Raw genomic sequence first — 55297 nt, 5'->3', positions numbered from 1 at the left:
CGGTGGCGCAGGTCGCCTCGTTATTCCCGTGGTCGAGGTGCATGCAGACCGGGATGTGCGGGTAGATCTCGACGAGGCCGTCGATCAGCTTGGCCAGCACGACGTCGTTGGCATAGGCACGGGCGCCCCGGCTCGCCTGGAGGATCACCGGCGAATCGGTGGCATCGGCGGCCGCCATGATGGCGAGCCCCTGTTCCATGTTGTTCAGGTTGAAGGCCGGCACGCCGTATTCATGCTCGGCGGCGTGGTCGAGGAGCTGCCTCAGGGTGATCCGTGCCATGTGTCCCACCTCGGTTTCGTGCCGGCGGGGCGTCCCGCCCTATCCAATCTAAACACCTCATCCTGAGGTGCCGCAGCGTAGCGGAGGCCTCGAAGGAGGCCTCCAGAACCCATTGCGCTCCCTAGATCCCTCCTTCGAGGCCCGCTGACGCGGGCACCTCAGGATGAGGTCGGGCAGGGAGAACCGGCGTCTCAGCCCTTGGCGCGCAGCGCCTCGACGCCCGGAAGGGCCTTGCCCTCCAACCATTCGAGGAAGGCGCCGCCCGCCGTCGAGACGTAGGTGAAGGTCTGGCCGACGCCAGCGTGGTTGAGTGCGGCCACGGTGTCGCCGCCGCCCGCCACCGAAACCAACTGGCCCGCCTTGGTCCGCTCGGCCGCGTGCTGCGCCGCCGCGACGGTGGCCGCGTCGAAGGGCGTCAGCTCGAAGGCGCCGAGGGGGCCGTTCCAGACCAGGGTCTTGGCGCCGTCGATGGCGGCGTTGATCTCGGCGACCGATCGGGGGCCGGCATCGAGGATCATGCCGGTCTCCGGCACGGCATCGACCGGGACGGTCTCGTGGCTCGCGTTCGCCTTGAATTCGGAGGCCGAGACGGCATCGACCGGCAGGATGATGCGGCAGCCGGCCTTCTCGGCGGCGGCGAGGATGCGGGTCGCGGTCTCGGCGAGGTCCTTCTCGCAGAGGGACTTGCCCACGCCCTTGCCCTGCGCGTGCAGGAAGGTGTTGGCCATGCCGCCGCCGATCACCAGCATGTCGACCTTGGCGACAAGGTTCTCGAGGAGGTCGATCTTGGACGACACCTTGGCGCCGCCGACGAGGGCGATGACCGGGCGCTGGGGCGATTCCAGGCCCTTGGTGAGGGCGTCGAGTTCGGCCTGCATCTCGCGGCCGGCATAGGCCGGCAGGCGGTGGGCGAGGCCCTCCGTCGAGGCATGGGCGCGGTGGGCGGCCGAGAACGCCTCGTTGACGTAGATGTCGCCGTTGGCGGCCAGCGCGTCGGCGAAGTCCGCCTCGTTCTTCTCCTCGCCCGCATGGTAGCGGGTGTTCTCCAGCAGGAGCACGTCGCCGTCCTTCATCGCGGCGACGGCCTGGGCCGCCGGATCGCCGATGCAGTCGGAGGCGAAGGCGACCGGCTGGCCGAGCGCCTTCGAGAGGGCCGGCACCACCGGCTCAAGGGAATCCTTGGCCTCGCGCTTGCCCTTCGGACGGCCGAAATGCGCGAGCAGCACCACCTTCGCGCCCTTGGCGGCGATCTCGCGGATCGTCGGGACGACCCGCTCGATCCGCGTCGCGTCGGTGACGCGGCCGTTCTCCATGGGCACGTTCAGGTCGACGCGCAGGAGCACGCGCTTCCCCTGAAGCGAACCGGCATCGTCGAGGGTGCGGAAGGCGCTCATCGGGTCCTTTGAAGTCGGAAAGTCAGGGAACGGGGATCAGCCGGCGCGCGGCGGCAGCAATTGTTCGAGGTTCAGCCGCTGCAGGGCGACCATCAGCGCGACGGTCAACACGGCGGTGATGATGGCGGTGAGAACGAGGGCCCCGGTCCCCGGCAGTCGCCGGGTACGCTCGGCGAGGCCGCGCACCTCGTTGCGCAGGGCCGCGAGGTCGGATTGGCGGGCGGCCTCGTTCATCCGGCCGGTGGCGCCCTCGACCTTGTCTTCGACGCGGGACAGGAGCGCCTCGGAGCGGGCGTACTTGTCCTCGATGCGCGAGGCCTTGTCCTCGATCCGCGCGAGCTGGTCGAAGAGCTGGTTGGCGGAGATGGACGTCACGGGTGCCGCGGCCGAGGCGGCGGCGGGAGATGCGACGGCGGGGGGAGGGGGAGGCGAGGAGGGAGGAGGCGGAGGTGCCGAAGCGGGAACCTGGGGAATGAAACCCTGCCCGCTCGAAGAGCCCTGCGACGCGTCTGCCATCCCGAGAACCACCCTTACGAAGGAACGCCGTGTCCACATACGTCGCCCCGCCGCCCGAGGGGGCGGCGGGGCCGGTCGCGGTCGATCAGATCAGCTTGGCCATGGCGACGGCGGTGTCGGCCATGCGGTTCGAGAAGCCCCACTCGTTGTCATACCAGGTCAGGATGCGGACGAGCACGCCGTCCATCACCTTGGTCTGGTCGAGGTGGAAGGTCGACGAATGGGGATCGTGGTTGAAGTCGATCGAGACGTTCGGCTGATCGGTGACGCCGAGGACGCCCTTGAGCGGGCCGGCGGCGGCCGCCTTGATCGCGTCGTTGACCTCTTGGACCGTCGTCGCGCGCTTGGCCGTGAACACGAGGTCGACCGCCGAGACGTTCGGGGTCGGCACGCGGATCGAGGTGCCGTCGAGGAGGCCCTTCAGCTCCGGCAGCACGAGGCCCACGGCCTTGGCGGCGCCGGTGGTGGTCGGGATCATCGACAGGGACGCGGCGCGGGCCCGGTAGAGGTCCTTGTGCATCTGGTCCAGCGACGGCTGGTCGTTGGTGTAGGAATGGATCGTCGTCATGAAGCCGCGCTCGATGCCGATGGCTTCGTGCAGCACCTTCGCGACCGGCGCGAGGCAGTTGGTGGTGCAGGAGGCGTTCGAGACCACGAGGTGCTCGGCGGAGAGCTTGTCGTGGTTCACGCCGTAGACGACCGTGAGGTCGGCACCGTCGGCGGGGGCCGAGACGAGGACGCGCTTGGCGCCGGCGTCGAGGTGCGCCTTGGCCTTGTCCTTCGAGGTGAAGATGCCGGTGCATTCGAGGGCGATGTCGACGCCGAGGTCGCGGTGGGGCAGCTCGGCCGGGTTGCGGACGGCGGTCACCTTGATGCGGCGGCCATCCACCACGAGGAATTCGCCGTCGACGGCAACCTGGCCGGGATAGCGGCCGTGCACGGAATCGAAGCGGAGCAGGTGCGCGTTGGTCTCGACCGGGCCGAGATCGTTGATCGCCACGACCTCAATGTCCTTGCGGCCGGATTCGGCGATGGCGCGCAGCACGTTGCGCCCGATGCGCCCGAACCCGTTGATGGCAACCTTCGTCACGGCAATGATCCTTCCTGATGCCGGGCAGCCCTGCGCGCGTGGGCTTGAACCGGGGATGAACCGGTGCACCGCCACTCCGGCACCACCGCAACGCTCTCTTGTGCGGCGAAGGAAATGCGGTCGCGGGCCCGCCCGGCGGCGGCTCGGTGGTCCACTTCGGGAACGCGCGGCTGTCTAGCATGGCGCCCCGACCTGTCAAACGACGGGAAGTGACAAACCACTGGTTGTCACGAACTTCGGTGAATTGCGCCGGGCGAAGACTGCAGAGATTCCTCGGAGAGGCTTTTTCCCTGGAAATCGTGAACCATCCGGTCGACACTTGGACCCACCCGCACCATGCCCTCACGCAAGATGACGATGCCGTCCGACGTACCCGATTCAGATCCCGTGACCGAAGCCCTGCACCGGCTCGACGCCGTGCTCGCGCGCCTCGAAGCGACCGTGACCCGCCGGCTCGAGGCCGAGGCCGCCCCCGACGACCGCGACACCGAACTGTCGCTGCTCGGCGAGGACCGGAGCCGGCTCGCCGCCGCCCTCGACGCGGCGAGCGCCCGGCTGGCGCAGGTGGAGGCGACCTCGGGGGAGGTCGGGAGCCGGCTCGACAGGGCCATCGCCGCCGTGGCCGGCGTGCTGGAAAGGCACTGACCGGATGCCGATCATCACCGTCACCATCGACAACAAGACCTACCGCATGTCCTGCGGCAAGGACGAGGAAGCGCACCTCACCGGCCTGACCCAGGATTTCAGCGAGCGCGTCGCGAAGATGCGGGAGAGCTTCGGCGAGATCGGCGACATGCGGCTTCACGTGATGGCCGCCCTGACGATCTCGGACGAATTGTCCGACCTGCGCAAGCGCTTCGCGGCCCTGGAGACCGAGGTGGCGCAGTCGCGCACCGTGGTCGAGGCGGCGGAGCGGGACCGGGACGAGGCGGCCACGCGAGCGGCCGAAGGCATCACCGCCGCCACCGGCCGGCTCGCCCGCCTCGCGGACGCCCTCAACGCCCCCCTCGGCAGCGCGCCGTTCGGGCGAGGCGAGGGGGAGACTTAGCGGAGACCTCCATCGAGGGGGTTCGACGCGTCTCTCTCCCACCCTCACCCTGAGGTGTCAGCCTTGGCAGGCACCTTGGAATCTGGCCGAGACTATCTGCAATCCCCTCTCCCCGCCTGCGGGGAGAGGGCCGCGACGACCCTGTCGTCGGCGCGGCGAGGCGGCAGCCGGGGGTGAGGGGGGCTGCCGGTTGAGTCTCCTCCGGTGAGCCCCCTCACCGCCGCTCCGGCTTCGCCTTTGCTTCCCACGGACACGACAAGGTGTCCGTGGGCCTCTCCCCGCAGGCGGGGAGAGGGGAACAAGCTGCCCGCCTCACTCCGCCTGGGGCGTATGCGTAGGTCCCGTGGTCTTGGCGATGCGGGAGCATTGCGGCTCCCCTCTCCCCGCCTGCGGGGAGAGGGCCGCGACGACCCTGTCGTCGGCGCGGCGAGGCGGCAGCCGAGGGTGAGGGGGCGCCCGGGCGAGTCTCCTCCGGTGAGCCCCCTCACCGCCGCTTCGGCTTCGCCTTCGCTTCCCACGGACACGACGAGGTGTCCGTGGGCCTCTCCCCGCAGGCGGGGAGAGGGGGACCCGCTGCCCTCACTCGGCTCCCGGCCCGGCGATGTAGCGGCCCAGCGCGGCGGCGGCGCGGAGCATGTGCGCGCGCATCCGGCGGGCGGCGATCTCGCCGTCCCCCTCCGACATGGCGGCCAGGATCTCGCCGTGCTCCTCCCGCGAGCGGTGGATGCGGTCGCCCTGGCGCAATTGCGTGCGCCGGAAGGCGGCGAGGCGTTCGCGCAGGGCCAGTGCCTGCTCCGCGAGGAAGCCGTTATGGGTGCCGGCATAGAGCGCCTCGTGGAAGGCGCGGTTCAGCCGGTCGTAGGTATCGACATCCCCCGTCGCCACGGACTCCGCCGAACGGTCGTGCAGGTCGATGAGCGCCCCGCGTTCGAGGGGCGTCATCCGGTAGGTGGCGAGCCGGGCGCACAGGGCCTCGACCTCGGCGGAGGTCTCGAACATGTCGCCGATCCGCTGCGGGGTCAGTTGCGCCACCACCACCCCCCGGCGGGGGCGGATCTCCACGAGGCCCGAGGCCGCGAGCTGGCGCAAGGCTTCCCGCACGGGGGTGCGCGAGGCGCCGTAGCGGTCGGCGAGAAGCTGCTCGTCGAGGGTGGTGCCGGCGGCGAAATCCCCCGCCGCGATGGCGTCCGTCAGCGCGTTGCGGATGCGCTCCGACAGAAGCCCCCGCTCGGCACCTCCCATTCCATCGCCCGCATCCATGCCCAGCCCCTCAGCCGACGAGGGCGCGCACCGTGAGGAAGAAGATCGACGGCCCCACAAGGCACCCGATGCCCGTGTGGAACGTCGCCGTCAGCGCGCCGTAGGGAACGAGTTTCGGATCCGTGGCCGCGAGGCCCCCGGCGACGCCGCTCACCGTCCCCATCAGGCCGCCATAGGCCATCGCGGAGCGGGGATTGTCGAGCCCGATCAGCTTGGCGACCAGCGGCGTGCCGACCATCACCATCACCGCCTTGGTCACGCCCGTGGCGATGGAGAGCGCCATCACCGTCGAATCGGCGCCGATGGCCGCCCCCGTCACCGGGCCGACGATGTAGGTGATCGCCCCCGCGCCGATGGTCGTGATCGACACCGCGTCGTGGTAGCCGAAGGCCACCGCCGTCAGCGTGCCGACGATGAAGGGCAGGATCGTGCCGAGCGCCAGCGCCAGCACGCCCAGCAGCCCGGCGCGGCGCGCCTCGATCACGTCCACTTCGAAGGCGGTGGCGACGATGGCGAAGTCGCGCAGCATCGCCCCGCCCATCAGGCCGATGCCGGCCAGCGCCGGGATGTCGGCGACGCCCTTCTTTCCGCCCGTGTAGAGCCCGCCGAAATAGGCGAGCACCAGCCCGAGCACGATGGCGATGGCCGAGCCGTGAACCCGGCCGTTGGTCAGGCGTTTCGCCGCGTAGTTGGAGACCAGGATCAGCCCGCCGACCACGGCGAAGGCCGCGACGAGGCTCTGCTCGATGAAGACGTGCTCGATGCCGTGCCAGATGCCGGTGCTGTTCATCGCTCAGACCTCCCGCCGCCGCGCCGCGATCTCGCCCGCGTCACCCTCGATGACCGCGCCGGCATGGGCGGCCTGCGCGTCCGCATGGCCCCGTCCGCCGAGGCGGCTCAGCAGCGCCACCGCGCCGAAGCACAGGACCAGCGAGCCCACCGCCGCGATGATGACGATGGGGCCGCCCGTCAGCGCGGCGACCACGTTCTGCTGCGCCGCCATGGCGACGACGATGGGGATGTACATCCCGGCCCAGAACTCGACGCCGAACTTCACGCCCTTCGACAGCTTGCCCCGCCGGTCGAGCCAGACGCGGGCGGCGATGAGCAGGATCATGGCGATGCCGACACCGCCGACATTCGCCTTCACGCCCAGCGCGATTCCGAGGAGGTCGCCGAGATACACGCCGATCAGCGTGCAGGTGGCGAGGAGGGCGACACCGAGCACGATCATCGCGCGGCCCTCCCCTCATGGGACGGCGCGCGGGCGAATTCCGCCGAATGCGGCATGGGACGTTTCCTTACCCTGTCTTCGCTACCCCTAACGTATGCAACATGATGCCGATTTGGCAATGTGATATACGAAAAAGTGAGAATTAGTGGTTTGAAAATTCACGAGGCCGCACTAACCTCATTCTCGCATACAAGGGAGACGAGCGATGGCCGACTGGCGCGGGGAAAGGCAGGCCCGCGACGCGCGCATCGAGGCGGGGCGGGCGCACGCGCGGGGGAAGGTCGTACCGGCGGATGCGGCGGTGGCGTTGCTCGAGGCGGTGCTGAAGCCGGGTGACCGCGTCTGCCTCGAAGGCGACAACCAGAAGCAGGCGGATTGCCTCGCCCGTGCGCTCAGCCAATGCGATCCGGCCAAGGTGAACGGGCTGCACATGGTGCAGTCGGGCATCGTGCTGCCGGAGCATCTCGACGTGTTCGAGACCGGCATCGCCGAGCGGCTGGACTATTCCTATTCGGGTCCGCAGGGCGCCCGCGTCGCCAAGATGCTCTATGGCGGCCAGATCAAGCTCGGGGCGGTGCACACCTACCTCGAACTCTTCGCCCGCTACTTCATCGACCTCACGCCGCATGTGGCGCTGATCGCGGGCGTCTCGGCCGACCGGGAGGGCAACCTCTATACGGGGCCGAACACCGAGGACACGCCGACCATCGTGGAGGCGACGCACTTCAAGAACGGCGTCGTCGTCGCGCAGGTCAACGAGATCGTGGACAAGGTGCCCCGCGTCGACATCCCCGGCGACCGGGTGGATTTCGTGGTCGAGGCGGATACGCCCTTCTTCGTGGAGCCGCTGTTCACCCGCGATCCGGCGGCGATGACCGAGACGCAGATCCTCATCGCCATGATGGCGATCAAGGGGATCTATGCCGAGTACGGCGTGCGCCGGCTCAACCACGGCATCGGCTTCGGGACGGCGGCCATCGAATTGCTGCTGCCGACCTACGGCGAGAAGCTGGGGCTCAAGGGCGAGATCGCGACGCATTTCGCCCTGAACCCCCACCCGACCCTGATCCCGGCCATCGAATCCGGCTGGGTGAAGCAGGTCCATTGCTTCGGCTCCGAGGTCGGCATGGACCGCTACATCCGGGAGCGGTCGGACGTGTTCTTCACAGGCGCCGACGGGTCGCTGCGCTCGAACCGGGCGCTGTGCCAGACAGCCGGGCTCTACGCCTGCGACATGTTCATCGGCGCGACCCTTCAGATCGACCTGATGGGCCATTCCTCCACCGTCACGCAGTCCCGCGTCGCGGGCTTTGGCGGCGCCCCGAACATGGGCTCGGACCCGCACGGCCGCCGCCACCCCTCCGACGCCTGGATGAAGGCGGGCCGGGAGGCGCAGGTGGTCGGCGATCCGGCGCTGATGCGCGGGCGCAAGCTCGTGGTGCAGTTGGTCGAGACCTTCGGGGACAAGCTCGTGCCGACCTTCGTGGAACGGCTCGACGCGATGGAACTCGCGAAGAAGATCGGCCTCGAACTGGCGCCGGTCATGATCTACGCCGACGACGTGACCCACATCGTCACCGAGGAGGGCATCGCCAACCTCCTTCTCTGCCGCGATGCCGACGACCGGGAGCAGGCGATCCGGGGGGTCGCGGGCTACACCGAGATCGGACGGGGCCGCGACCGGGCGAAGGTCGAGGAGCTGCGCGCGCGCGGCATCATCCGCCGGCCGGAAGACCTCGGCATCGAGCCCCTGGACGCCGACCGCTCGCTGCTCGCCGCGCGCTCGATCAAGGATCTCGTGCATTGGTCCGGGGGGCTCTACGAGCCGCCGGCCAAGTTCAGGAACTGGTGAGTGTCATGGAATCCCTGACCTTCCGCCACACCACGCAGAAGCCGCTGCCCGGCACCAAGGCCCAGGCGATCACCGGGGTCGTGGCCTCCGGCAACCTCGAAATCCTGCTGGAGCGTGTGCTGCCGCCGGATGCGTGCGAGATCGCCATCGAGACGCCGATCGCCGGCTACGGCCAGGTCTGGGAGGCGGTGGTGGCGGATTTCGTCGCCCGCGCCCAGCCCGGCGGCGTGCGCATCTCGATCAACGACGGCGGCGCCCGGCCGGACACCGTCTCCCTGCGCCTGCTGCAGGGCGCCCGGCTGCTGGAGGCTTAGAGATGGCCGGACCCGACCGCGACCGCCTGAGCTGGTACGAGGCCAGCGCCCGCCAGCGCCTCGACGCGCTCCTCGATGCCGGCAGCTTCCGCGAAGCCATCGGCCCGGCCGAGCGGCGGATGAGCCCGCACCTGCCCCTGTTCGACCTGCCCCGCGCCTTCGATGACGGCATCGTCGTCGGCTCCGGTGCCCTCCACGGGCGGACGGTGTTCGTCGCCGCGCAGGAGGGCCGCTTCATGGGCGGGGCCTTCGGCGAAGTGCATGGCGGCAAGCTCGTTGGGATGCTCCGCGCCGCCGTCGCGGAAAAGCCCGAGGCCGTGCTGCTCCTGTTCGACACCGGCGGCGTCCGCTTGCAGGAGGCCAATGCCGGCGAGACCGCCATCGCCGAGACGATGCGCGCCATCACCGAGGCCCGCGCGGCGGGCGTGCCGGTGATCGGGCTGATCGGCGGCCGGGCCGGCTGCTACGGCGGCGGCGGGCTCATCGCCGGCACCTGCTCGCGGCTCGCCGTCTCGGAGGGCGGGCGCATCTCGGTCTCGGGGCCGGAGGTCATCGAGACCAACAAGGGCGCCGAGGAATTCGATTCCCGCGACCGGGCGCTGGTCTGGCGCACCATGGGCGGCAAGCACCGTCGCCTGATCGGCGGGGCCGACGCCTTCTGCGACGACACCGTCGCGGCCTTCCGCGCCGCCGCCCTCGACCTGATCGGCCGGGCGCCGGCCTTCGACCTCGCGACGCTGGAGGCCGAGCAGGCGCGCCTGCGTGCCCGCATCGAGCGCTTCGGCGATTGCCGGGACGCGACGGAGATCTGGGCGCGGCTCGGGGTCAACGATCCCGAGGCGGTCCCCGCCATGGACACGCGCGCCTTTGAGGAGACCGTCGCCCGCGTGCAGGAGGCCCGCCATGACGCTCGCTGAGATCCTGACCTCGCTCTTTCCCGAGGGCCATGCGGTCACGGTGGCGGACGGTCTCGTTGCCGGGGACGGCCCCTTCGACGGCGGCCGGATGCGGGTGATCGGCATCGACGGCGACACGCCGCTCGGCGTCGAGGGCGCGCTGACGCTCGCCGGCCACGTCCTCGACGCGGTGCGGGCGGGGGACAAGGCGCCGATCCTCGTGGCGGTCGATTCCGACAGCCAGCGCATGAGCCGGCGCGACGAACTCCTCGGCCTCAACGAATGCCTCGCCCATCTCGCTAAGGCGCTGCTGCTCGCCGACCGGCACGGGCACCCGACCATCGGCCTGCTCTACGGGCATTCGGCGGCCGGCGCCTTCATCGCCACGGCGCTGGCGACGCGGGTGCTCGCGGCGCTCCCCGGCGCCAACCCGAGCGTGATGGACCTGCCCTCAGTCGCCCGCGTCACCAAGCTGCCGCTGGAGAAGCTTCAGGAGATGGCGCAATCGACGCCGGTCTTCGCGCCGGGCCTGGACAACATGCTCGCCACGGGCGCCGTCCACGCGGTGCTCGACCCCGCCGCGCCGCTTGGGCCGCAGATCGCCTCCCTGATCGCCGACCGGCCGGAGGGCGACATCCGCGACCGCCTCGGCCGCGAGCGGGGAGGGCGCCCGGTCGCGGAGGAGATCGCGGGCCTCGTCGCCGGGCGGCTCCGTGCCGGCTGAGGCATTCGCCCGCCACGATCTCGTCGCCGCCGCGCCCGCCGCCTGGGACGCGCTGCTCGCCGGGCGGCGCGACCTCGACGGCGTGCCGCACCTGCCCGGCTGGGCGAAGGCGGGCCGCCCGCTCATCGTCCGCCGCCGCGTGCCGGGGGAGGGCGATGATTTCGTGCCGCTCGGCCTGCCCCTGCCCCCCGCCGACGGCAAGCGCCGGATCGGCCTCGCCCTGCCGGCGCAAGCCCTGCGACCGGTGACGCCGCCGAGCCTCGCCGAGGCGGCGCCCCACGCCCCGGCCGCATGGCGGGGCGCCATCGACGCCCTGCTGGCACTCGCCGCCGAGCACGGCGTGACGCCCCGGCCCTTCGGCGCCCTGCTGTGGCAGGCGGTGACGGGCCTGACCTACCTCTCACCCACATCCGACCTCGACCTGCTGTGGCCCGGGCCTGTCCCGCGCACGCTCCTCGACGGCCTCGCCCGGATCGACGCCACGGCGCCGATGCGTCTCGACGGCGAAATCCTCCGGCCGGATGGCGGCGGGGTGCAGTGGCGGGAGTTGCACGAGGCGCCGCCTGGCGGCACCGTGCTGGTGAAATATCTCGACCGGGTGGCGATGCACCCCGTCGGATGAAATCCCCTCGCCGTCATGGCGAGCAAAGCGAATCCATCCAGGGCTGCGGGACATTTCCGAACGTGGCGCTACCCTGGATTGCTTCACTGCGCTCGCAATGACGAAGCGGGTCTCGGAACCACGCATGACCCTCGCGATCCTCCTGTCGGGCCAGGGCGGCCAGCACCCGGCCATGTTCGACCTCACGGCCGAACGCGCGGAAGCGCAGCCCGTGTTCGAGGCGGCGCGCCCGCTCCTCGGCGGCACCGACCCGCGCGACCTCGCCAAAGCGGGGGAGGGGCTGCACAGCAACCGCACGGGGCAGATCCTGTGCTGCGTCGCGGCGCTCGCGGGATGGAGCATCATCGCGGCGGGCCAGCCCGGCCGGGCCATCGTGGCGGGCTATTCCATCGGCGACCTTGCCGCCTGGGGCGTCGCCGGTCGCTTCGACGCCGCCACGGTGCTGCGCCTCGCCGCCGCCCGCGCCGAGGCGATGGACGCGGCTTCCGGCGAGGGATTCGGCCTCGCGGGCATCCGCGGCCTCACCCTTCAGGCCCTGGACGACCTCGCCCGGCGGCACGGATGCCACCTCGCCATCCGCAACGCCGCCGACAGCGGCGTGGTCGGCGGGAAGCGGGACGCCCTCGACGCCCTCTGCACGGACGCCCTGGCGCAGGGCGCCCAGCGGGCCGTGCCGCTGGCCGTCGCGACGCCCTCGCACACGCCGCTCCTCGCCGCCGCCTCGGGGCGTTTCCGGCAGATCCTGGCGGAGGCCGAGCTTCTCCGGCCGCCGCCTTCCGCGCCGCGTCTGCTGAGCGGCCTCGACGGGGCGGCGGTGTTCCAGCCGCAGGCCGGGCTCGACAAGCTCGCGCGTCAGATCTCCCACACGATCGACTGGGCCGCCTGCATGGAGGCCTGCGGCGAGTACGGCGCGACCCATGTGCTCGAACTCGGCCCCGGCCATGCGCTGGCCACCATGGCCGAGGCCGCCCTGCCCGGGGTGCGGGTCCATGCCCTCGACGCGTTCCGCTCGGTGGAGGGCGTGCGCGACTGGATCGGGCGCGGCTGAGGCTGGCGCCGTGCCCCGGCCTGTTCCATATCCGGCCCATCCGCCGGCTCAGGGAGTACGCCCGATGAAGACCTATCAGCTCTACATCGATGGGGCGTTCGTCGATCCGGTCGAGGGCGAGTGGTTCGACTCCGTCGATCCCTATCGCGGCGAACCCTGGGCCAGGATCCCGCGCGCGTCGCGGGCCGATGTCGACCGGGCCGTCGCGGCGGCCAAGCGCGCCATGACCGAAGGTCCGTGGGCGACGATGACCGCCTCGGCGCGGGGCAAGGTCCTGCGCCGGATCGGCGACGTCGTGGAGCGGGAGGCCCGCCACCTCGCCGAGATCGAGACCCGCGACAACGGCAAGCTCTTCGCCGAGATGTACGGCCAGACCCGTTACCAGCCCGAATGGTGGCACTACTTCGCCGGCCTCGCCGACAAGATCGAGGGCACGCAGGTACCGATCGACAAGCCGGAGACCTTCGCCTTCACCACCCACGAGCCGGTGGGCGTGGTCGGCGCCCTGACCGCCTGGAACTCGCCCCTGCTGTTCGTGGCCTGGAAATGCGCGCCCGCGCTGGCGGCCGGCTGCGCGGTGGTGATCAAGCCCTCCGAGTTCGCCTCGGCGAGCACGCTGGAATTCGCCGCCCTCCTCAAGGAGGCAGGCCTGCCGGACGGGATGCTCAACGTCGTCACCGGCTACGGCGCCGAGACCGGCGCGGCCATCGTCGAGCACCCGGACGTTGCCAAGATCACCTTTACCGGCTCGGACGCGACGGGGGCGCGGATCTATTCGGAGGCCGCCAAGCAGGTGAAGCGCGTGGCGCTCGAACTCGGCGGCAAGTCGCCGAACATCGTCTTCGCCGACGCCGACCTGAAGATGGCCGCCGCCGGCGCCATTTCCGGCATCTTCGCCGCCACCGGCCAGACCTGCATCGCCGGCTCCCGCCTCCTCGTGCAGAACAGCATCCGCGAGGACTTCACCGCCCGGCTGATCGAGCTGGCGAAATCCGCCAAGCTCGGCGATCCGATGGATTCGGGCACCAATATCGGTCCGATCACCACCCCGCCGCAGTACCAGAAGGTGCTGGACTATATCGCGGTCGCCAAGAAGGAGGGCGCCCGCTGCGTCTTCGGAGGCAACCCGGCGACGGGGGAAGGCGTGAGGGGCGGCCAGTTCGTGGAGCCGACGATCTTCGCCGACGTGACGAACTCCATGCGCATCGCGCAGGAGGAGGTGTTCGGCCCGGTCCTGTCGATCATCGGCTTCGAGGACGAGGCCGAGGCGCTGCGGCTCGGCAACGACGTGATCTACGGCCTCGCGGCCGGCGTCTGGACGCAGGATATCGGCAAGGCGATGCGGATGTCGAAGGGCCTGAAGGCGGGCACCGTCTGGGTGAACACCTACCGGGCGGTGAGCTACATGATGCCGTTCGGCGGCATGAAGCGCTCCGGCCTCGGCCGCGAGAGCGGCATCGAGTCGATCCGCGAGTATCTGGAGACCAAGAGCATCTGGATCTCCACCAGCCGCGACGCGCCCGAGAACCCATTCGTGATGCGCTGACAACGGTCTGCCCCTCTCCCCTCTGCGGGGGAGGGTACCCTGCGAAGCAGGGGGGGGGGAGAGGGGAGCGCCGGTTCAGGGTAAACCACGCCCAGTGCCATATCCTGCCCCGTCGCTCCCCTCTCCCGACCCCCTTCGGGGGTCACCCTCCCCCGCAGAGGACGGAGGGACGGTGCCACGGCCGAGGAACGGCCCGGTGGTCGTGAGACACGAACGCCCTGCCCCATGAAACCGGCCTTTCGCCTCGCCCTCACAGCCGTCATCCTGCTCGCCGCGGCGTGGATCGCATTCCACCTGCGGTGAGGCCCGAGGAGCCACGATGACCGACGAACCGCACGGCCTCGACCGGGGGCTCACGAATTACGGCGACCGGGATTTCGCCCGGTACCTGCGGCGCTCCTTCGCGCGCTCCATGGGAATCTCGCCCCGGCTCTTGAACAAGCCGGTGGTGGGCATCGCCATGACGCCCTCGGGCTTCAACAATTGCCACCGGGGGATGCCGGAACTGGTGGAGGCGGTCTCGCGCGGGGTGCTGGAGGCTGGCGCCCTGCCGCGCCCGTTCCCGACCGTCTCGCTGGGCGAGGTGTTCCTCAACCCGACCAGCATGGTCTACCGCAACCTCATGGCCATGGACACGGAGGAGATGATCCTCGCCCAGCCCATGGATGCGGTAGTGCTGATCGGCGGCTGCGACAAGACCGTGCCGGCCCAGCTCATGGGCGCCGCCTCGGCCGACCTGCCGGCGATCCAGCTGGTCACCGGGCCGATGTCCACCGGTCGCCACCGGGGCCAGCGGCTCGGCGCCTGCACCGATTGCCGGGGCTTCTGGGCGAAGTACCGCGCCGGCACCGTCGATGACGAGGAGATTGCCGAGGTCGAGGGACGGCTCTCGGTCACGCAGGGCACCTGCGCGGTGATGGGCACCGCCTCCACCATGGCCTGCATCGCCGAGGCGCTCGGCATGTCGCTGCCGGGAACGGCGGCGATCCCGGCCGTCCATTCCGACCGGCTCGTCGCCGCCGAGGAGACCGGCCGCGCCGCCGTGCGCCTGATCGAGACGAAAATCCGCCCGAGCCGGGTCATCACGCAAAAGTCCGTCGAGAACGCGGTCCGCGTGCTGATGGCGGTGTCGGGCTCCACCAACGCCATCGTGCACCTGACCGCCATCGCCGGGCGGCTCGGCATCCGCATCCCCTACGAGCGCTTCAACGCCATCTCCGACGAGACCCCCGTGCTGGTCGATTTGAAGCCGGTGGGCGACGGGTACATGGAGGATTTCCACGCGGCCGGCGGCATGGGTGCCCTGCTGCGCGAGCTGCGCCCGCTCCTGCACCTCGACACCGTGGACGTCGAGGGCCGCACCCTGGCCGAGCGGCTGGACGAGCCGGAGACCTGGGTCGACCGCGCGGTGATCCGGCCCTTCACCGATCCGGTCTCGCCGCAGGGCGGCCTGATCACCCTCGGCGGCAGCCTCGCGCCGGACGGGGCGATCTTCAAGCGCGCCGCCGCCACGCCCGGCCTGTTCGAGACCGAGGGGCGGGCGGTGGTGTTCACCGGGCTCGAAGACCTCTCGGCCCGGATCGACGACCCCGACCTCGATGTCACACCGGACGACATCCTCGTCCTGCAGAATGCCGGCCCGCACGCCGCCGGGATGCCGGAGGCCGGCTATCTGCCGATCCCGAAGAAGCTCGCCCGCGCCGGGGTGAAGGACATGGTGCGCATCTCGGACGCGCGCATGTCGGGCACGGCCTTCGGCACCATCGTGCTGCACGTCGCCCCCGAAGCGGCCATCGGCGGGCCGCTGGCCGCCGTGCGCGATGGCGACCGCATCCGCCTCTCGGTGAAAAACAAGCGCATCGACCTGCTGGTCGCGCCGGACGAGATCGCCCGCCGCCTCGCCGCGCACGAGCCGCCGCCCGCGCCGAAGCGGGGCTACAAGGCCCTCTACCGGAAGAGTGTCACCCAGGCGCCGGAGGGCTGCGATTTCGACTTCCTGGCCGGAGCCGCGCCCGACCACCCTTGATCCGAGGGATCGGCGGGGCCATCGTCCGGGCAACGGGAGAGAAACGATGACGCGCGCCTGCATCGTGGGCTGGGCCCACACCCCCTTCGGCAAGCTCGAAGACCCCGACGTCGAAAGCCTGATCGCCCGCGTCTCCGGCGAGGCGCTGGCCCATGCCGGCGTCGCGGCGTCCGAGGTCGACGGCATCTATGTCGGCGTCATGAATACCGGCTTCTCGAAGCAGGGCTTCGAAGGCTCCCTCGTCGCCCTGAACCAGCCGGACCTCGCCCACGTCCCCTCGACGCATCTGGAAAACGCCTGCGCCACCGGCTCGGCGGCGCTCTACGCGGCTCTCGACTTCGTGGACAGCGGCCGGGGCCGCATCGCCCTCGTGGTCGGCGCGGAGAAGATGACCGCGAAATCCGTCGCCGAGACCGGGGATATCCTGCTCGGCGCCTCCTACCGGAAGGAAGAGGCCGAGATCGAGGGCGGCTTCGCGGGCGTGTTCGGGCGGATCGCGGCGGGCTACTTCCAGCGCTACGGCGACCGCAGCGAGGAACTGGCCCGCATCGCCGCCAAGAACCACCGCAACGGCGTCGGCAACCCCTACGCGCAGCTGCGCAAGGATCTCGGCTTCGACTTCTGCAACAGGGTCTCCGACAAGAACCCCTACGTCGCCGCGCCGCTGCGGCGCACCGATTGCTCGCTGATCTCGGACGGCGCCGCCGCCCTCGTCGTGGCCGATGCCGAGACCGCCGCGCGGCTGGAGCGGGCCATCGGCTTCCGGGCGCGGACGCAGGTGAACGACATCCTGCCTCTCTCCCGCCGCGACCCCACCGCCTTCGAGGGCGCCCGCCGCGCCTGGGACAAGGCCCGCACGCAGGCCGGCATCGGCAACGAGGACCTCTCCTTCGTGGAGACCCACGATTGCTTCACCATCGCCGAATTGCTCGAATACGAGGCGATGGGCCTCGCCGCACCGGGCGAAGGCTTTCGGATCGTCCGCGAGGGGATGACCGAGAAGGGCGGCCGCTTGCCGGTGAACCCGTCGGGCGGGCTCAAGGCCAAGGGCCACCCGGTCGGCGCGACGGGCGTCTCGATGCACGTCATGGCCTGCCTGCAACTGATGAACGAGGCCGGCGAGATGCAGGTGCCCGGCGCCGAACTCGCGGGCGTGTTCAACATGGGCGGCGCAGCCGTCGCCAACTACGTGTCGATCCTGGAGCGACGGAAGTAGCGCGCGCGGCCCGGTGTGATATCTTCACACCGGGCGATCGCAGCGGGGATCGGATGGGAAGCGTCGAGAAGCGCACGTTCAGCCTGCCGCAGGAACAAGCGGCGTTCATTGACGCGCAGGTGAAGGCCGGCTCGTTCGCAAGTGCCAGCGAGGTGGTACGAGCGGGCCTTCGCGCCTTGCAAGAGCGCGACGCCGCCGTCGAGCGATGGCTGCGCGAGGACGTGGCGGCGACCTACGACCAGTGGAAGGCCGACCCGGCCGGCGGCCTCACGCCTGAGGATATGGCCGAGCGCATGCGCCGGCGGCATGCTGCGCGGGTGAAGGACGGGGCGTAACGACAGTATCACCCTCGTCATTGCGAACGGAGTGAAGCAATCCAGGGAGCCGCTACGATGGGAAGCGTCCCGCTGCCCTGGATTGCTTCGCTTGCGCTCGCAATGACGGCGGTGGATTACGCCCCCGCCTGCTCCAACGCCTGCGCGATATCCGCGATCAGGTCTTCGACGTTCTCCAGCCCGATCGAGAGCCGCACCGTCTCCGGCCCGACGAAGGCGATGGCCTTCTCGTTGTCGGGCAATTGCCGGTGGGTCGTGGTCGCCGGGTGAATCGCCAGCGTCTTGATCTCGCCGATGTTGACGAGGTGCGAGACCAGTTCCAGCGAGGTGATGAACTTCAGCGCCGCCTTCTCCCCACCCTTGAGAGCGAAGGTGAAGATCGCGCCGGGTCCCTTCGGCGTGTAGCGCGCCGCGTTCGCCTCGCCGGTCTGGCCCGGCAGGCCGGGATAGCTCACCCATTCCACCGCCGGGTGGTCCTTGAGGTAGGCGGCGACGGTCTTCGCGTTGGAACAATGGCGCTCCATGCGCAGCGGCAAGGTCTCGATGCCGGTGATCGTCAGGAAGGCGTTCATCGGCGACAGGCCGGGGCCGAGGTCGCGCAGGCCGAACAGGCGGCAGGCGACGGCGAACGGCGTCTCCGGGAAACGCTGCGGGATGACGAGCCCGTCGTAATCCGGCCAGGGGTCGTTGATCAGGTCGTAGCCGCCGGCCTTCACCCAGTCGAAGGTGCCGCCGTCGCAGATCACGCCGCCGATCACCTGGCCGGAGCCCGCCAGGAACTTCGAGGTCGAGTGCACGACGATGTCGGCGCCGTGCTCGATGGGCCGGATCAGGGCCGGGGAGGCGAGGGTGTTGTCCACGATCAGCGGCAGGCCGTGGCGCTTGGCCACCGCCGCGATGCCCTCGATGTCCATCACGAAGCCGCAGGGGTTCACGATGGATTCGCAGACGATGGCCTTGCAGCCCGGCGTGATCGCCGCCTCGAAATCCGCCGGCTCCATGCCGCGGGCGAAGCGGGGCTTCAGGTCGTAGCGGCCGTCGAGGCGCCGCATCAGCCCCAGCGACCCGCCGAACAGGCGTGGCGACACGACGTAGGAATCGCCACTGCGCATCAGCGTCATCAGCACGAGCAGCACCGCCGACTGGCCGGAGGCGACGGCGATGGCGGCCTTGGCGCCCTCCAACGTCGCGACGCGCCGCTCCAGGGCCGCCACGGTCGGGTTCGAGCCGCGCGAATAGGAGAAGCCGGTCTTGCGCACGGCGAAGATGTCGGCCGCCTGCTCGGTCGAATCGAACACGAAGCCGTTCGTGAAGTAGATCGGCTGCGCCCGCGCGCCCGTCGCCGGATCGGGGGCGGCGCCCGCATGGATCGCCTGGGTCGCGAACCGGTGATGTCGGGTCTCGTCGGTCATGGGACTCGTCGGGTCAGGCGGCTCGGCACCGCGCGGATCGGCCACGGCCGAAAGGTCCGTCCCTTATGGCTCAGGCCGCGCGGCGGATGAAGGCGCGCAGGGTTCGGACCAGGGTTGTCGGCTCGTAGGGCTTCGGGATGAAGCGCGCCCCGTCGGGCATGTCGTGCGGGCCGGGGGTGCCCATCCCCGACACGACCAGCACTGGGATGCCGGGCCAGCGATGCGCCACGAGGCGGGCGAGGGCGAAACCGTCCATGGAGCCCTGCGGCATATCCACGTCGGTCATCAGCACCTCCACGTCGTCCCGGTTCTCCAGGACGGCGAGGGCCTTGTCCGCGTGCGACGCCTCCAGAACCGTGAAGCCGGCATCCGCGAGGGTGTCGGACGCCTCCATCAGGAGGAGGCCATCGTCTTCGACCAGCAGGACGACCGGTTGTTCGGGAGAGTGATCCGTCATCAGGCGTGGAGACGTTCCGCGACAGGGGTGGAAGGGGCGCCCTATTCGCAGCGCCACCCCACGTCAAGGGACCGGATGGGAAGCCGACTACCCGGTCCCACCCGCATTTCGCCTCAAGCGGCCTCTTCGCGCTTGCCCAGCCGCTTGTCGAGATAGGTGTCGACGGTCTGCGTCAGCTCGTCGACCTTGCCGTCAAAGAAGTGGTTCGCGCCATCGACGATCTGGTGCTCGATGATGACGCCCTTCTGCGTCTTCACCTTCTCGATCACCGGCATCACCTCGCGGGCCGGCGCGACCCGATCCTCGGAGCCGTGGACGAACAGGCCGGAGGAGGGGCAGGGCGCCAGGAAGGTGAAATCGTAGCGGTTGGCCATCGCCGCGATGGAGATGAAGCCCTCGATCTCCGGGCGGCGCATCAGCAGCTGCATGCCGATCCACGAGCCGAAGGACACGCCCGCGATCCAGCAGGCCTTCGCCTCCGGATTCACCGCCTGCACCCAATCGAGCGCCGCCGCCGCGTCCGACAACTCGCCCGAGCCGTGATCGAAGGCGCCCTGGCTGCGGCCGACCCCGCGAAAATTGAAACGCAGGGCTGCGAAGCCGCGATTGGCGAAGGTGTAGAAAAGATTGTACACGATTTGATTGTTCATCGTGCCGCCGAATTGCGGGTGCGGGTGCAGCACGATGGCGATGGGAGCGCCGCGCTTCTTGGGGGCTTGGTAACGGCCCTCCAGGCGCCCGGCGGGACCGGTGAAGATGACCTCTGGCATGTTCGTCCTCTCGCTCCGTCGCCCTCGGCCGCCCGTTCCCGCACCGCAGCGGACCACCTTGACTCGATGGACCTACGTCATAAAAGCACTCTTAGAACAATTCTAGGTCATTAGAAGCGTTCTAAAGTACGGCGTAAGTCCACCGCAGGGTGGTGTGCCGGGACGTTCTCGGCCGGAGGGACCGGTATTTCTCTCGGCGCGCCTTAACACGGCGGGCCACCCTGCGTGCAAGCACTTCGCGCGATTGGAGACGAAGCATTACGGCGATGGACAAGACCCGCGCCTATCTCGACCACAATGCGACCGCCCCGGTTCGTCCGGATGTGGCGGCGGCGGTGGCGAGCGCCCTGAGCCTGCCGGGCAACCCCTCCTCGATCCATGCCGAGGGCCGGGCGGCGCGGGCGGCGCTCGAAGGCGCGCGGGCACAAGTGGCGGGCCTCGTCGGCGCGAGCGCCGGGCAGGTCGTGTTCACCAGCGGCGGGACGGAAGCCGCGAACGCGGTCCTCTCGGGCGCCCTGCGCCGCCGGGGCTGGCCGGCGCCGACCCGCCTTCTCTACAGCGCGAGCGAGCACCCCTGCGTTGCCGCCGGCCACCGCTTCCCGGACGAGGCGGTGGAGCATCTGCCGGTGGATGCGGCGGGGGTGATCGACCTTGCCGCCCTCGACGCGCGGCTGACGGCCCTCGCGGGGGAGTGCGTGCTGATCTCGGTCCATGCCGCGAACAACGAGACCGGCGTGATCCAGCCGCTCGCGGAGATCGTCGCCCGGGCCCGCGCCCATGGCCGCGCCCTCGTCCACAGTGACGCGGTGCAGGCCGTGGGGAAGATCCCTTTGGATTTCTCCGCCCTCGGTCTCGACGCCCTCACCCTCTCCGGCCACAAGTTCGCCGCCCCGAAGGGGGTCGGCGCGCTGGTGATGGCCGACGACATCACCCTCGACGGGGCCTTCGTCCGGGGGGGTGGCCAGGAAAAGCGCCTGCGCTGCGGTACCGAAAGCCTGCCTTCGCTCGTTGGTATGGGAGAGGCGGCGCGGATCGCGGCCGAATCGCTTCCCGCCGAGGCGGCACGGATCGCCGCTCTGCGGGACCGGGCCGAGGCGGGTGTCCGCGCCCTCGCACCGGACGCGGTGGTGTTCGGGGAGGGCGCGCCGCGCCTGCCGAACACGCTGAGCTTCGCCGTTCCGGGGCTCGATGCCCCGGCGGCGCTGATCGCCCTCGATCTCGCGGGGGTGGCCGTCTCGTCGGGCTCGGCCTGCTCGTCGGGCAAGGTCGCGCGCTCCGCGACGCTGGCGGCGATGGGCGTGCCCCCGGCGCTCGCGGGCGGGGCGCTCCGGGTGAGTCTGGGCTGGAATACCGTGGAGGAGGACGTGACCCGCTTCCTCCACGCCTTCGAACGGGTCGTGACATCCCTATATGAGAGGCGAGGGCGAGCGGCCTGAGGGCCGCGTCCCGAGCCACATCCACATGCGTCCCGGTCCTTGACGCCGGGTTTGCGAGGAGACGCTGATGCCTGCCGTGCAGGAAACCATCGACCGGGTCCGCTCGATCGACCTCGACCAGTACAAGTACGGGTTCGAGACCACCATCGAGATGGAGAAGTCCGAGAAGGGCATCTCCGAGGACGTCGTCCGCTTCATTTCGGGCAAGAAGAACGAGCCGGAATGGCTGCTGGAATGGCGCCTCGACGCCTACAAGCGCTGGCTCACGATGAAGGAGCCCGAGTGGGCCCGCGTGTCCTACGACAAGGTCGATTACAACGACATCTATTACTACGCCGCGCCCAAGCGCCCGGCGGCGATGTCCCTCGATGAGATCGACCCCGAGATCCTGAAGACCTACGAGAAGCTCGGCATCCCGCTGCGCGAGGTCGAGGTGCTGGAAGGCATCGCCCCCGAGCGCCGGGTGGCCGTGGACGCGGTGTTCGATTCCGTGTCGGTCGCCACGACCTTCAAGAAGGAGCTCGAGAAGGCCGGCGTGATCTTCATGCCGATCTCCGAGGCCGTGCGCGAGCACCCGGAACTCGTGAAGAAGTACCTCGGCTCGGTCGTGCCGGTGACGGACAACTTCTTCGCGACGCTGAACTCGGCGGTCTTCTCGGACGGCTCGTTCGTCTACATCCCGCCGGGCGTCCGCTGCCCGATGGAGCTGTCGACCTATTTCCGCATCAACGAGCGCGATACCGGCCAGTTCGAGCGTACGCTGATCATCGCCGACAAGGGCTCTTACGTCTCGTACCTCGAGGGCTGCACCGCCCCGAAGCGCGACGACAACCAGCTCCACGCGGCCGTGGTCGAGCTGGTCGCCCTGGAGGACGCCGAGATCAAGTACTCGACCGTCCAGAACTGGTACCCGGGCGACAACGACGGCAAGGGCGGCATCTACAACTTCGTGACGAAGCGCGGCGATTGCCGGGGCGACCGCTCGAAGATCTCGTGGACGCAGGTCGAGACCGGCTCGGCGATCACCTGGAAGTACCCGTCCTGCATCCTGCGCGGCGACGACAGCCGCGGCGAGTTCTACTCGATCGCGGTGTCGAACGGGATGCAGCAGGTCGATTCCGGCACCAAGATGATCCATCTCGGCAAGAACACGACGAGCCGGATCATCTCGAAGGGCATCTCGGCCGGGCGTTCGCAGAACACCTACCGGGGCCTCGTCTCGGCCCACAAGAAGGCCAAGGGCGCGCGGAACTTCACGAACTGCGACTCGCTGCTGATCGGCGACCAGTGCGGGGCGCACACCGTGCCCTACATCGAGTCGAAGAACGCCTCCGCGGTGTTCGAGCACGAGGCGACGACCTCGAAGATCTCCGAGGACCAGAAGTTCTACTGCCAGCAGCGCGGCCTCTCCGAGGAGGAGGCGACCGCGCTCATCGTCAACGGCTTCGTCCGGGACGTGCTGCAGCAGCTGCCGATGGAGTTCGCCGTCGAGGCCCAGAAGCTGATCTCGATCAGCCTCGAAGGCTCGGTGGGCTAAGCCACTCACCACGCTCCTCCCTCCCCCCTCTGCGGGGGAGGGTGGCCCCCGCGAGGGGGTCGGGAGAGGGGCAGCGCGACGGCTCAGGATTTGGTGCCCGTCGCGATCTATTCGGAGAGGGCGCTCCCCTCTCCCGACCCCTGCTGACGCAGGGGCCACCCTCCCCCGCAGAGGGGGGAGGGATGCTTGGAATCGAATTGGGACGACTACGACATGCTCGAAATCAAGAACCTCGTGGTGCAGATCGAGGACAACCGCATCCTCAACGGCCTCAACCTCACCGTGAAGGATGGCGAAGTCGCCGCGATCATGGGGCCGAACGGCTCCGGCAAGTCGACGCTTAGCTACGTCATCGCCGGCAAGGAGGACTATGAGGTCCTCGAGGGCGAAATCCTCCTCGACGGCCAGAACCTTCTGGAGATGGCCCCCGACGAGCGCGCTGCCGCCGGCGTGTTCCTGGCCTTCCAGTACCCGCTGGAGATCCCCGGCGTCGGCACCATGACCTTCCTGAAGGCGTGCCTGAACGCCCAGCGCAAGGCGCGCGGGGAGGCTGAACTCTCGACGCCGGACTTCATCCGCGCGGTGAATGGTGCCGCCGACAAGCTTGAGATCAATAAGGAAATGCTCAAGCGCGCCCTCAACGTCGGGTTCTCCGGCGGCGAGAAGAAGCGCATGGAAATCCTCCAGATGGCGCTGCTTCAGCCGAAGTTCTGCGTGCTGGACGAGACCGATTCCGGCCTCGACATCGATGCCCTGCGCATCGTCTCCGAGGGCGTGAACGCGCTTCGCGCGGAAGGCCGCTCCTTCCTCGTCATCACCCACTACCAGCGGCTGCTGAACCACATCGTCCCCGACGTCGTGCACGTCATGTCGAAGGGGCAGATCGTGAAGACCGGCGGCAAGGAGCTGGCGCTGGAACTCGAAGCCTCCGGCTACGCCGAGTACCGCACCGGGGAGGCCGCGTAATGGCCGAGGTCAAGAACCTACGCACGGGCGCCGAGACCGGCCTGTCGGCGCTGTTCGAGTCCGGGCGCAAGAGCTTCGCCACCGAGGAGGCCATCGGCCGCGAGGAGGCGTTCAAGTTCTTCGAGGCCACCGGCCTGCCGAGCCGCCGGGTCGAGGCGTTCAAGTACACCGACCTGCGCGCCGCGATCACCGACGCCGCCCCGCCCGCCGAAGCCCCCTCGGCGGAGGCCGCCCGCAAGGCGGTCGCCGCCGCGAAGGGCTTCGACACGATCGAGGCGGCCCGGCTGACCTTCGTCAACGGCCACCTGATCCGCGCCCTGTCGGACCTCTCCGGCCTGCCGGAGGGCGTGACCGTCACGCCGATCAACGACGCGATGGGCAAGGGTGACGCCCGGCTGAAGCGTCTCGCCCCGGTCGAGCAGGCCCGCGAGAACGCGATCTACCAATTGAACACCGCCTTCCTGGCGGATGGCGCGCTGATCACCGTCGCGCCGGGCGCCAAGCCCGACCTGCCCCTGCACCTGCGCTTCGTCGGGACGGGCGGCGAGGCGTTCTCCACCGCCACGCGCGTGCTGGTGGACCTGGGCGAGGGTGCCGCCGTGACGATCCTCGAAAGCCACGAGGGGCCGGACGGCATCGCCTACCAGCCGAACGATGCGCTCGACGTGCATATTGGCAAGGGCGCCACGTTCCGGCACGCCCGCACGAACCGCGAGGGCAGCGCCGCCGTCGCCCTCTCGACGATCAGCGTGAAGCTGGACGACGAGGCGGAGTTGGAGACCGTCGCCGTGGTGACGGGCGCCGTGCTGTCGCGCCACCAGATCTTCCTGAACATCGCGGGCGAGAACACCAAGGTCGTCGTCAACGGCGCGGCCATGCTGCGCGACGGGCAGCTCGCCGATTCGACGTTGCTCGCCGACCACGCGGCGGTGGGCGGCGTCGGCCGCGAGCAGTTCAAGACGGTGATCGACGGCAACGCCACCGGCGTATTCCAGGGCAAGATCATCGTCCGCCAGGCGGCGCAGCAGACCGACGGCAAGATGAAGTCCGATTGTCTCCTCCTCACCGACGAGGGGCAGATGATGAACAAGCCGGAGCTGGAAATCTTCGCCGACGACGTCGCCTGCGGCCACGGAGCCACCTGCGGCGCGCCGGACGAGGACCTCCTGTTCTACCTGATGGCCCGCGGCCTGCCGCGCCCCCTCGCCCAGAGCCTGCTCGTCCAGGCCTTCCTCGGCGAGGCCATCGAGACGGTCACGCACGAGGGCGCCCGCGCGGCGCTGATCGGCGAGATCGAGGCGTGGCTCGCGGCGCGGGGCTGATCCCCGCTCCGCGACCCGCCCAACCCGGGACCTCATCCTGAGGTGCGGCGCAAGCCGCCTCGAAGGAGGGTTCCAGGGACTGCAATGACAGCGGGAGGCCTCCTTCGAGGCCTCCGCTTCGCTCCGGCACCTCAGGATGAGGTTTGCGGCAGGGAGCGGCAAAGTCTTCAGAAGGTCGCGCCCATGAACGCACCCGTCCTCACCCCGACCTACGACGTTTCGGAGATCCGCAAGGAGTTCCCGATCCTGGCGGAGACGGTCTACGGCAAACCGCTGGTCTACCTCGACAACGCGGCCTCCGCGCAGAAACCCCGCGCCGTCATCGACGCGATGGTTAATTGCATGCAGACCGGCTACGCCAACGTGCATCGCGGCCTGCATTACATGGCCAACGCCGCGACCGAGGGGTTCGAGGGCGCCCGCGAGACCACGCGGCAATTTCTCAACGCGGTTTCGACGGACGAGATCATCTTCACCCGCAACGCCACCGAGGCGTACAACCTCGTCGCCTCGTCCATGGGCTGGGCCGGGCTGATCGGGGAGGGGGACGAGATCATCCTCTCGATCATGGAGCACCATTCCAACATCGTGCCCTGGCACTTCCTGCGCGAGCGTCGCGGGGCGGTGATTAAGTGGGCGCCCGTCGATGACGAGGGCAACTTCCTCGTCGAGGAGTACGAAAAACTGTTCACGCCGCGCACCAAGATGGTGGCGATCACCCACATGTCGAACGTGCTCGGCACGGTGACGCCGGCCAAGGAGATCGTGCGGATCGCCCATGCCCACGGCGTGCCGGTGCTCCTCGACGGCGCGCAGAGCGCGGTCCACCAGCCGATCGACGTGCGGGCGCTCGATTGCGACTTCTTCGTCTTCACCGGCCACAAGGTCTATGGGCCGACCGGCATCGGCGTGCTCTACGGCAAGAAGGAATGGCTGGAGCGCCTGCCCCCCTACCAGGGCGGCGGCGAGATGATCCGCGCGGTGAGCCAGGATGCGGTCACCTACAACGATCCGCCCCATCGCTTCGAGGCGGGCACCCCGGCGATCATCGAGGCGGTCGGCCTCGGCGCGGCGCTGGAATTCATGATGACCCTCGGGCGCGAGAACATCGCCGCGCACGAGGCGAAGCTGACCGAGTACGCCCACGAGCGCCTAGGCGCGATGAACGCTCTGCGGATCATCGGCACGGCGAAGGGCAAGGGCGGCGTCATCAGCTTCGAGATGAAGGGCGCGCACGCCCACGACATCGCCACCGTGATCGACCGGCAGGGCGTCGCGGTGCGGGCGGGGACGCATTGCGCCATGCCGCTGCTGACGCGGTTCGGCGCCACCTCGACCTGTCGCGCCTCGTTCGGGCTTTACAACACGACCGATGAGATCGATGCGCTTGCCGAGGCGCTGGCGAAGGCCGAAATGCTGTTCGCCTGATTGTAGGATACCGGCCGCGCCTTGAACGCGGCGAGGGAAGGGTTGAGACCGATGAGCACCGACGCCACCATCACCGGCGGCAGCAACACGCCCGCCGTCGAAGGCGCCTCGGCGATCCCGCAGGAGGAGATGGACCGGCTGACCGACGCCATCGTCGTGGCCCTCAAGTCCGTCTATGATCCGGAGATCCCGGCCGACATCTACGAACTCGGCCTGATCTACCGGGTCGACATCGACGACGACCGCAAGGTCGCCATCGACATGACCCTCACCGCGCCGGGCTGCCCGGTGGCGGGCGAGATGCCGGGCTGGGTGGAGAACGCCGTCTCGGCCGTGCCGGGCGTCCAGTCCTGCACCGTGACGATGGTGTTCGATCCGCCGTGGGACCAGAGCCGCATGTCCGACGAGGCCCGTGTCGCCCTCGACATGTGGTGAGCCCCTCCCGCCGTTAAGCTTCCGCTAACCATGACCGGGGACAGTCCCGGCTTGGCGGGTGTCGGCGCGCGGGTCGGTGGATGGCTTTCGGATACGTTCTCGCGCTGGCCCTGGAAGCGGCCGGTCTCGTGGCTCTCGTCCTCGGCCTCGTTCGCCTGCGGGCCGAGAAGCGGGCGCGGGCCGCGGAACTGCGCGGGCTGCTTCTCACCGGCAACGCCGTCGCCGCCTCGGGGACCCGCCCGGTTCAGGCGGCCCGCATCCCCCGGCAGGTCTTCGTGGATTGCGCCTCTCGCGATGCCGCGCAGGAGGGGCTCGATGCCCGTGCGGCCCTCGCCAGGGCCTTGGACTCCCTCCGCCGGATCGAGCGTCAGGCGGCCTAAACGGCTCAGCGCAGGATGATGTCGAGGCCGCTGCCGAAGAGCACGACGGCACTGAGGGTGAACAGGAACTTCAGGTCTTCGAGGCGGGCGCTCATCGGTCTCTCCTGTGCGTCGATGGCCTGAGAATGCCAGCATTAACGGTTTTTTCGCGAGTCCTTTCATTCTCCGTTAGGTATTGATCGACGGTTTCCCTTTATAAACCTTGATGAAAGGTAAAAATCGTCGGCTTCCGGCGTATCTGCGTTAACCTTGGATGAGAGCCGTGACTTTACGCACCCGCGAAACCATTCCGAGTGAGCCGATCAATGCCGGCTGCGTTGGCGTAAGCGTGTGACGACGCAGACGCGCGACTTCCGCAGCAAGCATGGCTACAACAGCCGCCGGCACGGAGGAGAGGCGACTTTCGCCGGTTCGCGCAACGGCCGATCAATATATGTATGTTTTCGATGAAGCTGGATTACCGATATCATTCCGTAAAGCGCGAACATGGCTGGGGCCGGCAAGTTGCAAAGACCTGCGTCTTATTGAATGTTGGCCTCGATTTGAGCCGCAGGCAGATGGCCTGGGGGAGCACAAGCATCGGACGAATCGGTCGAGTGGGCGGACGGCACCATGACTGACGCTGGCGGCTTCCCTGCGACGCAGGACACGGCCGCATCCGAGCGGGTCCGCCTGCTGCGCCAGATCGCGACCGCCCTGGACATCCCGCTCAGCGCCTTCACCCGCGCTCCCTCGGCCGAGCCGGGCCAGGAGCCGTCGAGCAGCGAATGCGCCGCGATGATCGCCGCCTTCACCCGCATCCGTGATCCGAAGATGCGTGACTTCTGCCTGCGGATGCTCGAATCCTTCGCGAAGCGCGGAGGGGCCTGAGCCGCCCCGTGTGCCCGCGCACGCGGGACGGGCTGAGGCCGAACGTGGGCGTGCTATAGGCCGCCACCCCGTTGCAGCCCCCGCGCGATGCCCATCATCTCCATATCGGACCTGTCGAAGACCTATGCGTCCGGGTTCAGCGCCCTGAAGGGCGTGAACCTCGCCATTGAGCGCGGCGAGATCTTCGCCCTGCTCGGGCCGAACGGCGCCGGCAAATCGACCCTCATCAACATCGTCTGCGGCATCGTCACGCCGAGCACCGGCACCGTGACGGTCGATGGCCACGACATCGCCCGCGATTACCGGGCGGCGCGGCGGTCGATCGGCCTCGTGCCGCAGGAACTCACCACCGACGCCTTCGAGACGGTGTGGAACACGGTGAGCTTCTCGCGCGGGCTGTTCGGCATGAAGCCGGACCCGGCCCATATCGAGCGCGTGCTGAAGGCGCTCTCCCTGTGGGACAAGCGCACCAACCGGCTGATGACGCTCTCGGGCGGCATGAAGCGGCGCGTGCTGATCGCCAAGGCGCTCTCGCACCAGCCGCGCGTGCTGTTCCTCGACGAGCCGACCGCCGGCGTCGACGTGGAGTTGCGCCAGGACATGTGGCGGCTCGTGCGCGACCTGCGCGACGAGGGCGTCACGGTCATCCTCACCACCCACTACATCGAGGAGGCCGAGGAGATGGCCGACCGGATCGGGGTGATCCGGGGCGGGCAGATCATCCTCGTGGAGGAGAAGGCGGCGCTGATGCATCAGCTCGGGCGCAAGCGCCTGATCCTGCAATTGCAGACGCCCCTCCACGCGGTGCCGGACAGCCTCGCGCATTTCGGCCTGGCCCTGACAGGGGAGGGGCGCGAACTGGTCTACACCTACGACACCAAGGCCGAACGCACCGGCATCACCGGGCTGCTCACCGCCCTGTCGCAGGCGGAGATCCGGTTCAGCGACCTGCGCACGGAGCAATCCTCGCTCGAGGACATCTTCGTCGGACTGGTGCGCGGGGAGGCAGCGTGATGGGCGGCATGAACTGGCCGGCGGTCCTGGCAATCTACCGCTTCGAGATGAGCCGCTTCTGGCGCACGGCCGGGCAGAGCATCCTGGCGCCGGTCATCTCGACCACGCTCTATTTCGTGGTGTTCGGCGCAGCCATCGGCTCGCGGGTCTCGGCCGTGGACGGCGTGCCCTACGGGCTGTTCATCGTACCGGGGCTGATCATGCTCTCGCTGCTGACGCAGAGCATCGCCAACGCCTCGTTCGGCATCTACTTCCCGCGCTTCGCCGGCACGATCTACGAGATCCTCTCGGCGCCGATCTCCCCCGTGGAGGTGGTGCTCGGCTATGTCGGCGCGGCGGCCTCGAAATCGATCCTGATCGGGCTGATCATCCTCGCGACCTCGGCGCTGTTCGTGCCGCTGCGGATCGACCATCCGCTGTGGATGATCGGCTTCCTGCTGCTCACGGCCACGACGTTCAGCCTGTTCGGCTTCGTCATCGGCCTCTGGGCGGACGGGTTCGAGAAGCTGCAGCTGGTGCCGCTCCTCGTGGTGACGCCGCTGACCTTCCTCGGCGGCAGCTTCTACTCGGTGAGCATGCTGCCGCCCTTCTGGCACGCGGTGAGCCTTGCGAACCCGGTCGTCTACCTGATCAGCGGGTTCCGCTGGGCGTTCTTCGGCACCGCCGACGTCAGCATCGCGGTGAGCCTCGCCATGACGGGGCTCTTCCTCGTGATTTGCCTCGGGCTCGTGACATACATCTTCCGCACGGGCTACCGGCTGAAGAGCTAGAGCGTTTTCGGATTGATCCGGATCACCTGCTTCACCGTCTTTGCGAGCGACAGCGAAGCAATCCAGGGCAGCGGGACCTGAACGGATGTGGCGGATCCCTGGATTGCTTCGCTTCGCTCGCAAAGACGGGAGGCGCAGCATGATCCGGGTTTTCCCGAAAACGCGCTAGGGCTGGGCTGCGAGGAACGCGAGCACGCCGTCGCGGTGGGCCTTGGCGCCGACGGCGGTGGAGTGATCCTTGCCCTCCAGGTCCAGGGCGCGCGCATCGGGCATCAGGGCGGCAAGCCCCGGGCCCGAGCCCGCCACCGTGTCCAGCGTCCCGACCGAGACCAGCACCGGCACCTCGATCTGCGCGAGTTCGCTCCGGCTGAGGGTCTGGCGCGAGCCGCGCATGCAGGCCGCGAGCGCCCGCAGGTCGCTGCGGGTCTGCTCGGCGAAAGTGCGGAACGCCGCCGCCGTGGGGTTCGGGGCGGGCGTGCCGGCGGGGGCCTCCAACGCCTCCGCGATGCCGGAGGGCAGGCCGCGCCCTTCCACGAGATGCATCCCGAGGCCGCCGATGAGCGCCGTGCGGACCCGCGCGGTATGGTCGAGGGCGATGTGGGCGGTGATCCGCGCGCCCATCGAGTAGCCCATGATATGGGCGCGTTCGATGCCGAGATGATCGAGGAGCCGCACGGCGTCCGACGCCATCGCCTCGGACGAATAGGCCTCCGGATCGTAGAGCTTCTCGCTCTCGCCATGGCCGCGATTGTCGAGGGCAATGGTGCGGTAGCCGGCCTGGGCGAGGGTCCGCACCCATTGGGTGTTCACCCAGTTCACCGCATGGTTCGAGGCGAAGCCGTGGATCAGCAGGATCGCGTCGCCGCCACCGCCTGAGGCCGGCGGCACGTCGATATAGGCGATCCGCACGCCATCGGAATCGAAACTGTCCATCCCCGAACCCATTCCACCACAACGGGTCCGGCTTACCGGCAGCGCGCCGGTCCATCAACGCGCGCTTGCGACAGAGCGCCCCGGCTGGCATCACCGCCGCGCCATGAGCGACTCACGACCCTACGGGACTTACACGCCGACCGGCCTCGTCGCCGCGATCACCCGGCGCACCAGCAGCATCGGCACGGAGAACTGGTACGGGCGACGCTTCGCCCTGCTGCTCCGGCGCCTCGGCATCTCGCTGCTCGGGGGCAAGCCCCTCGACGTGACGCGCTACGGCGCGAAGATGCGGCTGCACCCCTACAACAACAATTGCGAGAAGAAGGTGCTCTTCACCCCGCAATTCTTCGATCCGCAGGAGCGCGCCCTGCTGAAGGCGCGGCTGCCGCAGGATTGCGTGTTCCTCGACATCGGCGCGAATATCGGTGCCTACGCCCTCTACGTCGCCGCCTTCGCCGGGCCGCAGGCGCGGATCGTGGCGGTGGAGCCGCAGAAGGACGTGTTCGCGCGGCTGAGCTACAACATCGCGCAGAACCCGTTCCACACGGTGAAGGCCATGGCCTGCGCCGTCGCGGACAAGACCGGCGAGCTGACCCTGTTCATCGACCCCCGCAATCGGGGCGAATCGAGCCTGCGGATCGTCGGCACCAACGAGGGCGCGCAGGTCACCGTGCCGGCGGTGACGCTCCTCGACCTGCTGCACGGCGAGGGCCTGACTCATGTCGACGCGATCAAGCTCGACGTTGAAGGCGCCGAGGACCTGATTCTCGAACCGTTCCTGCGCGAGGCGCCGGAGAGCCTGCTGCCGCGCCTCCTCCTCATCGAGAACGGCACCGGCCAATGGCAAATCGACCTGCCGAAGCTCCTCAAGGAGCACGGCTACCGCGAATTGCCGCCCTCGCGGCTTAACCTGATGTTCGAACGGGGCTGAGATCCGTCAGGCGCGCCCCCGGCGTCATTGCGAGCGCAGCGAAGCAATCCAGCGAAACGCCTCGTTCTGCGGTGTCCCGCCGCCCTGGATTGCTTCGCTCTGCTCGCAATGACGAAGAGAGCAGGATTCAGGCCGGCGTGACGATGGGGATCTCCGCCACGATCGCCACGCCCTCCGGCCCGACATCGCAGCGATAGGCCCGCGTCTCGACGCCCGCCGCCCGCGCCTCGCGAAAGGCGCGGTCGAAGGCCGGATCGATGTCGCGGGCGACGTCGAAGGCCTCGGCCCGCATCTGCACCACGATCACCACCAAAGCCCGCCCACCGGCCTCGACCACCTCCGCGAGGTCGCGCATGTGCCGGGCGCTGCGGGCGGCCTTGCAATCGGGGAACTCGGCGAGCCCGGCCCGCCGCATGAGGTGGCAGTTCTTCACCTCGACATGGCACGGCCCCGCCGGGCCGCCCGCCAGGAAATCGACCCGGCTCGCCTTGGCGTAGCGCACCTCCGGCCGCAGGGATACGTAGCCCGCCAGCGGCGCGAGGAGACCGCCGCGGAAGGCCTCCGCCACCAGGGCGTTCGGGCGCATCGTGTTGATGCCGACCCATTGCGGCCCGCCGGGCAGGTCGGCCTCCACCGCCTCCCAGGTGAGCGGCAGCTTGCGTGTCGGGTTGGACGAGCGCGACAGGAGCACCCGGCTCCCCTCCGCATCGAGCTCCATCATCGCGCCGGGGTTCGGACAATGGACGGTCTCGACACCCGCCGGGGTTTCGATATCGGCCAGGAAGCGCTTGTAGCGTCGCAGGAGCCGCCCCTCCGTGAGGGGCGAGGGCCAAAGCATGGGGATCGCTCGGTCTGGGCTGTGGCGTCGGGATCGCAGCGCGCTATCTGCACGGTAATTCAGAATCACGACAGGTCCGATGAACGCCACCCCCGCCACGGTCACAGCCGCGATCCTCGTCATCGGCGACGAAATCCTCTCGGGGCGCACCAAGGATAAGAACATCGGCACCATCGCCGATTACCTCACCGCCGCCGGGATCGACTTGCGCGAGGTCCGCATCGTCCCCGACGAGGAGGACCGGATCGTCGAGGCGGTGAACGCCCTGCGCGAGCGCTACACCTACCTGTTCACCACCGGCGGTATCGGCCCGACCCATGACGACATCACCGCCGATTGCGTCGCCAAGGCCTTCGGTGTCGGCATCGACGTGGACGAGCGCGCCCGCGCCATGCTGTTGGAACGCCACAAGCCGGAGGACCTGAACGAGGCCCGCCTGCGCATGGCCCGCATCCCCTTCGGCGCGGACCTGATCCCCAATTTGATCTCGAAGGCGCCGGGCTTCCGCATCGGCAACGTGATGGTGATGGCGGGCGTGCCCGCGATCATGCAGGCGATGCTCGACGCCGTGGGCCCGACCCTGACCGGCGGGACCGCCATGCAATCGGTCACCGTCGAGGCGAAGGGCATCCCGGAGGGCAATTACGCGGGCGATCTCGGCGAGATCGCCAAGCGCCACGCGGGCGTTTCCATCGGATCCTATCCGATGATGACGCCGGAGGGGTTCCGCAACCGTATCGTCGTGCGCAGCCGGGATGGCGCCGCCCTCGCGGCGGCCCAGGCCGAGGTCGAGGCTCTGGTGGCCCGACTCTCGGCCTGAAGCTCCCCCATCGTCGGCGCAGCGGAGCGGTACGAATGACCGAGAACGACAAGGCCGACCGGAGGACGCGGCGGCACGAGCTTCTGAAGACCGTGGACGAGATCGCCCGGCCGGACGCCTACGTCCTGCACGAGGCGATCCGCCTGGGCGGCGACGAAGAGTTGCGCCGCCACGGGGGCGCCCTGTTCCTCTCGGCCTTCGCCGCGGGCCTGAGCATCGCGCTCTCGCTCATCGTGCCCGGTGTGCTCAAGTCGCACCTGCCGGACGCCGAATGGAGCAAGGTCATCACCTCGATGGGGTACTCGGTCGGGTTCCTCGTCGTGGTGCTCGGCCGGCAGCAACTCTTCACCGAGAACACCATCACGCCGGTCCTGCCGCTCCTGCACGACCGGTCGGTGAAGACCACGTGGCGGGTGCTGCGCCTGTGGACCATCGTCCTCGTGGGCAACCTGCTCGGCACCCTCGCCATCGCGACCCTCATCGCCCATGCCGGCGCCTTCGAGCCCTCCGTGCAGAAATCCTTCGCCGAGATCAGCCACGACGCCATCGCCCACGAATTCGCGGCGACCTTCGTGAAGGCAATCTTCGCCGGCTGGATGATCGCGCTGATGGTGTGGTTCCTGCCCGCCACCGGCAGCGCCGCGCCCTTCATCATCATGCTGATGACGTGGCTCGTCTCGCTCTGCAGCCTCGCCCACGTCGTGGCGGGCTCGGTGGAGGCCTTCTACCTCGTGGTCACGGGCGCGGCCTCAGCCCACGACTACCTCTTCCGGTTCTTCCTACCGACGCTGGCCGGCAACCTGTTCGGCGGCGTCACCCTCGTCGCCGTGCTGAACTATGGCCAGGTCGCCCCGGAGGTGGAGGAGACCCGCGAGGTCGAGGGCGAACGCCCGGACTGAGATCTGTTGCCATGACGGCGAGGGACTTGGAGCTTGACGGAGAAGCCGGCGCGTCCCCCATGCTCGACCTCATCCCGAGAGTCTGGCCGGAAAGGTCGCGTCCGCCTCCGTCATTGCGAGGAACGAAGCAATCCAGGGACGCTCCACGGTCGGAAGCGACTCGCCCGCCCCTGGATTGCTTCGCTCATGCTCGCAAAGACGGTGAAGTGTGAGGCGCCGTCGCGACTTTTTCGGTCGGGCTCCGAGGTGCCGGTGCGCAGTGGAGGCCTCGAGAGGAGGGCTCCAGGGATCGCGGCGTTGTCTGGAACCCTCCTTCGAGGCCGCTGCGCAGCCCCACAGGAGAAGCAGACCGATGGAAGTAATTGGCCTTCCGGCCAAGCTCTGAGAGCGCACGCGAAGACCGTGGCGCTCTTCCCTCCAAGAACGAAAAAAGCCGCCCAGGGGCGGCTTTTCCGTGTGACTAGACCGTGCGGTCTCAGGCGCGCATGCGGGTGCGGATCTCGCCGAGGCTCGCCCGGATGAGGCCCTGGGCGGCGTCGCCCTGAAGGCGCTCCTTCAGGATGGTCTCGGAGACGCGGACCGCCGCCTCGGCGGCCGCCGCGCGCACCTGGGCTTCGGCCTGAGCCTCCGCCTGCGCGATCTTGACGTCGGCCGCCTTGGTGCGGCGGTCGAGGAACTCGTTCAGCTTGCGCTGGCCCTCGTCAGCGGCGCGCTGCGCCTCCTCGCGGGCGCTGGCCACGATCGCCTGCGCTTCCTTCTCGGCCTCGACCTGACGGCGCTTGTAGTCGGCCAGCACGGCGGCGGCTTCCTCACGCAGGCGCTTGGCCTCGTCGAGCTCGTGACGGATGCGGTTGGCGCGGCTGTCCAGCCCCTTGGTCATCGTGGTGAAGGCGCCGGCCTTCCACGCGATGGCCATGAAGATGAAGAACGCGACGGCGACCCAGAATTCGGCTTCGAGCAGCATGGCGATCTTCCTCAGTGGGCCGTGGCGTCGAGCGCGCGGTTGAGGCTCGCCTGATCGGGCGCTTGGCCGGTCAGCCGCTCGACGATGGCCGAAGCGGTCTCGCCGGCGATCGAACGGACGTTGCCCATCGCCGCGTCGGTGCGGCTGCGGATGGTGGTCTCGGCGGCGACGAGCTTCGCGTTCAGCTCGGCTTCCAGCGCCTTGCGCTTGGCATCCGCCTCGGCATTCAGCTCGTTGCGGGTGGCCTGCGCGATGTCGCGCGCCTTGTTCTGCGCCTCGCGCAGGGATGTCTCGTAGGCGACACCGGCCGCATCGGCCTGGGACTTCATCGCCTGCGCCTGATCGAGATCGGCGCGGAGCCGCTCGGCGCGGTTGTGGAGGATACCCCGGATGCGGGGCAGGGCCACCTTGTCCATGAGGTAGTAGAGGAGGCCGAAGGCCAGAGCCAGCCAGACGATCTGGGCGAGGAAGCCCGAGGTCTCGAAGGGCGGGAAGGCGCCGGTATGCGCTTCCGTGTGCTCGACATGGCCCGGCACGACTTGCGTGTCGGCGCCCGGAGGCGGCGTCGTGAGAGGGTTCGGCTGCGCCATCAAACCGGTCCGAGAAAACACCGTCGGGTGGCGCCGGAGGGCGCCGGACGAGGAGGAGGACGCAGGACGTCACCCTCCCGTGAGACAGGCGGCGCCGGAGCGCCGCCTGAGCCGGGACCCGAGGACCCCGGCGAGAGCCGATCAGACGGCGAAGAGCAGCAGCAGCGCGATCAGCAGCGAGAAGATGCCGAGCGCCTCGGTGAGGGCGAAGCCCAGGAGCAGGGTGGCGCGCTGGCCGTCGGCGGCGGACGGGTTGCGAAGGGCGCCGGCAAGGAACTGACCGAACAGGTTGCCGAGGCCGATGCCCGCGCCCGCCATGCCGAGGCAAGCGAGGCCGGCGCCGATGTACTTCGCAGCGACGGGATCCATGGTAACTCCTGAGGTCTTTCTCGAGAAACGTGCGCGAGGTTCGCGGCGGGGAAGCCGGCCGGTCGTCAGTGGCCGGGGTGAAGAGCGTCGTTCAGGTAGATCGCCGTGAGCGTCGCGAAGACGTAGGCCTGAAGGGCCGCCACGAGGAATTCGAGGGCGGTCAGGGCGATCGTCAGGAACAGCGGGAGGGGCGATAGCACGCTCCAGGCCCCGGCGAGAAGAAGCTGAACCACGAAGAAGGCGAAGATCTTCATCGCGATGTGGCCGGCGAGCATGTTCGCGAAGAGACGAACCGACAGGCTGATCGGGCGCGAGATGAAGGAGATCACCTCGATCGGGACGAGGATCGCCAGGAGCACCTTCGGCACGCCCGACGGCACGAACAGGCCGAAGAAATGGGCGCCGTGCTTGTACACGCCGTAGCCCACCACCACGCTGATCACCAGGGCGGCGAGGCCGAAGGTGATGATGAGGTGGCTGGTCACCGCGAAGGCGTAGGGAATCATGCCGAACAGGTTGAGGATCAGCACAAACATGAACAGCGAGAACACGAGCGGCATGAACTTCCGGCCCTGTTCGCCGGTCGCCTGGAAGAGCGTGTCGTCGATGAACTCGTAGAAGACTTCCGCCAGCGACTGGACGCGGCCCGGCACGATCGCCCGCGACGCCGTCGCCACGATGGTGATCAGGGCGATCACGCCCACGGCGGCGAACATGTACAGCGCGGATTGGGTGAACGCGAGCTGCTGATGGCCGATATGGCCGAGCGGCACGAGGGTCTTCAGCTCGAATTGGTGAATCGGGTCGATCGTGACCGCCATGCCCGCTCCCGCCCTTCTTGATCTCTCTCCGGCGCCGACTTCAGCGCCTGCCTCAGCGATCCGATCCGTCGCGCCGCTGAGGGCGCGTACCGCCGAACCCGGAGGCCCGCAACACGTTGTAGAAGCCTGCCACGCATCCGAGCAGCAGGAGGACGATCAGTCCCCAGGGTTTCGTCCCGAAGACGTGGTCGACGATCCAGCCGAGGATGCCCCCCGCGATCACACCGGCGACGAACTCCGTGGAGAGCGTCATCGCCTGAGCGAGCGGGGTGCGGCCAGTGTCCTGTGGGCGCGACGACGTGCCGGGAGCAGCCGATGGCCGCTTCCGTTCGATCTGCGCTTCAAGACGCCTGAGCCTCGCGGAGAGGTCACCCTCCGGCGGCTTGCCTGCGTCTCCGTTTCCGTCCCTCGCGTCGTCGCCGTTCACGGCTCTAACCCTCGGGAAATCCGGACCCGGAATCTGCTGGAAGCCCCCTTCGAGCGGGGCGCACCATAGTTTCGCCTACCTTGGGTGTCAAGGCAACCGCCCATCGTCGCAACTCATTGTCAACGTTACGTTTTCGGGCGTTTCAGCGAGCTTTTCCCGCCACCCGTCCTCACGGCCGCGTGTGGCCGAGTGCTCAGGCCCCGATGATCGGCTTGATCACCTTCTCCATCGCCTCGAGGGTCTGCTCGCCGGTGTAGCGTTCGCCGTTGATGAAGAAGGTCGGCGTCGAATCGACCTTGAACACGTCCATGCCGCGCTGCTTCACGGCGTTGATGCCGGCATAGATCTTCTCGTTCTTGAGGCAGGCCTCGAACTTGTCCTTCGTGTAGCCCGCCTGCTTGAGCATCTGCTCGAGGTTGTCGACGGGTTTCTGGGTGAAGGCCCAGCCCTGCTGCTGGTCGAAGAGCAGGTCGGTGATCGGATAGTACATCTTGTCGCCCTCGCAGCGGGCCAGCATGAAACCGGCGGTGGCGAGGGGATCGAGGGGGAACTCGCGCAGGGTGAACCGCACCTTGCCGGTGTCGATGTAGCGCTTGCGCAACTCCGGCCACGTCTCCTTGTGGAACTTCGCGCAGTGCGGGCAGGTCATCGAGGCGTACTCGATGATGGTGCACTTGGCGTCGGCCGGGCCGAGCCAGACGTCGCCCAGGGGGCCGGGCTGGAGCAGCGCGGCGTTGTCGACCGTGTCGGCGTAGGCCGGGGCGACGAAGGCGGGGAGGGCGAGGCCGGCGGTGACGAGGCCGGTCAGTTTCAGGGCGTCGCGTCGGGTGGTCATTGGCGTCATGCCTCCGCCGGCTGGCGTGTGTCGTTCGACAACCGGGTATCTGCGGAAGGCATGGCTGGCAAGGCGGCGCGAGGGCGCTCCCGCCTCAAGGCTTCTTGACGGTCCGGCTCGCGTCGGGGGCGGCGGCCACGGCGGCGATGCCCAACCGGTCCAGCGCCTCGCGCAGGCCGGGATCCTCGATGGCCGAGACCGCCTTGGCCACCTCGCCCCGGCGGGCGGGGTCGATGCCCCGGGTGGCCGAGGCGGCGCCGCGCTGCCCCACCCGATCCTGCTTGAGCACGATCTTGCCGACGCAGGCCCAGCCGTAATGGGCGTTGATGCGCTGGACCACGACGGGGGCGAGGTGCTGCAACTCGATGGCGAAGACGCCCTCGACGCGCACGATCAGCGTGCCGGGCTCCGGCCCGCTTCCGTCCTCCGCGCGGCGGCGGCGCGGCCATTCGAGCTTGGCGGGCCGGCAATAGCGGGCGAGCCGTTCGCCGACGATCTCCGGCCAGGCGGCGAGGATGTCGGTCGAGGCGAAGCCCTGCGCGGCGAAGGCCGGGCCGATGCAGGAATCGATCAGTTCGGCGAGGGGCTTCGGGCGTGCCATCGAATGCGTCGTGTCCGGTCGCCGAAAACCTGCTCCCGCAGACGCGAAAAACCGGTTAAGGGCAGCGCATGGTAACGCCCGCGGCGTCACACTCAAGACAGGGCGCCCGGCCCGAGGCGGCCGACCTGCTGGTCTGGTACGACCGCCATCGCCGCGCGCTGCCCTGGCGCGCGCTGCCCGGCGAGGTGCCGGATCCCTACCGGGTCTGGCTGTCCGAGATCATGCTGCAGCAGACCACCGTCACGGCGGTGAAGCCCTATTTCGCCCGCTTCCTCGAACGCTTCCCCGATGTCGCGGCCCTCGCCGCCGCGCCGGAGGAGGCGGTGATGAGCGCCTGGGCGGGGCTCGGCTACTATTCGCGAGCGCGCAACCTCCATGCCTGCGCGCGGGCGGTGGTGGCGGAAGGGGGGCTCTTCCCCGATACGGTGGAGGGCCTGCGCAAGCTCCCCGGCATCGGCGCTTACACGGCGGGTGCCATCGCGGCCATCGCCTTCGACAGGCCGGCGGCGGCGGTGGACGGCAATGTCGAGCGGGTCGTCTCGCGGCTCTTCGCGGTGGAGCAGCCCCTGCCAGCCGCCCGGCCCGCTTTGCGGACGCTCGCCGAAGCGCTGGTGCCGCAGACGCGGCCGGGGGATTTCGCGCAGGCTGTCATGGATCTCGGCGCGACCTTGTGCACGCCGAAGCGCCCGGCCTGCGCCCTGTGCCCCTGGATGCTGCCCTGTGTGGCCCGGCGTGAGAATACGCAGGAGACGTTTCCGCGAAAGGTGAAGAAGGAGGCGGGCGCCCTGCGGCGGGGCGCGGCCTTCGTGGTGCAGCGGGCAGGGGACGGGGCGATCCTGCTGCGGACCCGGCCGGCGAGCGGCCTCCTCGGCGCCATGGCCGAGCCGCCCACGAGCGAATGGCGGCCGGATTACGATCCGGCCCAGGCGCTCCTCGACGCGCCCCTCGACGCCCGCTGGAAGCGCCTGCCCGGCACCGTGCGGCACGTCTTCACGCATTTCCCGCTGGAACTGACGGTGTTCATGGCGCGGGTCGCGGCCGATATGGGGGCGCCTGAGGGGATGCGCTTCACTCCACCCGCCGGGCTCGGCGACGAACCCCTGCCGGGCGCGATGAAGAAGGTGCTGGCCCACGCGCTGGAGCAGAAGCTGAGCCCGCCGCCCGCACCGAAGCCCGAGCCGGAACCCGACCTCGCCACGCCACCGCCCGGCGCGCCGCCGGTCCGCCGGGCTCCCCTGCCGAAGGTTCTCTCCCGCCGGCCCATCGCCGCCGCCCCGCCACGAAAGGGCGGGCCGAAGGCGCGGTAGGGGGCGCGCAGCGCGTCCCGGCATCGGACTGACGTGGTGTGAGAGTCCGGTCAGGAAGGTGTTCGTTCCCCTCGCCCCGCTCGCGGGGAGAGGGCCGCGACGACCCCGTCGTCGGCGCGGCGAGGCGGCAGCCGAGGGTGAGTGGGCGGGACGGACAAGACTCCTCCGGGAAGCCCCCTAACCGCCGCTCCGGCTGCGCCTCCGCTTCCAGGTTGCACGACAAGGTGCAACCGGGCCTCTCCCCGCAGGCGGGGAGAGGGGAACCCGCGCCTTTTCCGGCGGCACCACGAGAGGGATCGTCCAACCCACCGCCTCATCATGAGAGTCGGATCGAGACGGCGTGGACTCCCCTCGCCCCGCTCGCGGGGAGAGGGCCGCGACGACCTCGTCGTCGGCGCGGCGAGGCGGCAGCCGAGGGTGAGGGGGCGTGCCGGGTGAGCCTCATCCGGGAAGCCCCCTCACCGCCGCTCCGGCTGCGCCTCCGCTTCCCGGTTGCACGACAAGGTGCAACCGGGCCTCTCCCCGCAGGCGGGGAGAGGGGAACACGCGCGTTTCCGGCCAGACGCTGAGGATCGGGGCGGGAGGAAGCCGATCGTCTTCAGGCCCCGCCCATCGTCGCGCGGATCTCGTTGCGGAACAGGTCGATGCAGGTTTTCCGGCCGCCGCGCTCGGCGTGCCAGAAGGTCCAGCCGTTGCAGGCCGGCAGGCCCTGCACGAGGGCGCCGATCTTGTGAATCGAGCCCACGACCAAGCCGTTGTCGAGCTGCCCGTCCGGGCGCACCGTGGCCCGGTAGCGCCCGCGCTCGTCGCAGAGCGTCTCGCCGGCCCGGACCAGCCCGGCCTCGATCACCGAGAGGAACGGCACGCGCGGCTCCGCGCGCTTGGTCGGCGCCACGAGCAGGGCGGCCTGCGACAGAGTCTCGACGCCCGCGATCCGCTCCCGCGCGGCGGCGGCGTAGCCGGGATCGCGCTCGATGCCGATGAAGCGGCGGCCCAGGCGCTTCGCCACGGCGCCGGTCGTGCCGGTGCCGAAGAACGGGTCGAGCACCACGTCGCCGGGATTGGTGGCGGCGAGCAGGGTGCGGGCGAGCAGCGCCTCCGGCTTCTGCGTCGGGTGGACCTTCCGGCCCTCCTCGTCCTTCAGCCGCTCATCGCCCGTGCAGAGGGGGATGAACCAGTCCGAGCGCATCTGGAGGTCTTCGTTGCCCCCCTTCAGCGCGTCGTAATGGAAGGTGTAGCCCTTCGATTCCGCCGAGCGCGACGCCCAGATCAGGGTTTCGTGGGCATTGGTGAACCGCTTGCCGCGGAAGTTCGGCATCGGGTTCGCCTTGCGCCAGACGATGTCGTTGAGGATCCAGTAACCGAGATCCTGAAGCGCGCTGCCGACGCGGAAGATGTTGTGGTATGACCCAATGACCCAGAGGGTCGCATTCGGCTTCATCACCCGGCGGGCGGCGGCCAGCCATTCGCGGGTGAAGGCGTCGTAGGCGGGGAAGCTCGCGAACTTGTCCCAGTCGTCGTCGACGGCGTCGACGCGGCTCTGGTCAGGGCGCAGCAGCCCGGCCTCACCCAGCTGGAGATTGTAGGGCGGGTCCGCGAACACGCAGTCGACGCTGGACGCCGGAAGGGCGTTCATGGCGGCGATGCAATCGCCGACGAGCACCGTGTCGAGGGGAAGGTCCTTGGACCTGAGTGGCGACGGCTGGGCAGAGTAACCCATCCGTGGCGCCGACGCGGGCCGCCCGGCACGCGAGACCTGTTTCCGGGCGAAGGCGTCGGCTGCCACGGTACGCTGGGAAGCCATGAGACACACCGTTTACGCGACTGACCGGCTGACCATGCGTCGGCTACGGTAAAAACCGCGTTCAGCCTGTTTCCAAAAAGGCGTCCCGTTCTGACCCGGCCGCATTCGCGCCGGCCCGCGAGCTTCCGCCTGAGCGGGATGCAGCCCCTCGCTGTGCGCAGAACTAGGATAATTCTCGCATCATCGATGCCATTCCGGCTGATATCGCTAATCTATCGCGATACTTCCCCAGCATTCGCTCCAAGTATTTTTTACTTCGTCGGCAATAATAGCCTCGGTCGACCGCATGTAACGTTCGACTTCAGTATCAATGCGGCGAAATTACGGCCGCGAAATCAGGTAGTTTGCCGCCATATTGCTGCCGGTTTCCGAAACGACTGGCGCCGCCCCGCTAACAACAAGGGAATGCGCGGACAAATGAAGGTTGGTTTCGGTAAGATCGCTGTCGTCCTCGGAATGCTGGCTGGCGCCGTCGGCGCCGTTTCCCCGGTCGCCGCCCAAAGCGGCAACGCATCCTGGTACGGCAGCGGACATCGCACGGCGAACGGTGAGCGCTTCAATCCCAACGGGCTGACCGCAGCCCATCGCACGCTGCCGTTCGGCACCCGCGTGCGGGTCGAGAACCGCCGTACCGGCCGGTCGATCGTCGTCCGGATCAACGATCGTGGCCCCTTCGTTCACGGGCGGATCATCGATCTCTCGCGCGGTTCGGCGCGGGCGCTCGGCATGGGCGGGACCTCGTGGGTCTCGCTGCACGTGATGAACTGACGAGCCGGCTCCCGGTTCCGGCACAGAGGCGGCGCCCGCTCCGGCGGGGCCGCCTCCCCGGGCTTCAGCCCGCGACCGGTCCGTCGTCCCGGAGCCGGCGCAGGCGGGCCACCTTGGGGCGGCTGGTGCGGAACTGCCCGCGCTCCACCGTCACGAACACCATCACCGCGATGGCGAGCGTCGCCAGCCACCACACCGTGGTGAGGCCGACGCCGAGGCAGGCCACCGCGAAGGCGCTGGCGAAGCAGGCCATGGCGCCGGGCACCAGCGCGGGCGCGTCCCGTCCCGCCCTGCGGATCGACGCATAGAGGGCGAAGGCGGCGGCGAGAGCGCCGACGACGCCGAGCTCGTACCAGAATTCGAAGAGAGCCGTGGTCGGCGCGTTGGCCGGCACCAGCCCGACGACGCGGCCCCGCAGGGCGGTCTCCAGCCCATGGCCGGTCACGAGGCGCACCGGCTCGGTGGTCACGACCTTCTGCCAGCTCTTCAGGGAAAGGGCGGCCGGGCTCACCGGCCCGAACATGGCCGAGGCCACGGGCCGCGCGAGGAAGGGCAGGATCGGCGCGGCGGCGAGCAGGATCGACGCGACCAGGGCCGTGGCGGCCACGCCCGCCTTCTGCCGGAGGCTCGTCAGCGCGTAGACGAGGGCGCCGACGGCGAGCGCGGCGATCTGCGTGGCGTCCGGCTGTACGGTCAGGGCCACGGCCACGAGCAGGGCGACGACCAGCGCCTCCCGGTCGCGGCGGCGGGAACGCAGCCAGGCGAGGGCGGGCCAGACGAGAAGGATGAGCAGGATCAGGCCCCGGTCGAGGGCGCCGTCATCCTCCATGCCCGGCGCCATCCGCGCGCCCGAGATTCCGAGCCCGATGGCGACGATGGCGCCCGCCGTAACGCCGAGCGGCAGGAGATAGAGGTTCGCCGAGCGCATCCGGTCGGGCAGGACGAGATAGGCGGCGAGGCCGAGGCCGATGGTCGCCACGAGGTTGGCGAGCCGTTCCCCCGCCGGGCCGAGGAAGGGCGTCCAGGCCAGCGACAGGCCCGACCACAGCACGACGAGGCTGCCCGCCAGGAAGGCAGGCGCCGTGAGGAGCCGGCGGATGGCGGGCAGGGTCGGCCGCTGGCGCCGGTCGATCCCGCTGGCGATCAGCAGCAGCACGACGGCGATGGGCGCGAGGATGACCGCCGCCCGGCGGGCGACCTGGGCCAGGACAGGCAGGACGACGAACAGGCCGAAGAACCCGACGCGCCGCAACAGGGCGGCGGCGTCGAGGGCAGGGTCGATCGTCTGTGTCGACGCGCGTGGCATGGTACGCCCCATCCGATCCGGAGCGAGCGGATCCAAGCTCGATAAGCAAGCGGCGGGCACAGGGCTGTAGACGCCCGGCAACACCCCGCCACTGCTCTTCACTCAGGCGACCGTCGCGGGCTGCCGCGACCGGCGGCGGGTGGCGCGGCGGCCGAGATCGGACAGAACGCGCCAGCCACCCCATGCAGCGAGAAAGCCGACGAGGCCCGCAGTCAAGCCGTCCGCATTCGTCGGCACGGCCGGTTGGTAATCATGCAGGGTCGCCCTGGCGATGCCCATGTCGGGATCGCGGATCACGGCGACGGTCCGCCCGAGGGGACTCGTCGTCTCGGTCAGGGCCTGCTGCTGCGCGGAGAGGCGGGCGAGCCGGGCGATGTCGGCCTGCGCCGCGTCGCCCCGCCGGGCCACCAACCCGTCAGGATTGCTGCGCAAACGGTCCACCGCACCGTCGCGGGTGGTCCCGCTCGCCAGCGCATCCGATTCGAGCGTCGCGATCTCCCGGCGCAACTCATCGACGGCGCCGCCGAGGCGTTGCGCGTATTGCTGCGCGAATTCGGGCGCCTGCGCCGCGATGGCGCCGCCGAGGAGGCCCAGGGCCAAGCCCAGGGTGCGCAGGATGCCGAACACGAAGAGCCTCCTCGTGGGAAACAGTGATTTCAAAAGAGCACGCCTTCGCCGCCGGTTCCAGGCGGACGACACGGGCGGATTTGCCCTTGCGCCCCGGGCGGAACGCACATAAAGATATCTTTATGTCTATCGATCACCAGCGAGAGGCGGGGTCGGTCCCCTTTCCCCAGGCCCTGGCCGTCCTGCGCGCTGCGGCGGAGGAGACGCGCCTGCGCATCCTCGCCCTGCTGGCGGAGGGCGAGCTGTCGGTCTCGGACCTCACCGATATCCTCGGCCAATCGCAGCCGCGCATCTCCCGCCACCTGAAGCTCCTCGTCGAGGCCGGGCTGGTGGAGCGGCACCGCGAGGGTGCGTGGGCCTTCTTCCGTCTGGCGGAGCACCGCGCCGGCTTCGCCGACCAGTTGGTCGCCGGCCTCGACCGGGCCGCCCCGCCACTGTCTGAGGACCGCGCGCGACTCGACGCGGTGCGGACGCAGCGGGCCGAGACCGCGCAGAGCTTCTTCGCCCGGCTCGCGCCGAAATGGGATGAGTTGCGCTCGCTCCATGTGCCGGAGGCCATCGTCGAGGCCGCCGTGCTCGACGCCCTCGGGCCGCGTCCCATCGGAAGCCTGCTCGATCTCGGCACCGGCACCGGCCGGATGCTCGGGCTGCTCGCCCCGCTGGCGGGGAGGGCGGTCGGGCTCGATTCGAACCATGCCATGCTGTCCGTCGCCCGCGCCAATCTGGAGCGCCGCGGCCTCGCGCGGGTGGAACTGCGCCAGGGCGACATCCACGCCCCTCCCTTCGCCAAGGCCGGGTTCGACCTTGTGATCGTGCATCAGGTGCTGCACTACCTCGACGACCCGGCCCGCGCGCTGAAGGCCGCCGCGCGCCTCGTCGCGCCGGGAGGGCGCCTGCTGGTGGTCGATTTCGCCCCGCACGATCTCGAATTCCTGCGCACCGCCCAGGCACACCGCCGGCTCGGCTTCTCCACGGAGCAGATCGCCGGCTGGCTCGCCGAGGCGGGTCTGCCGGACGTGACCGCCCGCGACCTCGCGCCGACCGCGACGGACCAGCTCACGGTCACGCTGTGGCTGGCGGAGGGGGAAGGGCAGGGGCAAGGAAACGATGCGGCCTGGATGCAGGGCCGCGCGGTCGCCTGAGAATTCACCAAGGGACTGTCGTCCGAACCGTCGGATCTTGAGGACGAGGAGCAACGAACACCATGGCCCGGACCACACGCGCCAGCCGCGACGGCTACCACCCCATCCGCGTCTCCATCGAGTTCTTCCCGCCCAAGAGCGAGGAGATGGAGAAGGTTCTGTGGAGCTCCATCGAGCGCCTCGCGCCGCTGCAGCCGAAATTCGTGTCCGTGACCTACGGCGCGGGCGGCTCCACCCGTGAGCGCACGCACAACACCGTCGCGCGCATGGTGCGCGAGACCACGCTGAAGCCGGCCGCCCACCTGACCTGCGTCGACGCCACCCGCGAGGAGATCGACGCGGTGGTCCAGTCCTACTGGGATGCCGGCGTGCGCCACATCGTGGCCCTGCGCGGCGATCCGGCCGAGGGCGTCGGGCACGCCTTCCGGCCGCATCCGGGCGGTTACGCCTCCACCGCCGAACTGGTGGCCGGCATCAAGCGGATCGGCGACTTCAAGGTCTCGGTCTCGGCCTATCCCGAGAAGCACCCCGAGGCCGCGAGCCTCGAAGCCGACATCGATGCCCTGAAGGCCAAGGTCGATGCCGGCGCGGACCAGGCGATCACCCAGTTCTTCTTCGAGAACGAGGTGTTCCTGCGCTATATGGAGAAGGTGAGGGCGGCCGGGATCACCATCCCGATCCTGCCGGGCATCCTGCCGGTGCAGAACTTCAAGCAGGCAGCGAACTTCGCCCGCCGCACCGGCGCCTCGGTGCCCTACTGGCTCGCCGCCCGGTTCGAGGGCCTGGACGACGACGTCGAGACCCGCCGCCTCGTGGCCGCCGCCGTGGCCGCCGAGCAGGTGCTCGACCTCGTCGACGAGGGCATCAACGACTTCCACTTCTACTCGATGAACCGTTCGGACCTCGTCTACGCGATCTGCCATCTCCTGGGCCTGCGCAATCAGGCCCCGAAGATCGCCGCCGCGAAGGCCGCGTGACCGGACACGCCGTCATCGCGAGCGAAGCGAAGCGACCCAGGGCAGCGCGACATCGGTGAACGGAGCGCTGCTGGATTGCTTCGCTCCGCTCGCAAAGACGGACAGAGCCGGGTCCGAGATGGCACCCCAGAACGGTTTCAAGGACTGACGATGACCGATTTCGCCCCCGTCGACGGCACCGCAATCGCCAAGGCCCTGCGCGAGCGGGCCTCGGAAAAAATCCTCGTGCTCGACGGGGCGATGGGCACGGTGATCCAGCGCCTGAAATTCTCCGAGGAGGATTTCCGGGGCAGCCGCTTCACGGATCATGGGCACGACCAGAAGGGCAACAACGACCTCCTGATCCTCACACAGCCCGACGCGATCCGGCAGATCCACCTCGACTACTTCCTCGCGGGCGCCGATGTCTGCGAGACCAACACCTTCTCCGGCACGACCATCGCCCAGGCCGATTACGGCATGGAATCGATCGTCCACGAGCTGAACGAGCAGGGCGCCCGCCTCGCCCGCGAGGCCGCCCGGCTCGCCGAGCAGAAGGACGGCCGCCGCCGCTTCGTGGCCGGCGCCATCGGCCCGACGAACCGCACGCTCTCGATCTCGCCGGACGTGAACAACCCCGGCTACCGGGCGGTGACGTTCGATCAGGTGAAGACGGCTTACGTCGAGCAGGTGCGCGGCCTCATCGCCGGCGGCGCCGAACTCATCCTGATCGAGACGATCTTCGACACCCTCAACGCCAAGGCGGCGGTCGCCGCCGCGTGGCAAGTGTTTGAGGAAACCGGAATCCGGCTGCCGATTCAGATCTCGGGGACCATCACCGACCTGTCGGGCCGCACCCTTTCGGGCCAGACCCCGGCCGCCTTCTGGAATGCGCTGCGCCATTCCGACCCGCTGACCTTCGGCCTCAACTGCGCGCTGGGCGCCCGCGAGATGCGCGGCCACATCGCCGAGCTGTCGCGGCTCTGCGACACCCTCGTCTGCGCCTATCCGAATGCCGGCCTGCCGAACGAGTTCGGCCTCTACGACGAGAGCCCGGAGGCAATGGGCGCCCTGGTGGGCGAGTTCGCGGAAGCGGGCCTCGTCAACATGGTCGGCGGCTGCTGCGGCACCACGCCTGACCATATCCGCGCCATCGCGGAGGCCGTGGCCGGGAAGGCCCCGCGCCAGATCCCCGACGTTCCGCGCCTGATGCGCCTCTCGGGCCTGGAGCCCTTCGTGCTCACGAAGGAGATTCCCTTCGTCAACGTCGGCGAGCGCACGAACGTCACCGGCTCGGCCAAGTTCCGCAAGCTCATCACCAACGGCGATTACGCGGCGGCCCTCGATGTCGCCCGCGATCAGGTCGCGGCCGGCGCGCAGGTGATCGACGTCAACATGGACGAGGGCCTGCTCGATTCGCAGAAGGCGATGGTCGAGTTCCTGAACCTCGTCGCCGCCGAGCCCGACATCGCCCGCGTGCCGGTGATGGTCGATTCCTCGAAGTTCGAGGTGATCGAAGCCGGTCTGAAGTGCATCCAGGGCAAGGCGATCGTGAACTCGATCTCCATGAAGGAGGGCGAGGAGAAGTTCATCGAGGCCGCCAAGATCTGCCGCTCCTACGGCGCGGCCGTGGTGGTGATGGCCTTCGACGAGCAGGGCCAGGCCGACAGCTACGAGCGCAAGGTCGAGATCTGCACCAAGGCCTACCGGATCCTCACCGAGCAGGTCGGCTTCCCGCCGGAGGACATCATCTTCGACCCGAACATCTTCGCGGTCGCCACCGGCATCGAGGAGCACAACGGCTACGGCGTCGCCTTCATCGAAGCGACCCGCACCATCCGGGAAACCCTCCCCCACGCCCACATCTCGGGCGGCGTCTCGAACCTGAGCTTCGCCTTCCGCGGCAACGAGCCGGTGCGCGAGGCGATGCACGCGGTGTTCCTGTACCACTGCATCCAGGCCGGGATGGACATGGGCATCGTCAATGCCGGCCAGCTCGCCGTCTACGACGAGATCCCCGCCGAACTCCGCGAGCTGTGCGAGGATGTCGTCCTCAACCGCCGCGACGATTCCACCGAGCGTCTTCTGGAAGCCGCCGAGCGGTTCAAGACCGGCGCCTCGGCCCAGGCCCGGACCGCTGACCTGACGTGGCGCGAGGCCCCGGTCGCGAAGCGCATCGAGCACGCGCTGGTCAACGGCATCACCGACTACATCATCGCCGACACGGAGGAGGCGCGTCAGGGCGTCGAGCGTCCGCTCCACGTCATCGAAGGGCCGCTCATGGCCGGCATGAACGTGGTCGGCGACCTGTTCGGCGCGGGCAAGATGTTCCTGCCGCAGGTGGTGAAGTCGGCCCGCGTGATGAAGCAGGCGGTCGCCTATCTCGAGCCGTACATGGAGGCCGAGAAGCTGGCCAATGGCGGCGACGGCAAGCGCCAGGCCGCCGGCAAGGTGCTGATGGCCACCGTGAAGGGCGACGTCCACGACATCGGCAAGAACATCGTCGGCGTCGTGCTGGCCTGCAACAATTACGAGATCATCGACCTCGGCGTGATGGTGCCGGCCGCCAAGATCCTCGAAACGGCCAAGCGCGAGCAGGTCGACATCGTCGGCCTCTCGGGCCTCATCACGCCCTCCCTCGACGAGATGGTCCATGTGGCCGGAGAGATGGAGCGCGAGGGGTTCGATGTCCCGCTCCTGATCGGCGGTGCCACGACGAGCCGCGTCCACACGGCGGTGAAGATCCACCCGGCCTACGAGCGCGGCCAGGCAGTCTACGTCACCGACGCGAGCCGCGCGGTGGGCGTCGTGTCGAGCCTGATCTCGAAGGAGACGCGCGGCGCGACCATCGAGAAGGTGCGCGCCGAATACGCCAAGGTCGCCCAGGCCCATGCCCGTGGCGAGGCCGACAAGCTCCGCCTGCCGCTCGCCAAGGCCCGTGCGAACGCCTTCAAGGCGGATTGGTCGGCCTACGCGCCGAAGAAGCCGACCTTCACCGATGCCCGCGTCTTCGGCTCCTATGAGGTCGCCGACCTCGTGCCCTACATCGACTGGACGCCGTTCCTGCAGACCTACGAGTTCAAGGGCCGCTTCCCGGCGATCCTCGACGACCCGGAGCAGGGTCCGGCTGCCCGCGTCCTCTATGAGGACGCGCAGGAGATGTTGAAGCAGATCGTCGCGGAGCGCTGGTTCAACCCGAAGGCCGTGCTCGGCTTCTGGCCGGCGAACAGCATCGGCGACGACATCGCCCTGTGGACCGGCGAATCCCGCAGCGAGCGCCTCGCCACCTTCCACGGCCTGCGCCAGCAGCTCTCCAAGCGCGACGGGCGCCCGAACCTCTGCCTGTCCGACTTCGTCGCTCCTGCCGAGACGGGCATCGCGGATTACGTCGGTGCCTTCGTGGTGACGGCCGGCCTAGAGGAGGTCCGCATCGCCGAGCGCTTCGAGCGCGCCAACGACGATTACCGTGCGATCCTGGTGAAGGCCCTGGCCGACCGCATCGCGGAGGCCTTCGCCGAGCGGATGCACGAGCGCGTCCGCCGCGAGTTCTGGGGCTACGCCCAGGACGAAACCTTCACCCCGGACCAATTGACGGGCGAGCCCTATGCCGGCATCCGCCCGGCGCCGGGCTACCCGGCCCAGCCCGACCACACCGAGAAGACGACCCTGTTCGACCTGCTGAAGGCCGAGCGCCGCATCGGCGTGAAGCTCACCGAATCCTACGCCATGTGGCCGGGCTCTTCGGTCTCGGGCCTCTACCTCGCCCACCCCGACGCCCATTATTTCGGTGTCGCCAAGGTGGAGCGCGATCAGGTCGAGGATTACGCCATCCGCAAGGGCATGGATGTGGCGGCGGTGGAGCGCTGGCTTGGCCCGATCCTCAATTACGACCCGGCGTCCTACCTCGCTCAAGCGGCGGAGTAGCGGACCTCCGCCGCCGTCATTGCGAGCTTGAGCGAAGCAATCCGGGGACGTGCCCCGTGCGGGATCGGTCCGCTGGCCCTGGATTGCTTCGCTGCGCGCGCGAAGACGGAGAGCATCGTCGAGGGTGGAGAAGCGTCATCTCTTCCGCAGGACTTTTCCGGCGCCTTGTTAGGGCAAGAACCCGATCCGGCTCACCAGCTCGCGAGCGCCGTGCTCCGACCTCAAGTAAGCGACCATCTCAGGGATCGGCGGAGACTTGGCGTTTGCGGGCGCGGGAATGCCAAGCATATCGAAGTGAAATTGGTAGATCGTCGTGAAGGCTACGCTCCGCTTCTTTGTGAAGCAGAGCATCAATCGCCTGTGCTTCAGGGCAGCGAAGAAGACCCGGTCACACCAGGGGGTCAGGATACGCGGCATGCTCGACCAGATGCTGTTGATATCGAAGCATGATTTGTGCAGCATATAGCCGCTCGTATCGACGTGAGCGAAGTTTACTTCATCCTCCTCAACGATGTCGAGTTGTTGGCCCTCGGCATCAAAGAAGTCCCGCCAGGAACAAATCACCTTTGCGCCCGTCTGCCGATGCCCTTCGAGCATGCTGGCGAGGTGATTGGAGTAGTACCAGTTATCGGCATCAAGGAACGCGATGAAGTCGGCGCCGTTCGTCTGCGCAACGGCCGAGCCGACCGCCCGAGGGGTATTGCCGTTGTCGCCGTGCGCCGTAGGCAGGCGGATATGGATCACATCCCAGGCGTCGATTTCCGGCCGAGCATGCCCGTCCGCTATCATGATATGTTTGACGCGCGCCTCGACGTCCTGATTGATGACGCTCTCGTGGCAGCGCTGCAGCCACTCCAGCGGTTCTTGATAGTAAGGCGTGACGACGAAGATCAGCGGTCCAGCTCTATCCTGATCTGGCGCAACTACGGACATAGGTCATCTTTCCGTCGCGGGGCAGTCGGATCGGACCCTGCAAGGTTCCGTTTCCGGTGCCGGTCTCCCAGCGTGCGCAGGGCAGTATGCAGTTGAACGACCCTCGCCACGACGGAGAGGGTCGAAGGGATGGCAAGGTGTCGGCGTCAGACGGAGAGCGGCCAGAAACCCAGCTGGCTCACCGTTTCATGCACGCCTTGGGATGATGTCAGGTAAGCCATGAGGGCATCGTCCGGGACGGCCTTACCGTTAGCCGGCACCGGGAGGCCCAAGGCCGCGTAATGGGACGCGTAGAGCGTCGTGAAGGCGACACTCCGTTTCCGCGTGAAGCAAGTCATATATTTTCGGTTCTTAATGCCTAAGTAGAAGATCCGATCGCAGACCGGCGACAGAGTCTTCGGCATGGCCGACCACAAGTGGATGAGGTCGAACACGGATTTGTGCAGCATGAGCGCACTGGTATCGACGTGTTGGAGGTTGTCCTCCTCCACTTCCGTCATCTCGAGCTTCGTACCGTTCGGATCGTAAAAGTCTCGGAAGGCGCAGACCACGCTGCCACCGGTCTGCCGCTGTCCCTCCAGCATGCTCGCGAGGTGGTCCGGGTAGTACCAGTTGTCGGCATCGAGGTAGGCGATGAAATCCGCCCCGTTCGTCTGCGCGACGATCGACCCGACCGCCCGAGGCGTATTACCGTTGTCGCCATGCTCCTTGGGCAGACGGATATGGATGACGTCCCACTGGTCGATCTCGGGGCGGGCATGGCCATCCGACACCATGATATGGAACACCGGAACCTCGACCTCCTGGCCGATCACGCTCTCATGGCAACGCCGGAGCATCTCGAGGGATTCGGTGTGATACGGGGTCACGACGTAGATCGGGGGGCCCTCGCGGTCGGGCTTGCGGTAGAGATTGGGTGAATAGAGGGTCACGGGCTTCTCTTCGACGCTTTGGAATGTGGTGCGATCGACTTCTTGGATCTTGCGCTTCTTCTTCACGGCGGATTTCTCGGCGAGGTCGGCATTGGTGCTGGAATAGGTGTCGATCTCCTCGTGATCGAAGTGGCCCTTCACCTTGGCGGGGACGCCGCAGCCGGGGCAGAAGCGATCGACCTGTGCGTGAAACGTCTCCATCGGTGCGCGCCACCAGCCCGGCGTCACCGGAAGCCCGTTCTTGCCGCCGCGGGCGAGGTCGAACGAAGCCGCCACCTCGCAGAAATAAGCCCTCAGCTCGCCGCCGATTTGGACGATCGACGCCGACCAGTTCTGGTTGATGTCGCAGCGCCCGATCCGCTCCCACATCTCGACCGGCTCATAGAGGTCCTGGATGGCGGCGAGCAGCGACGAATGGTCTGAGTGACCCTCGTAGTACCAGCCCAACTCCTTGAGCGGCGCCAGTGAGGCGACGCCGCGCTTGCTGTTGTGCGGATTGAGGTTGAACACACCGAAGATTTCCTTCGAGATCTCGGTGTGCTTGAAGGTGTTGTTGGTCCACAGGCCGCGCTGCGCCTTGTCGGGAATCTCCTCGGCGAAGATCTCGCACAGCTGCGCGAATTGCGGATGCATGCAGGGATTACCGCCGATGATCGCGATGACGCCTGGGTAGTCACGGAGACTTTGCACGGCGAGCCGGAAATTTTCCGGCGTCATGTCCCAGAGTTTATCCTGGTTGACGAGCAGGCGTGTGCAATTGGAACAGCCGAGATCGCATTTGTTCGTGATGTCGATGCAGATGATATCCATCTGCGACGGCGCCTTCATCGCAAGCAGAGCTCTCGAGCGCGCTTCCGCAATGGCGGTATCGTCATGGGGCGCAGTCGGCGCGGGGAGGGTGTCTGTCGTCATTCGTTCCGCCACTGTCAGGCCGTGAGGCTTCGGAAGTACCGGATGGTCTCTTGCAGCCCATCTTCGAGGGACACTGTTGGCTCCCACCCGAGCCGGCTGCGGGCGAGCTCGATATCCGGGCGGCGCTGCCTTGGATCGTCGGAGGGGAGGGGCCGATGGACGATCCGGCTGCGAGAGCCGGTCAACCGGAGCACGCACTCCGCCAGTTCGAGGATCGTGAATTCGCAGGGATTGCCGATATTGAGCGGGCCGCCGAACTCGGACGGCTGATCCATTGCCAGGACCATCGCTTCGATCAGATCGTCGACGTAGCAGAAGCTGCGGGTCTGGGTGCCGTCGCCGAAAATGGTGATCGGCTCACCCTGCAGGGCCTGCAGGATGAAGTTGCTCACCACACGCCCGTCATCGGGCCGCATGCGGGGGCCATAGGTGTTGAAGATCCGCACAACCTTCGTATCGAGGCCGTACTGGCGGCGGTAATCGAAGAAGAGGGTCTCGGCGCAGCGCTTACCCTCGTCGTAGCAGGCCCGGATCCCGATCGGATTGACGTGGCCCCAGTATCCCTCGGGCTGAGGATGAACGATGGGGTCGCCGTAGACCTCCGAGGTCGAGGCCTGGAGGATGCGGACCTTCAGTCGCTTGGCGAGACCCAGCATGTTGGTAGCGCCAACCACACAGGTCTTCGTCGTCTGCACCGGGTCGAATTGGTAATGCATCGGCGAGGCGGGGCACGCCAGATTGTAGATCTGGCTCACTTCCACGTAGAGCGGAAAGGTAATGTCGTGCCGCATTTCCTCGAAGCTGGGATGCTGCCGAAGATGCGCGAGATTCCGCCTACGGCCTGTGAAATAATTGTCGACGCAGAGAACATCTCGTCCCCTCGCCAACAGGCGATCACAGAGATGAGACCCCAGAAAGCCGGCTCCGCCGGTCACAAGGACAGGTCTGTCGGTCACCGACGACCCCAAAACATCTCAACCGAGCGCGAAAGGCTGGGCGGGTCAATGATACCGGCAGTTTTCGGTAACTCGGGAGGCATCGAGGCCGCTCCGCAACGCGTTCCGGCAGCGCATCAGCCTGCCAGCGGCCATTAATATCTTGAATCGTGATCGCTTGGAATAGTTATATTGCGGATATTCAAATATTCGATCTTTAGTAGAACAATTAGACTGTAAATCCGTAAGTTGTATTGTTCAAGTTGCCCTATCACGGGCGCGTCATATCGCACGGAAGGTGCCGGACGGTGGAGGGCAGGCCCGAACACGAAAAACCCGTTGCCGAGATGGGCACGGCTGAACACGAAAAACCCGCCGCGTCTTTCGACGGGCGGGTTGTTCGTGTGTTTGGTTGCGGGGGTTGGATTTGAACCAACGACCTTCAGGTTATGAGCCTGACGAGCTACCGGACTGCTCCACCCCGCGCCAAGCGGTGTCGTGAGAGGGAATGTTTTTGCACGTGCG

The 55297-nt window shown here is 68.5% G+C and carries 55 protein-coding genes and 1 tRNA gene (1 of these 56 cut by a window edge); 30 read left to right on the top strand and 26 right to left on the bottom strand.

Annotation, left to right across the window (positions count from 1 at the left end; all coding sequences use genetic code 11):
* From fba to gap, 4 genes are all read right to left on the bottom strand, one after another.
* Positions 1-280: the start of a class II fructose-bisphosphate aldolase gene (gene fba / locus ACS5Q7_RS09165; protein WP_478339022.1), read on the bottom strand. Its footprint begins 791 nt before the window's first position; the window shows 280 of its 1071 coding nt (coding positions 1-280); the start codon lies at positions 278-280; its stop codon lies beyond the left edge, outside the window.
* A 191-nt stretch (positions 281-471) separates the two neighbouring features.
* The gene (locus ACS5Q7_RS09160; protein WP_478339021.1) at positions 472-1674 is read right to left on the bottom strand and encodes a phosphoglycerate kinase; all 1203 of its coding nucleotides are present in this window, start codon (positions 1672-1674) and stop codon (positions 472-474) included.
* 36 nt (positions 1675-1710) lie between these two features.
* Positions 1711-2190: a hypothetical protein gene (locus ACS5Q7_RS09155; RefSeq protein WP_478339020.1), complete on the bottom strand. Its 480-nt coding sequence runs from the start codon at positions 2188-2190 to the stop codon at positions 1711-1713.
* Between the two features lie 85 nt (positions 2191-2275).
* Positions 2276-3280: a type I glyceraldehyde-3-phosphate dehydrogenase gene (gap, locus tag ACS5Q7_RS09150; RefSeq protein WP_426220917.1), complete on the bottom strand. Its 1005-nt coding sequence runs from the start codon at positions 3278-3280 to the stop codon at positions 2276-2278.
* Between the two features lie 357 nt (positions 3281-3637).
* Between gap and ACS5Q7_RS09145 the strand changes: the two genes are divergently transcribed.
* Together ACS5Q7_RS09145 and ACS5Q7_RS09140 are read left to right on the top strand one after the other, a co-directional pair.
* Positions 3638-3925, top strand: a complete 288-nt coding sequence (locus tag ACS5Q7_RS09145; protein ID WP_478339387.1) for a DUF4164 family protein — start codon at positions 3638-3640, stop codon at positions 3923-3925.
* 4 nt (positions 3926-3929) lie between these two features.
* Positions 3930-4328 carry a cell division protein ZapA gene (locus ACS5Q7_RS09140; protein ID WP_478339019.1) on the top strand — a complete coding sequence of 133 codons (399 nt, stop codon included), beginning with the start codon at positions 3930-3932 and terminating at the stop codon, positions 4326-4328.
* A 579-nt stretch (positions 4329-4907) separates the two neighbouring features.
* On the opposite strand, the gene ACS5Q7_RS09135 is transcribed toward ACS5Q7_RS09140, so the two are convergent.
* The 3 genes from ACS5Q7_RS09135 to madL are packed head-to-tail and all read right to left on the bottom strand — an operon-like array spanning position 4908 to position 6822.
* The gene (locus ACS5Q7_RS09135; protein WP_478339018.1) at positions 4908-5588 is read right to left on the bottom strand and encodes a GntR family transcriptional regulator; all 681 of its coding nucleotides are present in this window, start codon (positions 5586-5588) and stop codon (positions 4908-4910) included.
* A 10-nt stretch (positions 5589-5598) separates the two neighbouring features.
* Positions 5599-6363, bottom strand: a complete 765-nt coding sequence (gene madM / locus ACS5Q7_RS09130) for a malonate transporter subunit MadM (RefSeq protein ID WP_243954643.1) — start codon at positions 6361-6363, stop codon at positions 5599-5601.
* 18 nt (positions 6364-6381) lie between these two features.
* Positions 6382-6822, bottom strand: coding sequence for a malonate transporter subunit MadL (madL, locus tag ACS5Q7_RS09125; RefSeq protein WP_478339017.1), 441 nt, complete (start codon positions 6820-6822; stop codon positions 6382-6384).
* A gap of 205 nt (positions 6823-7027) precedes the next feature.
* Between madL and mdcA the strand changes: the two genes are divergently transcribed.
* The 10 genes from mdcA (at position 7028) to ACS5Q7_RS09075 (ending at position 17401) form a co-directional block, all read left to right on the top strand.
* On the top strand, positions 7028-8674 hold the full coding sequence (gene mdcA / locus ACS5Q7_RS09120) for a malonate decarboxylase subunit alpha (RefSeq protein WP_478339016.1): 1647 nt from the start codon (positions 7028-7030) through the stop codon (positions 8672-8674).
* Positions 8675-8679: 5 nt separating this feature from the next.
* Complete coding sequence (mdcC, locus tag ACS5Q7_RS09115; protein ID WP_478339015.1) at positions 8680-8988, top strand: malonate decarboxylase acyl carrier protein; 309 nt, start codon at positions 8680-8682, stop codon at positions 8986-8988.
* Positions 8989-8990: 2 nt separating this feature from the next.
* On the top strand, positions 8991-9905 hold the full coding sequence (locus ACS5Q7_RS09110; protein ID WP_478339014.1) for a biotin-independent malonate decarboxylase subunit beta: 915 nt from the start codon (positions 8991-8993) through the stop codon (positions 9903-9905).
* Entirely contained in the window at positions 9892-10608 is a 717-nt protein-coding gene (mdcE, locus tag ACS5Q7_RS09105; RefSeq protein ID WP_478339013.1) for a biotin-independent malonate decarboxylase subunit gamma, read from the top strand. The genes ACS5Q7_RS09110 and mdcE overlap by 14 nt, the downstream gene beginning before the upstream one ends.
* Positions 10598-11230 carry a malonate decarboxylase holo-[acyl-carrier-protein] synthase gene (gene mdcG / locus ACS5Q7_RS09100; protein WP_478339012.1) on the top strand — a complete coding sequence of 211 codons (633 nt, stop codon included), beginning with the start codon at positions 10598-10600 and terminating at the stop codon, positions 11228-11230. Before mdcE ends, mdcG begins: the two co-directional genes overlap by 11 nt.
* Before the next feature lie 124 nt (positions 11231-11354).
* Complete coding sequence (locus ACS5Q7_RS09095; RefSeq protein ID WP_478339011.1) at positions 11355-12278, top strand: ACP S-malonyltransferase; 924 nt, start codon at positions 11355-11357, stop codon at positions 12276-12278.
* A gap of 64 nt (positions 12279-12342) precedes the next feature.
* The gene (locus ACS5Q7_RS09090) at positions 12343-13824 is read left to right on the top strand and encodes an aldehyde dehydrogenase (protein ID WP_478339010.1); all 1482 of its coding nucleotides are present in this window, start codon (positions 12343-12345) and stop codon (positions 13822-13824) included.
* 319 nt (positions 13825-14143) lie between these two features.
* Positions 14144-15850 carry an IlvD/Edd family dehydratase gene (locus tag ACS5Q7_RS09085; protein ID WP_478339009.1) on the top strand — a complete coding sequence of 569 codons (1707 nt, stop codon included), beginning with the start codon at positions 14144-14146 and terminating at the stop codon, positions 15848-15850.
* Positions 15851-15896: 46 nt separating this feature from the next.
* Positions 15897-17066 (top strand): acetyl-CoA acetyltransferase, encoded by a 1170-nt coding sequence (locus ACS5Q7_RS09080; protein ID WP_478339008.1) that lies wholly within the window; start codon positions 15897-15899, stop codon positions 17064-17066.
* Positions 17067-17119: 53 nt separating this feature from the next.
* Positions 17120-17401 (top strand): type II toxin-antitoxin system ParD family antitoxin, encoded by a 282-nt coding sequence (locus tag ACS5Q7_RS09075; protein ID WP_478339007.1) that lies wholly within the window; start codon positions 17120-17122, stop codon positions 17399-17401.
* A gap of 116 nt (positions 17402-17517) precedes the next feature.
* Here ACS5Q7_RS09075 and ACS5Q7_RS09070 read toward each other — a convergent pair whose 3' ends face one another.
* The 3 genes from ACS5Q7_RS09070 to ACS5Q7_RS09060 all read right to left on the bottom strand — a co-directional run bounded on the left by ACS5Q7_RS09070 (position 17518) and on the right by ACS5Q7_RS09060 (position 20040).
* Positions 17518-18813, bottom strand: a complete 1296-nt coding sequence (locus ACS5Q7_RS09070; protein ID WP_478339006.1) for an O-acetylhomoserine aminocarboxypropyltransferase/cysteine synthase family protein — start codon at positions 18811-18813, stop codon at positions 17518-17520.
* 70 nt (positions 18814-18883) lie between these two features.
* A complete protein-coding gene (locus tag ACS5Q7_RS09065; RefSeq protein ID WP_478339005.1) occupies positions 18884-19270 on the bottom strand; it encodes a response regulator in 387 nt (128 codons plus the stop codon).
* Between the two features lie 113 nt (positions 19271-19383).
* Entirely contained in the window at positions 19384-20040 is a 657-nt protein-coding gene (locus ACS5Q7_RS09060) for an alpha/beta hydrolase (RefSeq protein WP_243954529.1), read from the bottom strand.
* Positions 20041-20306: 266 nt separating this feature from the next.
* On the opposite strand from ACS5Q7_RS09060, the gene ACS5Q7_RS09055 reads away from it, so the two are divergent.
* The 10 genes from ACS5Q7_RS09055 to ACS5Q7_RS09010 all read left to right on the top strand — a co-directional run bounded on the left by ACS5Q7_RS09055 (position 20307) and on the right by ACS5Q7_RS09010 (position 30198).
* On the top strand, positions 20307-21476 hold the full coding sequence (locus tag ACS5Q7_RS09055; protein ID WP_478339004.1) for a cysteine desulfurase family protein: 1170 nt from the start codon (positions 20307-20309) through the stop codon (positions 21474-21476).
* 67 nt (positions 21477-21543) lie between these two features.
* Entirely contained in the window at positions 21544-23013 is a 1470-nt protein-coding gene (sufB, locus tag ACS5Q7_RS09050) for a Fe-S cluster assembly protein SufB (RefSeq protein WP_478339003.1), read from the top strand.
* Positions 23014-23226: 213 nt separating this feature from the next.
* Positions 23227-23979, top strand: a complete 753-nt coding sequence (gene sufC / locus ACS5Q7_RS09045) for a Fe-S cluster assembly ATPase SufC (RefSeq protein WP_478339386.1) — start codon at positions 23227-23229, stop codon at positions 23977-23979.
* A complete protein-coding gene (locus ACS5Q7_RS09040; RefSeq protein WP_478339002.1) occupies positions 23979-25301 on the top strand; it encodes a SufB/SufD family protein in 1323 nt (440 codons plus the stop codon). The genes sufC and ACS5Q7_RS09040 overlap by 1 nt, the downstream gene beginning before the upstream one ends.
* Positions 25302-25484: 183 nt before the next feature.
* Positions 25485-26729, top strand: coding sequence for a cysteine desulfurase (locus ACS5Q7_RS09035; RefSeq protein WP_478339001.1), 1245 nt, complete (start codon positions 25485-25487; stop codon positions 26727-26729).
* A 51-nt stretch (positions 26730-26780) separates the two neighbouring features.
* The gene (locus tag ACS5Q7_RS09030; protein ID WP_478339000.1) at positions 26781-27164 is read left to right on the top strand and encodes an SUF system Fe-S cluster assembly protein; all 384 of its coding nucleotides are present in this window, start codon (positions 26781-26783) and stop codon (positions 27162-27164) included.
* Positions 27165-27244: 80 nt separating this feature from the next.
* A complete protein-coding gene (locus ACS5Q7_RS09025) occupies positions 27245-27544 on the top strand; it encodes a hypothetical protein (protein WP_478338999.1) in 300 nt (99 codons plus the stop codon).
* A gap of 612 nt (positions 27545-28156) precedes the next feature.
* The gene (locus ACS5Q7_RS09020) at positions 28157-28414 is read left to right on the top strand and encodes a hypothetical protein (RefSeq protein WP_478338998.1); all 258 of its coding nucleotides are present in this window, start codon (positions 28157-28159) and stop codon (positions 28412-28414) included.
* Between the two features lie 87 nt (positions 28415-28501).
* Complete coding sequence (locus ACS5Q7_RS09015) at positions 28502-29428, top strand: ABC transporter ATP-binding protein (protein ID WP_478338997.1); 927 nt, start codon at positions 28502-28504, stop codon at positions 29426-29428.
* A gap of 8 nt (positions 29429-29436) precedes the next feature.
* On the top strand, positions 29437-30198 hold the full coding sequence (locus ACS5Q7_RS09010) for an ABC transporter permease (protein WP_478339385.1): 762 nt from the start codon (positions 29437-29439) through the stop codon (positions 30196-30198).
* Positions 30199-30363: 165 nt separating this feature from the next.
* On the opposite strand, the gene ACS5Q7_RS09005 is transcribed toward ACS5Q7_RS09010, so the two are convergent.
* Positions 30364-31131, bottom strand: a complete 768-nt coding sequence (locus ACS5Q7_RS09005; RefSeq protein ID WP_478338996.1) for an alpha/beta fold hydrolase — start codon at positions 31129-31131, stop codon at positions 30364-30366.
* Positions 31132-31234: 103 nt separating this feature from the next.
* Between ACS5Q7_RS09005 and ACS5Q7_RS09000 the strand changes: the two genes are divergently transcribed.
* Positions 31235-32062, top strand: a complete 828-nt coding sequence (locus ACS5Q7_RS09000) for an FkbM family methyltransferase (protein ID WP_478338995.1) — start codon at positions 31235-31237, stop codon at positions 32060-32062.
* Between the two features lie 127 nt (positions 32063-32189).
* On the opposite strand, the gene sfsA is transcribed toward ACS5Q7_RS09000, so the two are convergent.
* Positions 32190-32900 (bottom strand): DNA/RNA nuclease SfsA, encoded by a 711-nt coding sequence (gene sfsA, locus ACS5Q7_RS08995; protein WP_478338994.1) that lies wholly within the window; start codon positions 32898-32900, stop codon positions 32190-32192.
* Positions 32901-32979: 79 nt separating this feature from the next.
* Between sfsA and ACS5Q7_RS08990 the strand changes: the two genes are divergently transcribed.
* Both ACS5Q7_RS08990 and ACS5Q7_RS08985 read left to right on the top strand, forming a co-directional pair.
* Positions 32980-33720 carry a competence/damage-inducible protein A gene (locus tag ACS5Q7_RS08990; protein WP_478338993.1) on the top strand — a complete coding sequence of 247 codons (741 nt, stop codon included), beginning with the start codon at positions 32980-32982 and terminating at the stop codon, positions 33718-33720.
* Between the two features lie 35 nt (positions 33721-33755).
* Complete coding sequence (locus ACS5Q7_RS08985) at positions 33756-34619, top strand: formate/nitrite transporter family protein (protein WP_478338992.1); 864 nt, start codon at positions 33756-33758, stop codon at positions 34617-34619.
* Positions 34620-35094: 475 nt separating this feature from the next.
* Here ACS5Q7_RS08985 and ACS5Q7_RS08980 read toward each other — a convergent pair whose 3' ends face one another.
* From ACS5Q7_RS08980 to ACS5Q7_RS08950, 7 genes are all read right to left on the bottom strand, one after another.
* Positions 35095-35580 carry a F0F1 ATP synthase subunit B family protein gene (locus tag ACS5Q7_RS08980; protein WP_478339384.1) on the bottom strand — a complete coding sequence of 162 codons (486 nt, stop codon included), beginning with the start codon at positions 35578-35580 and terminating at the stop codon, positions 35095-35097.
* A gap of 14 nt (positions 35581-35594) precedes the next feature.
* Positions 35595-36173, bottom strand: a complete 579-nt coding sequence (locus ACS5Q7_RS08975) for a F0F1 ATP synthase subunit B family protein (protein ID WP_478338991.1) — start codon at positions 36171-36173, stop codon at positions 35595-35597.
* A 141-nt stretch (positions 36174-36314) separates the two neighbouring features.
* Positions 36315-36542 (bottom strand): F0F1 ATP synthase subunit C, encoded by a 228-nt coding sequence (locus tag ACS5Q7_RS08970; protein WP_007566773.1) that lies wholly within the window; start codon positions 36540-36542, stop codon positions 36315-36317.
* Positions 36543-36607: 65 nt separating this feature from the next.
* Positions 36608-37363, bottom strand: coding sequence for a F0F1 ATP synthase subunit A (locus tag ACS5Q7_RS08965; protein ID WP_478338990.1), 756 nt, complete (start codon positions 37361-37363; stop codon positions 36608-36610).
* 52 nt (positions 37364-37415) lie between these two features.
* The gene (locus ACS5Q7_RS08960; RefSeq protein ID WP_243954490.1) at positions 37416-37790 is read right to left on the bottom strand and encodes an AtpZ/AtpI family protein; all 375 of its coding nucleotides are present in this window, start codon (positions 37788-37790) and stop codon (positions 37416-37418) included.
* Between the two features lie 193 nt (positions 37791-37983).
* Positions 37984-38625: a DsbA family protein gene (locus ACS5Q7_RS08955; RefSeq protein ID WP_478338989.1), complete on the bottom strand. Its 642-nt coding sequence runs from the start codon at positions 38623-38625 to the stop codon at positions 37984-37986.
* Between the two features lie 94 nt (positions 38626-38719).
* Positions 38720-39226, bottom strand: a complete 507-nt coding sequence (locus ACS5Q7_RS08950; RefSeq protein ID WP_478338988.1) for a DUF721 domain-containing protein — start codon at positions 39224-39226, stop codon at positions 38720-38722.
* A 68-nt stretch (positions 39227-39294) separates the two neighbouring features.
* On the opposite strand from ACS5Q7_RS08950, the gene mutY reads away from it, so the two are divergent.
* Complete coding sequence (mutY, locus tag ACS5Q7_RS08945; protein ID WP_478338987.1) at positions 39295-40533, top strand: A/G-specific adenine glycosylase; 1239 nt, start codon at positions 39295-39297, stop codon at positions 40531-40533.
* Between the two features lie 598 nt (positions 40534-41131).
* Here mutY and ACS5Q7_RS08940 read toward each other — a convergent pair.
* A complete protein-coding gene (locus tag ACS5Q7_RS08940) occupies positions 41132-42337 on the bottom strand; it encodes a DNA methyltransferase (protein WP_478338986.1) in 1206 nt (401 codons plus the stop codon).
* A gap of 417 nt (positions 42338-42754) precedes the next feature.
* On the opposite strand from ACS5Q7_RS08940, the gene ACS5Q7_RS08935 reads away from it, so the two are divergent.
* The gene (locus tag ACS5Q7_RS08935) at positions 42755-43105 is read left to right on the top strand and encodes a septal ring lytic transglycosylase RlpA family protein (protein ID WP_478338985.1); all 351 of its coding nucleotides are present in this window, start codon (positions 42755-42757) and stop codon (positions 43103-43105) included.
* 64 nt (positions 43106-43169) lie between these two features.
* Here the strand turns inward: ACS5Q7_RS08935 and ACS5Q7_RS08930 are convergent, their stop codons facing one another.
* Entirely contained in the window at positions 43170-44411 is a 1242-nt protein-coding gene (locus ACS5Q7_RS08930; protein WP_478338984.1) for a peptide ABC transporter permease, read from the bottom strand.
* A gap of 102 nt (positions 44412-44513) precedes the next feature.
* Complete coding sequence (locus ACS5Q7_RS08925; RefSeq protein ID WP_478338983.1) at positions 44514-45038, bottom strand: DUF2937 family protein; 525 nt, start codon at positions 45036-45038, stop codon at positions 44514-44516.
* Between the two features lie 122 nt (positions 45039-45160).
* On the opposite strand from ACS5Q7_RS08925, the gene ACS5Q7_RS08920 reads away from it, so the two are divergent.
* The 3 genes from ACS5Q7_RS08920 (at position 45161) to metH (ending at position 51060) form a co-directional block, all read left to right on the top strand.
* Entirely contained in the window at positions 45161-46180 is a 1020-nt protein-coding gene (locus ACS5Q7_RS08920) for an ArsR/SmtB family transcription factor (RefSeq protein WP_478338982.1), read from the top strand.
* Positions 46181-46242: 62 nt separating this feature from the next.
* A complete protein-coding gene (gene metF, locus ACS5Q7_RS08915; protein ID WP_478338981.1) occupies positions 46243-47157 on the top strand; it encodes a methylenetetrahydrofolate reductase [NAD(P)H] in 915 nt (304 codons plus the stop codon).
* Positions 47158-47307: 150 nt separating this feature from the next.
* A complete protein-coding gene (gene metH / locus ACS5Q7_RS08910) occupies positions 47308-51060 on the top strand; it encodes a methionine synthase (protein ID WP_478338980.1) in 3753 nt (1250 codons plus the stop codon).
* A gap of 168 nt (positions 51061-51228) precedes the next feature.
* Here metH and ACS5Q7_RS08905 read toward each other — a convergent pair whose 3' ends face one another.
* From ACS5Q7_RS08905 to ACS5Q7_RS08890, 4 genes are all read right to left on the bottom strand, one after another.
* The gene (locus ACS5Q7_RS08905; RefSeq protein ID WP_478338979.1) at positions 51229-51993 is read right to left on the bottom strand and encodes a glycosyltransferase; all 765 of its coding nucleotides are present in this window, start codon (positions 51991-51993) and stop codon (positions 51229-51231) included.
* Positions 51994-52139: 146 nt separating this feature from the next.
* On the bottom strand, positions 52140-53837 hold the full coding sequence (locus tag ACS5Q7_RS08900; RefSeq protein ID WP_478338978.1) for a glycosyltransferase: 1698 nt from the start codon (positions 53835-53837) through the stop codon (positions 52140-52142).
* Between the two features lie 14 nt (positions 53838-53851).
* Positions 53852-54772, bottom strand: coding sequence for a UDP-glucuronic acid decarboxylase family protein (locus ACS5Q7_RS08895; protein ID WP_478338977.1), 921 nt, complete (start codon positions 54770-54772; stop codon positions 53852-53854).
* 409 nt (positions 54773-55181) lie between these two features.
* Positions 55182-55258: transfer RNA gene (locus tag ACS5Q7_RS08890), tRNA-Met, on the bottom strand.
* Between the last annotated feature and the right edge of the window lie 39 nt (positions 55259-55297).

This window comes from Methylobacterium sp. Gmos3 (assembly GCF_056430985.1).
This window is presented reverse-complemented; position numbering and strand designations above follow the sequence as displayed.

Excerpts from the sequence above, each read along its gene's own strand:
- ACS5Q7_RS09160 (WP_478339021.1), bottom strand. The coding sequence starts at position 1,674 with ATGAGCGCCTTCCGCACCCTCGACGATGCCGGTTCGCTTCAGGGGAAG.
- ACS5Q7_RS09155 (WP_478339020.1), bottom strand. The coding sequence starts at position 2,190 with ATGGCAGACGCGTCGCAGGGCTCTTCGAGCGGGCAGGGTTTCATTCCC.
- ACS5Q7_RS09145 (WP_478339387.1), top strand. The coding sequence starts at position 3,638 with ATGCCGTCCGACGTACCCGATTCAGATCCCGTGACCGAAGCCCTGCAC.
- ACS5Q7_RS09140 (WP_478339019.1), top strand. The coding sequence starts at position 3,930 with ATGCCGATCATCACCGTCACCATCGACAACAAGACCTACCGCATGTCC.
- ACS5Q7_RS09135 (WP_478339018.1), bottom strand. The coding sequence starts at position 5,588 with ATGGATGCGGGCGATGGAATGGGAGGTGCCGAGCGGGGGCTTCTGTCG.
- madL (WP_478339017.1), bottom strand. The coding sequence starts at position 6,822 with ATGATCGTGCTCGGTGTCGCCCTCCTCGCCACCTGCACGCTGATCGGC.
- mdcA (WP_478339016.1), top strand. The coding sequence starts at position 7,028 with ATGGCCGACTGGCGCGGGGAAAGGCAGGCCCGCGACGCGCGCATCGAG.
- mdcC (WP_478339015.1), top strand. The coding sequence starts at position 8,680 with ATGGAATCCCTGACCTTCCGCCACACCACGCAGAAGCCGCTGCCCGGC.
- ACS5Q7_RS09110 (WP_478339014.1), top strand. The coding sequence starts at position 8,991 with ATGGCCGGACCCGACCGCGACCGCCTGAGCTGGTACGAGGCCAGCGCC.
- mdcE (WP_478339013.1), top strand. The coding sequence starts at position 9,892 with ATGACGCTCGCTGAGATCCTGACCTCGCTCTTTCCCGAGGGCCATGCG.
- ACS5Q7_RS09095 (WP_478339011.1), top strand. The coding sequence starts at position 11,355 with ATGACCCTCGCGATCCTCCTGTCGGGCCAGGGCGGCCAGCACCCGGCC.
- ACS5Q7_RS09090 (WP_478339010.1), top strand. The coding sequence starts at position 12,343 with ATGAAGACCTATCAGCTCTACATCGATGGGGCGTTCGTCGATCCGGTC.
- ACS5Q7_RS09085 (WP_478339009.1), top strand. The coding sequence starts at position 14,144 with ATGACCGACGAACCGCACGGCCTCGACCGGGGGCTCACGAATTACGGC.
- ACS5Q7_RS09080 (WP_478339008.1), top strand. The coding sequence starts at position 15,897 with ATGACGCGCGCCTGCATCGTGGGCTGGGCCCACACCCCCTTCGGCAAG.
- ACS5Q7_RS09075 (WP_478339007.1), top strand. The coding sequence starts at position 17,120 with ATGGGAAGCGTCGAGAAGCGCACGTTCAGCCTGCCGCAGGAACAAGCG.
- ACS5Q7_RS09070 (WP_478339006.1), bottom strand. The coding sequence starts at position 18,813 with ATGACCGACGAGACCCGACATCACCGGTTCGCGACCCAGGCGATCCAT.
- ACS5Q7_RS09065 (WP_478339005.1), bottom strand. The coding sequence starts at position 19,270 with ATGACGGATCACTCTCCCGAACAACCGGTCGTCCTGCTGGTCGAAGAC.
- ACS5Q7_RS09060 (WP_243954529.1), bottom strand. The coding sequence starts at position 20,040 with ATGCCAGAGGTCATCTTCACCGGTCCCGCCGGGCGCCTGGAGGGCCGT.
- ACS5Q7_RS09055 (WP_478339004.1), top strand. The coding sequence starts at position 20,307 with ATGGACAAGACCCGCGCCTATCTCGACCACAATGCGACCGCCCCGGTT.
- sufB (WP_478339003.1), top strand. The coding sequence starts at position 21,544 with ATGCCTGCCGTGCAGGAAACCATCGACCGGGTCCGCTCGATCGACCTC.
- sufC (WP_478339386.1), top strand. The coding sequence starts at position 23,227 with ATGCTCGAAATCAAGAACCTCGTGGTGCAGATCGAGGACAACCGCATC.
- ACS5Q7_RS09040 (WP_478339002.1), top strand. The coding sequence starts at position 23,979 with ATGGCCGAGGTCAAGAACCTACGCACGGGCGCCGAGACCGGCCTGTCG.
- ACS5Q7_RS09035 (WP_478339001.1), top strand. The coding sequence starts at position 25,485 with ATGAACGCACCCGTCCTCACCCCGACCTACGACGTTTCGGAGATCCGC.
- ACS5Q7_RS09030 (WP_478339000.1), top strand. The coding sequence starts at position 26,781 with ATGAGCACCGACGCCACCATCACCGGCGGCAGCAACACGCCCGCCGTC.
- ACS5Q7_RS09025 (WP_478338999.1), top strand. The coding sequence starts at position 27,245 with ATGGCTTTCGGATACGTTCTCGCGCTGGCCCTGGAAGCGGCCGGTCTC.
- ACS5Q7_RS09020 (WP_478338998.1), top strand. The coding sequence starts at position 28,157 with ATGACTGACGCTGGCGGCTTCCCTGCGACGCAGGACACGGCCGCATCC.
- ACS5Q7_RS09015 (WP_478338997.1), top strand. The coding sequence starts at position 28,502 with ATGCCCATCATCTCCATATCGGACCTGTCGAAGACCTATGCGTCCGGG.
- ACS5Q7_RS09010 (WP_478339385.1), top strand. The coding sequence starts at position 29,437 with ATGAACTGGCCGGCGGTCCTGGCAATCTACCGCTTCGAGATGAGCCGC.
- ACS5Q7_RS09005 (WP_478338996.1), bottom strand. The coding sequence starts at position 31,131 with ATGGACAGTTTCGATTCCGATGGCGTGCGGATCGCCTATATCGACGTG.
- ACS5Q7_RS09000 (WP_478338995.1), top strand. The coding sequence starts at position 31,235 with ATGAGCGACTCACGACCCTACGGGACTTACACGCCGACCGGCCTCGTC.
- sfsA (WP_478338994.1), bottom strand. The coding sequence starts at position 32,900 with ATGCTTTGGCCCTCGCCCCTCACGGAGGGGCGGCTCCTGCGACGCTAC.
- ACS5Q7_RS08990 (WP_478338993.1), top strand. The coding sequence starts at position 32,980 with ATGAACGCCACCCCCGCCACGGTCACAGCCGCGATCCTCGTCATCGGC.
- ACS5Q7_RS08985 (WP_478338992.1), top strand. The coding sequence starts at position 33,756 with ATGACCGAGAACGACAAGGCCGACCGGAGGACGCGGCGGCACGAGCTT.
- ACS5Q7_RS08975 (WP_478338991.1), bottom strand. The coding sequence starts at position 36,173 with ATGGCGCAGCCGAACCCTCTCACGACGCCGCCTCCGGGCGCCGACACG.
- ACS5Q7_RS08970 (WP_007566773.1), bottom strand. The coding sequence starts at position 36,542 with ATGGATCCCGTCGCTGCGAAGTACATCGGCGCCGGCCTCGCTTGCCTC.
- ACS5Q7_RS08965 (WP_478338990.1), bottom strand. The coding sequence starts at position 37,363 with ATGGCGGTCACGATCGACCCGATTCACCAATTCGAGCTGAAGACCCTC.
- ACS5Q7_RS08955 (WP_478338989.1), bottom strand. The coding sequence starts at position 38,625 with ATGACCACCCGACGCGACGCCCTGAAACTGACCGGCCTCGTCACCGCC.
- ACS5Q7_RS08950 (WP_478338988.1), bottom strand. The coding sequence starts at position 39,226 with ATGGCACGCCCGAAGCCCCTCGCCGAACTGATCGATTCCTGCATCGGC.
- mutY (WP_478338987.1), top strand. The coding sequence starts at position 39,295 with ATGGTAACGCCCGCGGCGTCACACTCAAGACAGGGCGCCCGGCCCGAG.
- ACS5Q7_RS08940 (WP_478338986.1), bottom strand. The coding sequence starts at position 42,337 with ATGGCTTCCCAGCGTACCGTGGCAGCCGACGCCTTCGCCCGGAAACAG.
- ACS5Q7_RS08935 (WP_478338985.1), top strand. The coding sequence starts at position 42,755 with ATGAAGGTTGGTTTCGGTAAGATCGCTGTCGTCCTCGGAATGCTGGCT.
- ACS5Q7_RS08930 (WP_478338984.1), bottom strand. The coding sequence starts at position 44,411 with ATGCCACGCGCGTCGACACAGACGATCGACCCTGCCCTCGACGCCGCC.
- ACS5Q7_RS08920 (WP_478338982.1), top strand. The coding sequence starts at position 45,161 with ATGTCTATCGATCACCAGCGAGAGGCGGGGTCGGTCCCCTTTCCCCAG.
- metF (WP_478338981.1), top strand. The coding sequence starts at position 46,243 with ATGGCCCGGACCACACGCGCCAGCCGCGACGGCTACCACCCCATCCGC.
- metH (WP_478338980.1), top strand. The coding sequence starts at position 47,308 with ATGACCGATTTCGCCCCCGTCGACGGCACCGCAATCGCCAAGGCCCTG.
- ACS5Q7_RS08905 (WP_478338979.1), bottom strand. The coding sequence starts at position 51,993 with ATGTCCGTAGTTGCGCCAGATCAGGATAGAGCTGGACCGCTGATCTTC.
- ACS5Q7_RS08900 (WP_478338978.1), bottom strand. The coding sequence starts at position 53,837 with ATGACGACAGACACCCTCCCCGCGCCGACTGCGCCCCATGACGATACC.